This is a genomic window from Variovorax sp. Soil_C_12, assembly GCF_057657375.1.
Map to the genome: position 1 here is coordinate 334,891 of NZ_JBDGIO010000004.1, position 57,056 is coordinate 391,946.

A 57,056-nucleotide genomic window follows, 5' to 3' on the forward strand; every position below is an offset into this window, starting at 1 on the left:
TGCCATTCAAGACTTCGTCCGGCAGATGAACGGCAGCGTCCCGCCCGCATCCTTCTTCGTGGACTGGTCCAAGATCCGGGATTCCGATCCCGTCGAATCGCTCACCCGCGGTGCATTGCACCTGATTGCGGAGCTTCTTGGCCGCTTTCCGGGCCCCTCCTCCACCAACCTGCTTCGATGGCTCGAGGACGTGCGCCTGCTGGGCGATTGCATTTCGAGGCTTGGCCTGTGGGAGTTGATCTTCCTGCGGCATGAGGCCGACCTGTCGCGCCTGGCGTGGGCGCTGCGCTGCAGGGCCGGCTGGGTCGATCGCATGTGCGATCGTGAGTTCCTGGCCTTTCTCTTCGCGTCGCGCGCCATCCCCGACAGCGCGGCCGTGGAAGCACTCCATCGGTTCTACCCGCTCCATCTGGTCCCGGGTCCGGGCACGAATGCGAGTTGGGGCGATCCGCTGGAAGCCTTGGGCCGTCTGCCGCTGCCGGCATTCGCATCGGCGATGGCACCGTCCGACTCGACCCGGCTCGCGTCGATCGAGCACCTGCTCGTGGGATTCGTCGCGGCGCCCTGGGCACTCTTGACGCAACTGGATGCGCGCGCATCACGCGCGACGCTCGACATGGTCGTGTTCGCGTCCGCTTGCGTGGCGGCCCTCGACATCTCGACCGCGACACAGCCCTGTTTTCCCTGGATGGCGCCCCGCGTGTCGCCCCTGCAAATGCAGCTCATCCGGCAAGCGGGCGCGAAGGGCCTCGCCTGGTTGGCGGAGCAATTGCCCGTGCGTGGCTTTGCCGCGCCGCTCGAAGACCGCATCCGCGACGCCCGGGACATTCGCTACTTCGATGGCAAGGCGTCGTGAAGAAAAGGTCCGTCGCGGCGGGCGGCTGGATCACACAGCGAAAGGACCGTCATGGGACTGAAGCAAGCTGTTACCTGGCTGTGGGCGGGCGGCGTCGCCGATCCTTCCAGGCGCGACTATGAAGACCTGAGAAAGGTCAACTCGGCGTTGCTGCCCCTGCTCGCCCTTGGCCTGGTCGCCGCCATCTGGGTCGGCGCCGGGGCGAAATCGACCGGCCCCGTGTTGCTGTGGTGCATGTCTTGCATCGCGGTCGGCGCGACGGTGGGATTCCTGTTCGGCATTCCCCGCGCAGGATCGCTGGCGCCCAGGCCCGTGGAGCCCAAGAAGGCGAACGGCACCTTGCCGGCCGCGCCATTGAAAGTGAAGGATGTGGAAGGCGGCAGACCGAACACCAACCTCGAGGAGGTCTCGGACTGGCTGACCAAGATCATCGTCGGCCTCTCGCTGGTTCACCTCAAGACGATCGAGGAGCGGGTGATCGCGATCAGCCACCATGCGGCGGCCGCCATCAATGAGAAGCCCACCGCCGCCGACGACTCCGCCGCGGCCGCGCTCGTCGTCGGCCTGTCGGCCATCGGATTCTTGTGCGGCTACCTGTACACGCGCCTCTTTCTTCAAGGTGCGTTCATGCGTTCGGACAGCGACACCTTCCGCCGCGTGCTGCACGACGAACAGGAGAGAATGGGGCCGGCCGATGAGCCCGTTGGCGGACAGCCCGTGATGCCATCGCCTTCCGATCGGCAAGCCGCCGAGCGGGTGTTGCAGGCGGCTCCCGCCGATCGCCCCGAAGCTGTTCTCGCGCCCTTGCGGGTTCTGGCGGCGGAGTACGAACAGACCCGAAAGGACTCGCCGCAATTCAGCCGCGAGCGGACCCGGAAGATGTCCGAGATCGTCAGCCGGATGAAGCCGCTCACCCTCGCGGCCAAGCCCTATCTCGCCGTGCTTGCCAACAGCCATTCGCCCGGAGAGCGCCTGGCCGCCGTGCTCGTCTTGCAGATGGACTTCGACCCCGCGTACATCGATTGGCTGGCCGATCGCTTGCACGAGGAATCGGCGTTTGTGGGCTATCAGGCGGCGAGTGCCTTGCTCGCACGTGTACGCGTCGCGGGACCGCCGGAAAGGCTTCGCATCAAGGCAGCGGTCGAAGCGGCGCAGAAGAAGGGGATTCAGCCGGAGAGCGAGAGAGACCAGCTCGTGGCAAAGATCGTCGATGAAGCCTCGAAATAGAGGCATGCGTGCCTATCGGCCTGCACCCTTGGGCCTCGCACTCCTCTGCGCGATCTCCTGCGCCGCCGATTGAAGATTCTTGTTCGCAGGGTACTGCGCCGCATACTGGTTGGACGCGGCGACCAGCCCGCTCGCCGGCGAACCGAGGCGCGCGCTCGACAGCAGCGAGGACGCCTCGGACGTCAACAGATAGGCCGTGATCTTGCGCGGATCGGTGCCGGGCAGGCCGAGCCTGTCGACGATCGCGCGGTCAGGATCGATCCCGTGGATGCGGCTTTCGAGCTGCGCGGTGGCGCGCAGCCAGTTGGCGTAGCGCACCGCATCCGTGAGCCCGAATTCGCCGGTGGCCGACGGGAAGCGCGGTTCGGTCCGGCCCAGCAGCTCGATGATCTCGCCGACCGCGTGGGCGGAGTAGCCGGTCAGCACCTTCGGGTTGTCGTTGATCGCATGCGCCAGGATGTCGGCCGCATAGGCATTGGACGAGGCGCGGACCGTGGACAGCAGCTCGTCCTGCACGCGCGCGGGCGCCAGCGGCGCCATGTGGGCCAGTTCCCCGTAGTAGTCGTCCGGGCCGAGGATCTGCTTGTCGAAGGCCTGCTTCAGCACCGCATCGGAGCCCGGCAGATAGCCCAGGCGCGAGAAGCTCAGCACGGCCGATCGCGCCACCTGCCTGTTGGCGTCGGCCATCAGGCCACGCAGGTCCAGCAGGAGTTCGGCGTTGTAGCCGGTCGGGTCGTCCGGCGCATACAGGCGGGCGAGGATGCGGGCCAGCGCAATCTTTTCATCGTCGCTGAGCCCGCGCTGCAACAAGGCACGCGCGGCCAATGCCGACTGGGTGGTGAGCGGCACTCCCTGGGCGAAGATCCGGTCGAGCTCGTTGCGGCCCTCGATGCCGGGCTTGGGAACGTAGGCGACCAGAGGGTTGTGCGGGTCCGGCCTGTTCCTGGCGATGGTGATCGCTGCGGCGTACCTGCTGGCGGCCGCTGCTGCGGACGCGCCTTGCTCGGCGCCGCGGGATACAGGCGCGGGCGCTTCCTGCCGCGGCGCTGTCGATGGGGGATGCTGCCATCCGAACACCACCCACACGAGCCCGGCCAGGGCAAGGCCTGCGATGGCGAGAGCACCGGCCTTCTTCATGATGCGTGCCTGCTTGCCTGCCTCGCCTTCAGTTCCAGCCCTTCATCTTGTCGAACAGCTTGGAGGGCAGGATCACGTCGCTCTTGAGGTCGCGGTTGCGGTCCAGCCAGAGCTGCGGCACCGGATAGATCGAGCCCCTGCCTTCGTCGTCGGCGGTCTTCTCGTACACATTGATGATGAAGGTGTCGCAGCGGTACAGGCCCCGCTGGGCCACGCGCCCCCAGACCATGGGCTGGGCGCTCGTGTAGTGCTGCCCGTAGGTGTAGTCCGCGCCGATCAGGTAGGCCTGGAAGGCGCGCTTGACCAGCGCCATCCGGGCACCGATGTCCTCGAAGTCGGCGGGCTGCAGGCAGGCCGTCTTGAAGCACTTGTTGAGCAGGTGGTTCGGGTTGTTGGGCGAGGCCGTGCCCCAATAGGTGGAGCGCGCCTTGAAGCTGGCCAGCGATTCGTAGAGGATGGCGTTGCTGCCCTCGTCCAGCACCTCGACCACGCTGCTGCCGTCGAACATGCCGGTGTGCCCCAGCGAGCCCAGGCCGGAGATCGCCAGGTCGCGCCCGACCACATCGCCGGCGAGCTGGGGGTCGCCGATGACCACGTCCGCACCGATGTTCCACAGCGCCCTGCCGCTGCCGTAGATGACCAGGTTGCCGTCGTCCTGCGCCGCGAGGTAGGCGCCCGGGTTGCCGGAGGTCTGCGAGTTCCAGGCCGGCGTGCCTGTGCCGGTGTAGACGACGAGGTTGCCGTCGCCCTGCATGGGCGCGAACGCGCCCGGGTTGCCGTAGGTGTGGCTGTGCCAGCGCGCGGCCCAGTCGGTGGTGCGGTAGTAGACGAGGTTGCCGTCGCCCTGCATGACCAGGAGGTAGCGGCCGTTGTCGGAGCTGATGGATTGGCCTGGGGAGAGGGCTGTGTTGGGGGCGAGGATGCCGGCGGTGGTGGCGCAGGCGAGGGCTAGCAGGAGGGCTGCGGGGGCTTGGGTCCACTTTGTCATCACAACCTCCCTTCGGGCAGAAGCCCGCGATGCGGTGCAATGTGCCGGCGCTGGGTGGCTGACAGGCGCTGGCTCGGCCCGCTTGTGTGCGCAGATGCTGTCGCAATGGCCTGTCTGGCGGCCCCTGCGCCGCCGCATTGGCGGACGGTGTTCTTCGAGCGATGCGTGCAAGTGGGGCGAGCATTGTTCCGCAATGGGCGGGGAGGCACAAGCGGGGGCGCTGATGGCCAACGCCGGCAGCGCTGGGTAAGACTAATTTCCGGCGGCGCCGGGGAAGGCGGCGGTGGCTACTGATCAGCCGGCCCGTTCGTCGTCGGCGCGCGCGTCTTGGCGGCAGCGGGCGGCGAGGGTCATGCAGGCGGCGGCAAGGGGATCAGGCCTCGATCACCACAGGCGCCCCAACCCGATACCGCTCGATCACCGTCATGTCCGGCTCCACCCCGAGCCCAGGCCCAGTCGGCACCGCCACCCTCCCCTCCCGCGCCCGAACCACTTCGTGATACGGACTCGCCTCCAACTCCCCGAAGAACAACTCAAACGCCACCCCCGGCGCAAACGCCGCCGCCAAGTGCAGCGAAGCCAGATACCCCGGCCCGAAGTAGAAGCAATGCGGCACATAGTCGATGCCATGCGCGCGGGCCAGCGTCACCGCCTGCGTCACCGCGTCGATCCCGCCGAACTTGATGACGCTGGGCTGGCAGATGTCCACCGCGCCCGCGCGCAGCATGGCCCCGAACTCGTGGATGCCCGCGACGTTCTCGCCTGCGGCGATGGGCATGGTCGCTGAGGCTCGCACGCGGGCCAGGCCGGGGAAGTCCTCTGGCGGCCACACCGGCTCTTCCAGCCAGGCGAGGCGCACGGCTTCAAGCGCGCGGGCCTGCTGGATGGACTGCGAGACGCTCCAGGGGCAGTTGGTGTCGAGCGCGAGCCACACCGCATCGCCGCACGCGGCCCGCGCCGCACGCACGGTGTCGAGCCGCACCTCGTGCAGCTTGATGTGCCTGAAGCCTAGGCCCACTGCGCGCTCGACCGCCTGCGCCAAAAGCGCTGGCTCGGCGTAGCGCAAGAGGCTCGCATAGGCATCGAGTTCGCGCGGTGCGCCGCCGAGCAGCGCGGCGATGGGCTGCGAAGCGAGCTTGCCGGCGATGTCCCACAGCGCGATCTCGATGGCCGAGAGCGCGTACACCACGGGGCCGCTTCGGCCATGGATGTGGAAGCGATGGGCCATCTCGGCCATCAATGCCGATCGGTCGGCGGGGTCGCGCCCGACGAAGGCGGGGCCGACCACGCTGGCCAGCGCGGCGCTGGTGATCGGGCAGGCCACGTGGCCCCAGCCCTCGCCCCAGCCGTCGACACCCGCATCGGTGCGCACGCGCACGAACAGGGAATCGACGGAAGTCCAGTTCATCCCGGCAAAGGCCGTGGGCGCGGCGCCCATGTCGAAGGGCACGCGGATCAGGTGGATCTCGATGCGCTCGATCTTCATCGCAAACCTCCTCGCGGTTCAGGGGCGATGGATGATGATCCCTTCGCGCGCCGGCATCAATCGGCCGGAAGGCAGTGCGGCTCGCACCACACCACAGGCCGCACAATGCGCCCATCGCCCGTGCGCACACTGCTGCGAGCCGCACTCGCCCTCGACCATGTCCGTCCCCCGCCCCGACCTAGCCAAGACCACTTTCGTCGTACTCACGCTGGTCTTGCTGATCACCTCCTCCCTCTGGATCCTCCGCCCCTTCCTGGGCGCCACGATCTGGGCCGCCATGCTCGTGGTCGCCACCTGGCCCGCCTTCCTCTGGATCCAGGCCCGACTGTGGAAGCGCCGCAGCCTCGCGGTGCTGGTGATGGTCGTGATCCTGCTGCTGCTCTTCGTGCTCCCGCTCACGCTGGCGATCACGACCGTTGCCTCCAATGCGGAGGAGGTCGTCACCTGGGTCCGCAAGCTGATCAGCCAGGGCCTGCCCACGCTGCCCGGCTGGGTCCAGCGCCTGCCTCTGGTGGGGACGCGGCTGACGGAGGCCTGGAGCGAGCTGGTGGCCGCAGGGGTGTCGGGGCTGGAGGCCCAGGTCACGCCCTACATCCGGCAGGTCACGTCGTTTGTGCTCGCACAAGCCGGCGTGCTGGGGGCGCTGACGCTGCAGTTCCTGCTCACGGTGGTGATCGCCGGGATGATGTACGCGGGCGGCGAGTCGGCGGCGGCGGTGGCGCGGCGCTTCGGCCTCAAGCTGGGCGGGCAGCGCGGCGAAGATGCGGTGGTGCTGGCCGGCAAAGCCATCCGCGGGGTGGCGCTGGGGGTGGGGGTGACGGCGATCGTCCAGGCGGTGGTGGGCGGCGTCGGACTGGCGATCGCGGGGGTGCCCTTCGCGGCGCTGCTCACGGCCGTGATGTTCATGCTGTGCATCGTGCAGGTCGGGCCGACGCTGGTGCTGGCGCCGGCGACCATCTGGGTGTTCTGGAGCGGCAACACGGGCTGGGGCATCTTCCTGCTGGTGTGGACCATCATCGTGGGGACGATGGACAACTTCCTGCGCCCGCTACTGATCCGCCGCGGCGCCGACCTGCCGCTGGTGCTGATCTTCGCGGGGGTGATCGGCGGGCTGCTGGGCTTCGGGCTGGTCGGGATCTTCGTGGGGCCGGTGATGCTCGCCGTGTCGTACACGCTGGTCGACGCCTGGCTGCGCGACGAGGAGCCGCCGCCGTCCGAGGCCAATGCCGCGCAGCAGTAGGCGGGCCGAGGCGTAGCGGCCTTCTTCTCTCCTCCAGGCGAGTGAGATTCGGGCTTTCAAGCGCACCGGTCAGCTGACATACTCGGCGCGCGCCTGCGCTCGAACTGGCAACGACTCCTGCCGGGCCGCCACCCTGGAGGGAAGCACCCGTGAATAAGCTGCTTGAGCAAGTCACGGCCCGCCGCCGGGCCCTGGGCATTCGCAGCCTTCCCGCAGACGGCTCGGCCCTCTGGGGCCTGGCGCTGTCGGGCGGCGGCATTCGCAGCGCGACCTTCTGCTTCGGGCTGCTGCGCAGCCTGGCGCGCAACCGGCTGTTGCTGCGCTTCGATCTGCTGTCGACGGTGTCGGGCGGCGGGTACATCGGCAGCATGCTGGGGCGGCTGTTCTCGCGCGGCACGCGGCGCACGGACATGTTCCGGGTGCAGCAGGCGCTGGGCGAGATACAGGCCGGCTGGTTCGTCTGGTGGCTGCGCGCGAACGGGCGCTACCTGATCCCGCACGGCATGCGCGACACGCTGTTCGTAGCGGCCCTGTTCTTCCGCAACCTGGTCGCGATCCACTTCGAGTTCGCGCTGATCGTGCTGGCGGTCACGCTCGTGCTCGACGTGGTGATCCTGCATGCCTGGCAGGGATTGGCGGCGCTGGGCGCGGCCGCCTCCGACCCGGTGTTCGCGCTGCTGCAAGACCTGCCCGGCTGGGCGCCGCTGTGGATTCCGGTGGTGTGGCTGGCGCTGCCGCTGGTCTTCATGGTGGGCGCGTGGCGGGCGGCGGCCTACTGGGCCATCCCGTGGGTGGACGAGACCAAGTGGTACTGGCTGGTCGCGGCGTGGGTGGGAAGCCTGGCCTTGACCTGGGGGCTGTGCTGGTGGTACTTGCAGTTCGAAGGCAGCCATCGTCCGGTGGGGCAGGTGCTCAGGAGCACCTTGCTCGTCATCACCATTGCACTGCTCGCGCTGTGGCTTGCGGCGATGCCGGTGGCAGCCAACTTCCTGTGGCGATCCAAGGACGATGGAGGCCCGCGCGCCGAGGCCGCACGCACCTATGTGACGCGGGCGCTGGCCAAGACCTTCGAGCTGTTCAGCGCCATCGTGCTGGTGGGGCTGATCGACCGCTGCGCTTGGTTCCTGGCCTTCGAGCTGGAGCCGCTCACCGAGACGGGCCAGGGGGTGGCGGGCCTGTGGCTGGGCATCGCCGCGGCCGTGATCCGCGCGGTGCTGCCGCTGGCCTCGAAGCTGCTGCCCTCGAGCCCGGGCACGAGCGTGGTGCTGGCGGTGGGGCGCTTGCTGGGCTATGCGCTGGTCTTCCTGCTGTGCGTGTGGTGGGCTTCGCTGGCGCACAAGATGGTGCTGGGCGCGCTCTTCACGCCTGAAGGGCTTTCCTACGGCAGCGGGTGGATGGCCTGCCTGATGCTCGCCGTGCCGGTGCTCGGCTTCCTGCTGTTGACGGGGCAGAACGTCGAGTTTCTGAACGTCTCGTCGCTGCATGCCTTCTACAAGGCGCGCATCGTGCGCAGCTACCTGGGCGCGGCGAACGGTGCGCGGTTCACCAGCGACGCTCCCGTGCCGCCGCTCACGGCGCTGGGTCGTGTGCCGCAGGTGCTGCGCACCGACCACAAGATCGCTTCGGTCGACGCCGTCCATGCCGACGACGACATCGCGCTGGACGCCTACCGGCCGCAGGCCCAGGGCGGGCCCATCCATATCCTCAACGTGTGCATCAACCAGACGCGCGATCCGCGCGGCGGGCTGTTCAACCAGGACCGCCGCGGGCTGGCGCTGTCGGTCGCATCCGGCGGGCTGCGCAAGGCCTCGCAGGGCGAGTGGGAAGACCTCATCGGCCCCGGGGCGTTGAGCCTGGGCAACTGGGCGGCGATCTCCGGCGCCGCGGTGGCGCCGGGCCTGGGCGGGCGCACGCGCGGCGGGATCTCCGCGCTCGCCACCTTCGCCGGCGTGCGGCTGGGCTATTGGTGGGACCGGTCGGCGCGCACGGGGTGCACCACGACGCCGTACCGCTTGGGGGCCAAGTCGCGCGGCGTGCTCAACGAGACCTTCGGGGTCTTCAAGGGCACGGACAAGGACGACTGGTTCCTCACCGACGGCGGGCATTTCGAGAACACGGCAGCCTATGTGCTGCTCGCCGAGCGCGCGCAGGTCATCGTGATCGCCGACTGCGGCGCGGACCCGCAGTACCGCTTCGAGGACCTCGAGAACCTGGTGCGCAAGGCGCGCATCGACCTGCAGGCGGAGATCCTGTTCCAGAAGCCGAAGGTCAGCAAGACAGCCGCCGCGGCGGCCGCTGCCCCGCGGCGCTTCAGGACCGCGCGGCCGGCGGCTCCGACGGCTCCCCGGCCCGCGGCGCTGGAGCGCTTCGGTTCGCTGGACGATCTGGAATCGGCGACGAGCAGCGCTTGCCTCGCGCTGGCGAAGGTGCAGTACGCGGATGCGGGCGCGAGCACGGGCATCCTGATCGTGATCAAGCCGAATGTGTGCGCGGGGCTGCCGGTCGACCTGATGAACTTCAAGCGGCAGTACGCGGAGTTTCCGCAGCAGGCGACATCGGACCAGTTCTTTTCCGAAGCGCAATGGGAAAGCTACTTCCATCTGGGCAGCTTCCTGGGCCAGCACCTGGACCGCGTGTTCATCGAAGCGCTGCTGGCGAATGCAGACGCATGGTTCGAGGACGACGAGTGCTCGCCTTTTGTTGCAGCAAAGGCGGCCGCGCCCGCCGCCGGCGCCTCGACGCCGGCCGGCAACGGGCGCGTCGGAACGCGCATTGCCACGGCGGCAAGCGGTGTGACGGCCGTGGGTGCGACGCTCAGCCTCAGCGCTGCAGCGACAGTGGGCGTGGCGGCGTGGCAGGCCATCGAGGCGACCAAGAGCAGCTACACCCGGCAGAGCACGGACGAGCGCGGCGCGGTGAAGGAGCTCACGGAGCTGTGGACCAAGGCCGCGGCGGCCAAGGAAGACGAGAAGCCGGCGGCGGCTAACACGCTGGCCGCCGCATTGCTGCGCACGGCGGACAGCCTTTGCCCGGCCGGCGGCGCCGACTGGTTCGCCCGCTCCGACCTGGCGGTGCGCATCGACAGCGCGGGGCGCGAACTCTGCGCGGCGATCCCCGGGGACAAGCCGGCCGCCTGCGGCGCGCTGCTGAACGCGGCGCAGGGCCGGGATGCGAGCAGCCGCGCAACCTGCCTCGCGCCGGGGCCGGAGGTGATCAGCGTCAAGCCGCCGCCGCGCTACTGGATCTACGACTACACGGGGGCGGGCAACGCCACGAATGCCCATCCTTGCGATCCCGTGGTGGCCCAGCGGGAAGACGCTCAACGGCAGGCCTTGAAGATGGGCGTGCTGCCGCGGCCGGAGTGCAGTTTCACAGGGCGCTTCTCGGGCCTGCTGGACAGCTTGCCGCTCGCAGCGGCCGCCACCAGCCCGGGCTCACCGGCGCCCGGCGGGGGGCCGTGCAGCGACATCACCCTCTTCCGGCAGATCTACCGGCCGGAGCAACGCGCAACCGCGGAGGGCTACGCCGCAGATTGGGGGCGCCTCGGCGCGAAGCTCGCGCCGATCGAGGACGTGGTGGCCACGGCGCACTCACGCGGCTTCGCCAGCCCGCCCGTGGTGTCGAAGACCACGGTGCGATTTCATGATCTCGATGCCGTGATGTGCGCGCGCGCCCTGGCGGGCGCAGTCAAGCAAGGTGACTGGCCCGTGGAGCCGCTGCCGGCCCGATATCGCCCGAGGGCAAGGACGGTCGAGGTCTGGTTCGCGCCCCCACCGCCCGCCCCACCGAGCGAGCCGCCTGCTGCGGCGCCGCCATCGGTCAAGGCGGCACCGCCGCCGGTCAGGGAATCACAGACGCCGAAGTGAGCAGGCGCCCGAGCCCCGGCGCGCCGGCTGCGCCGGCGGCGGCCGCCTTCGTTGCGCAGCTGCGGCCTTCGGGGAGATGATGCGGGCCCTTCCTCGCTGCCCTCCATGAGCGAACGCCTGTTCCTTCGCCTCGACGACGACCCGGTGCAAGGGCCGGAAGCAGACGCGCCTGCCGGCACGCTGCGCGCCTTGCCCGTGGGCGCGGCGCTGCGGGCGCATGTGTCGCACGTGCTGCTGTGCCGGGAGGACTTCGTGGCAGGGCATGAGGTGGTCGAGCGTGTGCTGCCCGATGGGGCGGTGCGGCTGATCTTCAACCTGGGCGATACCACCAACCCGTCCGCGGTGGTGGTCGGCGCCACGACGGCGCCGGCGCTGGTGCGCCTGCGCGGCAGGATGGATGGGGTGTCGCTCACGCTGCGTCCCGGTGCGGTGGCCGGCCTGCTGGGGCTGCCGGCCGGGGAGCTGGCAGGGATCGCGCTGCCGCTGGACACGCTGTGGCACGGCGAAGGCGCGCAGCTGCTGGCACGGATGGCCGAGGCGCCGGACGATGCCGCCCGCATGGCGTGGCTGCAGTCCGCCTTGCAGCGCCGGCTGGCCGAGGCCGAGCGCGCATCCAGCACGGCACAACGGGCCGCGACGCATGCGGCGCGACTCATCGTTGCCTCGGGTGGACGGCGCCCGTTGCGCGAGGTGGCTGCGGCCGTCGGCGTCGGGGAGCGGCGGCTGCAACAGCTGTTCCACGCGCAGGTGGGCCTGTCGCCGCGTGCCTGGGGCCGGCTGGCGCGGCTGCATGGCTGCCTGCGCGGGCTGCGCGGGCAGGCGGCGCCCGACTGGGCGGAGGTGGCGGTGGACCACGGCTATTACGACCAGTCGCATCTGGTCAACGAGTTCCGGGCCCTTTGCGGGCTGACGCCGACGGAGTTCCTGGGTCGCGCGGTTTCGGGTTCTTCCAAGACGGCGGCTTGAAGGCGGCCTATCGTTCCCGGACTCGACGAACAAGCGAAGAAAGGAACAGCGGATGCGGCAACAACCAAGGCTTAAGGATTGCGTGGCGGTGGTGACCGGCGCCAGCCGCGGCGCGGGGCGCGGCATCGCCCAGGAGCTGGGCGCGGCGGGCGCGACCGTGTATGTGACCGGGCGCAGCACGCGCGAGCGGCAACCCGACACCTATGGGCAGCTGATGGGCCTGGCCGGGCTCGACGCCCTGCCCGGCAGCATCGACGAGACGGCCGAGGAGGTCACGCGCATGGGTGGGCGCGGCGTCGCGGTGCGCTGCGACCACACGCGCGAGGACGATGTAGCGGCGCTGTTCGAGCGCGTGCAGCGCGAGGCCGGCCGCATCGACGTGCTGGTGAACAACGCCTGGGGCGGGCACGAGACCTTCAACGGGGTGTTCGATGCGCCCTTCTGGGAGCACCCGCTCGCGAACTGGGACTCGATGTTCGACCGCGGCGTGCGCAACCACCTGCTGGCCAGCCGCTTCGCGGCGCCGATGATGGTGGAACGCAAGCGGGGGCTGATCGTGACGACGACCTTCTGGGACCGGGACCGTTATCTGCGCGGCAACCTGTTCTACGACCTGGCCAAGGCGAGCATGACGCGGCTGGCTTTCGGGATGGCGCAGGAGCTGCGGCCGCATGGGGTGGCCTCGCTGGCGGTGTCGCCGGGGTGGATGCGCACGGAGTTCGTGCTGACGGGGCACAAGACGGACGAGGCGCATTGGCAGGAGCGGCCGGCGCTGGCGCGGACGGAATCGCCGCGCTATCTGGGGCGGGCTGTGGTGGCGCTGGCGGGGGATGCGGGGGTGTTGGGGAAGAGCGGTGCGGTACACCGGGTGGCGGACCTTGCTGGGGAGTACGGGTTCACGGATATCGATGGGCGGCGGGTGGAGGCCTTCGAGCTCGAGGGAGGGTGAACCACCCTCACCCCAGCCCTCTCCCGCCAGCGGGAGAGGGAGGAATGCCGCACGCGGGCGGGAGAGGCAGGAGTGCCGCGCGCGAGCGGAAGTGGGAGGAATGCCGCTCAGCTGGCGCTGCGGCGGTAGAAGGCGAGCGAGCCGGCCAGGGCCAGCAGGGCGCCGCCGCAGCAGCGGTCCAGCCACAGCACGGCGCGCCGGCGCAGGAGCTTGACGGCGCGCGCGCCGATCACGGCATAGGCCAGCATCACGGAGAAGTCCAAGCACGCGAACACGACGCTGATGGCCGCGTACTGCGGCCACTGCGACGCGCCGGGGTCGATGAACTGGGGCATTAACGCCGAGCAGAACAGGTAGCCCTTGGGGTTGGTCACGGCCACGAGGAAGGACTTGGCGAAGATGGCGCGCGGGCTGCCGCGGCCGTCGGCCCCGCCCTGCTGCGAGAGATCGAGCCCGCCCTGCGAGCGCAGCAGGCGAAAGCCCAGCCAGGCCAGGTAGGCCGCGCCCACCCACTTGAGCACCGAGAACCAGAACTCCGAGGCGGCCAGCAACGCGCCCAGGCCCAGCGCCACGGCGCCCACCAGCACGAAGTCGGAGGCAACCGCGCCCAGCATGCCGGGCAGCGCGCGGCGCACGCCGAAGCGCGAGCCGTTGGCCAGGGCCAGGAGCACGGTGGGGCCGGGGGTGGCGATGGCGATCAGCGCCACGAGCGCGAAGACGAGCAGGGTCGGGGTGTTCATGCAGGGGTGCTCCTCGGATCGGGCGAGCATGATAGTCCTCGGGCCGCCGGCGCGGCGAGCCGCCCGCTCAGGTTGTCCGCCTTGCGCCGGGCTGGGCAATCCCGTACCCTGGACCGCCAACCGGGCGGCGCTTGCGTTCCCATCGGCCGTCCGCAGCGCCACGCAAGGCGCAAAGGAGATATCCATGCCAAGCCGATCGAACGGCCTCGTGGCCGAAATGGAAGCGGTGCGAACCCTGGCGCTGGTCGGTCCGTCCGCCGCGGGCAAGACCACGCTGGCCGAGGCGCTGTTGCTCAAGTCAGGCGCCATCGGCGCGCCGGGCAGCGTGGAGCGCGGCAGCACGGTGAGCGACTTCGACCCACTCGAGCGGCGAATGCAGCACTCGCTCAATTCCTCGGTGATGCACCTCGCGCATGCAGGCACGCGCATCCACTTGCTCGACACGCCCGGCGGCGCCGACTTCCTCGGCCAGAGCCTGCCGGCGCTGGAGGCGGTGGAAACGGCGGCGGTGGTGATCAACGCGGCCACCGGCATCGAGCAGATGGCGGTGCGCATGATGGAGCATGCGGCGGCGCGCAAGCTGGCGCGCATGGTGATCGTCAACAAGATCGACTCGCAGGGCGTGGACATGGCGGGGCTGCTGGCGCAGATCCAGGCCGCCTTCGGCCGCGAGTGCCTGCCGATCAACCTGCCCGACGACGGCGGCACGAAGGTGCTCGATTGCTTCTACAACCGCGAGGGCGGCTGCAAGATGGGCGACGTGGAGACGGCGCACCGCGCGCTGGTCGAGCAGGTGGTGGAGGTGGACGCGGCCTTCGTCGACCGCTACCTGGAAGAAGGCGACGTGGACCCCAGCGAGCTGCATGCGCCGCTGGAGCAGGCGCTGCGCGAGGGGCACCTGATCCCGGTGTGCTTCGTCTCGGCGCGCAACGGGGCCGGGCTCGGCGAGCTGCTGGACGTGATCGTCAAGCTGCTGCCCGATCCGACCGAGGCCAATCCGCCGGCCTTCCTGGTCGGCGAGGGCGAAGACGCCAAGCCGATGGAGGCGAAGCCCGATCCCTCGGCGCACGTGCTGGCGCATGTGTTCAAGGTCACGGTCGATCCGTACGTGGGCAAGATGGGCATTTTCCGCGTACACCAGGGCACCCTCACGCGCGACAGCCAGCTCTTCATCGGCGACGGGCGCAAGCCCTTCAAGGTGAACCACCTGTTCATGCTGCAGGGCAAGGAATACACGGAGGTGTCGCGCGCGCTGCCGGGCGACATCGTGGCGGTGGCGAAGGTGGAGGACATCCACTTCGACGCCGTGCTGCACGACGCGGCCGAGGACGACCATGTCCACCTGGCAGCGCTGGACTTCCCCATTCCCGTGCACGGCCTGGCGATCCAGCCGCAGCGGCACGGCGACGAGCAGCGGCTGTGGGAGATCCTGGGCAAGCTGGTGGACGAAGACCCGTGCCTGCGCGTGGAGCATGTGGCGGCGACCAACGAGACCATCGTCTACGGCCTGGGCGAGCTGCACCTGCGCGTGCTGCTGGAGCGGCTGCGCGACGTGTACCGCTTCGAGGTCAACACGCGGCCGCCGCGCATCGCCTATCGCGAGACGGTGACGGCGCCGGCCGAGGGCCACCATCGCCACAAGAAGCAGACGGGCGGGGCCGGCCAGTTCGGCGAGGTCTTCCTGCGCGTGGAGCCGCTGACGCGCGGCACGGGCTTCGAGTTCAAGGACGAGGTCAAGGGCGGGGCGATTCCGTACCAGTTCATCCCGGCCGTCGAGAAGGGCGTGCGCGAGGTGCTGGAGCACGGCGCGATCGCGGGCTACCCGGTGGTCGACGTGCGGGTGACGGTCTACGACGGCAAGAGCCACAGCGTGGACAGCAAGGACATCGCCTTCGCCACCGCGGGGCGCAAGGCCTTCATCGCGGCGATCCAGGAGGCGCGGCCGATCGTGCTGGAGCCGGTGGTGAAGATCGACATCGCCGCGCCCGACGGCGCGATCGGCGACATCACCGGCGACCTGTCGTCGCGGCGCGGGCTGGTCACCGGCACGGCCAACGCGGCGGCGGGGACGGTGCTGGTGCGCGGCCAGGTGCCGATGTCGGAGCTCTCGGGTTACCAGTCGCGGCTCAATGCGATGACCAGCGGCCAGGGGCGCTACACCATCGAGCTGTCGCACTACGAGGCGGTGCCGCCCACGACGCAGCAGCAGCTGATGTCGCAGCACAAGGTGCGCGACACGGAGTGAGGCGACGCGCCCCCTGCCCCGTCAAGGGGCCGGATGGCGGCGCGATCTTCGTTGCGTATTCGAAACCCGCCTACACCGGGTTCGGCGCGCCGCGCCTATGAAGGAGCGCTGGAACGAGGAGTCCTCATGGAAATGAAATCGTGGCTCGCAAAGCTCAAGGAAGCGGACGCGCGCCGGCCCGATCTGCCGGGCGAACACCTGATCGTGCTGGCGACCGGCGTGCTGCTGTTGATGGCGACCGGACGCAGCCGCTCGCTGATCGGCCGGGCCTTGGTCGCCGCCGCAGCGGGCGCCTTCATCGGCCGCGCAGCCAGCGGCACGGGCGGCGTGGCGCGGCTGGCGGCCCTGCTGGAGGAGTTTCGCGGCGCCCGGCGGCCGCAACAAGGAGAGCGTCGATGATCCTGAAGCAAGAGTTGCTGCTTCGCCTTCTACGTTTGAACTGCGCGTTGCTGGTGGCGGGCTCCGTCGTGGTGGCGCTGGCCGCCTGCAGCGAGAGCGAGAAGGCAGAAACCCGGAAGAACGTCGATACCGCGGTCGAGAAGACGGAGGATGCAACCGTCGCCGCCGCGCGCAAGGCCGCCGACCTGGCGGAGAAGGCCCGCGACAACACGGTGAACTACTTCAAGTCGCCGGACGTGAAGGAAGACATCGACGCGGCCAAGCAGGCCCTGAAGAACGCCGGCAGCGCGCTGGGCTCGTCAGCCAACGACACGGCGATCACCGCCTCGGTGTCGGCCGCGATCGCGCGCGACCCGGAGCTCGGTCCGCGGCAGATCGAGGTGGCCTCCAAGTCCGGCGCCGTGAAGCTGAGCGGCTCGGCGCCGAGCGCCGAGGCGAAATCGCGCGCCGAGCAGATCGCGCGCACCGTGAACGGCGTCGACTCGGTCGACAACCGGCTCACGGTGACGAACTGAATCAGCGCCTCAGAGCATGAGCGCCACGGCGGCGTCGAGATGCTCCGAGGGCTGGCGCCGGAAGCCCGAGCGCGCGAAGCGCTGCAGGCGCCCCACCACGAAGGCCGTGAGCGCGGAGGCGCGCACCTGCGCATCGACGCTGGGCGTGGCCGAGCCGTCGGCCGCGGCCGCGCCGCGCAAGGCCTGGCGCAGGGTGGCTTCGATCTTGTCGAAGAACTGGTTCATGCGGTTCTGCAGGCGCTCGTTCTCGTAGACCAGAGCGTCGCCGACCATCACGCGGGTCATGCCCGGGTTCTTCTCGGCGAACTGGACGAGCATGGCGATGATGCGCGCGGCCTGCTCCTGGCCCGGCGCGGAGCGCTCGGTGATCTGGTTGATGAGGGTGAAGACGCTCTGCTCGATGAAGTCGATCAGGCCCTCGAACATCTGCGCCTTGCTGGCGAAGTGGCGGTACAGCGCGGCCTCGCTCACCTCGAGCCGGGCGGCCAGGGCCGCGGTCGTGACGCGCTCGGCGCCGGGCTGCTCCAGCATGGCGGCCAAGGCCTGGAGAATCTGCACGCGCCGCTCGCCTGGCTTGGGACGTTTGCGCGTCGGCGCTGCTGCTGGCACCGGCTCGGAACTCACGGAACTCAGCGGAGCGCCTGGGGCGCTGGTCTCGTCATCGTTCTGCATGGGCACGTGCAAAATGTAAAAAATTGATTCTCGCACAGCGACGTGAGCGCGTGCCAACCGGACATGCACTGTACGTCGCGCAGAATCAACGGGATTTTTTAACGATTGGCGAGAAAGAACGATGAGCCCAACGATTCTGGTGACCGGCGGGGCCGGCTTCATCGGCAGCCACACCTGCGTGGCGCTGGCAGCGGCGGGCTATGTGCCGCTGATCCTCGACAACCTCGGCAACAGCGACGTGCGCGTGCTCGACCGGCTGGCCCGGATCATCGGCACCGCGCCGCGCTTCGTCGAGGGCGACGTGCGCGACCGCGCCCTGCTCGACCGGGTGTTCCGCGAGGAGACGATCGGCGGCGTGATCCATTTCGCCGGCCTCAAGGCGGTGGGCGACTCGGTGGCGGACCCAATCACCTACTACCAGAACAATGTGCATGGCAGCTTCGTGCTGACCGAGGCGATGCAGGCGGCGGGCGTGCGCACGCTGATCTTCTCTTCCTCGGCCACGGTGTACGGGGACCCGGACAGGTCGCCGATCCCCGAGAGCGCGGCGCTGCGGCCGGCCAATCCCTATGGCCGGTCGAAGCTGATGGTGGAGGACGCGCTGCGCGACCTGCACCGTGCGCACCCGGCCTGGCGCATCGCGCTCCTGCGCTACTTCAACCCGGTGGGCGCGCACGAGAGCGGGCTGATCGGCGAGCACCCCCAGGGCAAGCCCAACAACCTGATGCCCTTCGTGAGCCAGGTGGCGGTGGGGCTGCGCGACAAGCTCTCGGTGCACGGCGGCGACTACCCGACGCCGGACGGCACCGGCGTGCGCGACTACGTACACGTGATGGACCTGGCCGAGGGGCATGTGGCGGCACTGCGCCATGCCGAGAAGCAGCCGGGCCTGGTCACGCTGAACCTGGGCACGGGCCAGGGCGCCTCGGTGCTCGACGTGGTGAAGGCCTTCGAGCGCGCGAGCGGCAAGACCATCGCCTACGAGATCGGGCCGCGGCGGCCGGGCGACGTGCCGGCCTACTGGGGCGACCCGGCGCTCGCCGAGTCGCTGCTGGGCTGGCGCGCGCGGCGCGGGCTGGACCAGATGTGCGAGGACAGCTGGCGGTGGCAGGAGGGGAATCCGAAGGGCTATACCTGAAAGCCTTTCAGGGCAATGACTCAGAAACCCTCAACGGGCCCGGATCATGGTCCCGTAGGCCTGGTCCGTGAGGATCTCCAGCAGCATCGCATGCGGCACCCGCCCGTCGATGATGTGCACCGCGTTGACTCCGCTCTTGGCCGCATCCAGCGCGCCCTCGATCTTCGGCAGCATGCCGCCGGAGATGGTGCCGTCGGCGAACAGGTCGTCGATCTCGCGGGCGCTGAGGTTGGTGAGCAGCTTGCCGTCCTTGTCGAGCACGCCGGGCGTGTTGGTCAGCAGCATCAGCTTCTCGGCCTTGAGCACGGTGGCCAGCTTGCCGGCCACCACGTCGGCGTTGATGTTGTAGCTCTCGTTCTCCTCGCCGAAGCCGATGGGGCTCACGACGGGGATGAAGGCGTCGTCCTGCAGCGCCTTCACCACGCCCGGATCGATGGCGACGATGTCGCCCACCTGGCCGACGTCGTGCTCCACGTTGGGGTCGTTGCGGTCCGCCATCTTGAGCTTCTGGGCGCGGATCAGGCCGCCGTCGCGGCCGGTCAGGCCGACCGCCTTGCCGCCGGCCTGGTTGATCAGGCCCACGATGTCCTGCTGCACCTCGCCGGCCAGCACCCACTCGACGACTTCCATGGTCTCGGCGTCGGTCACGCGCATGCCCTGGATGAAGTGGCCCTTCTTGCCGAGCCGGTTGAGCGCCGCCTCGATCTGCGGGCCGCCGCCGTGAACCACCACGGGGTTCATGCCGACCAGCTTGAGCAGCACCACGTCTTCCGCGAAGTCGGCCTGCAGGGCCGGGTCGGTCATGGCGTTGCCGCCGTACTTGATGACGATGGTCTTGCCGTGGAACTTGCGGATGTAGGGCAGCGCCTGGGCCAGGATCTCGGCCTTGTCGCGCGGGGGGATGTTGAGGACGGGGTCGGTCATGGTGCTCACGCTGAAAGACGACGGGATTTTGCCGGCAAATTCGGGAAACACCGAGGAACCGGCTTTGCCGGGCCGCTGGTGTTGCCCCCGGTGAGGGGGTGGGCGGCTACACGAAGTGAGCCAACCTGGGGGAGAGCTTAGCTGTTCAAGGGCGCAGCCAGCGTGGCACCTTGAAGCGCACGATCATGAAGTAGGCCAGGACGTAGGTGGCGATGAACAGTGCGCTGAAGGCCATCAGCACCGGCGTGTTGTTCCAGAACAGCACGGCCGGCACCACGGTGAGGGCCGCGAAGATCCACAGGTAGGGCGAGGTGCGGTTGTTGCGCGCCAGTAGCTGGCGGGCCTCGTCGTCGGCGAAGGCGACGCGCACGATGCGGCGGAAGATCAGCTGGTGGAAATGCAGCGCGTCCGGGTCGCCCGGCGACTGGCCGCGCACGAAGCGGCGGTAGACCGAGAACACCGTCTCCCAGACCGGGTAGATCAAGAGCAGCATCGGGAACCACGGCGAGACCACGCGGTGCCGCTGCACCAGGGTGACCGCAGCCAGCGCGATCACCATGCCCCAGACATAGGCCCCGCCGTCGCCGGCGAAGATCTTGCCGCGCGGGTAGTTCCAGATGAGGAAGCCCGACGTCGCGCCGACCAGGCAGATCACCATGGCGGCGAGCTGCCGGTCGCCCACCTGCAGCGCCACGTGCGAGATCGCCAGGCAGACCAGGATGGCCACCGTGCCGGCCAGGCCGTTGTAGCCGTCGATGATGTTGAAGGCGTGCGGCAGGCCGCCGATGGCAACGACCGCGAACAGCATCGCGGCGTAAGGCCAGGCCTGCAGCCAGCCGTCGACGAAGGGAACGCCGGTGCGCGCCACGCCGAGCTTGAGCAGCCAGCACAGGAGCAGCGCCGAGCCGATGGTGATGCCGAGCCGGTAGCGCACCGAGACGCGCTGGGTCAGGTCCTCGACGATGCCGGCAAGCACCGCCGGCGCGATGCACAGCAGCGCGATGCCGGAAGCCTTGATCGGCCAGTTGACGTTGAAGGGGTCGGAAGGCAGCCCCGCCACCAGCCACGCGACGCCGGTGCCCAGCAGCATGCCGGCACCGCCGAGCCGGGGCACATGGCCCTTGTGGAAGCGCTGCGGCATGTCGTGGCCGTAGCGCCGCGCATGGCGGCGCGCGCGCCGCATGAACAGCTGCACGGCGATGGCGGAGAGGAGGAAGCTGATGACGATCAGGGTAAGCATGGGCGTGAGGCGGGGCCCCAGGAGCCTGCTCCTAGAATCCCCGGGCGAAATTAGACCATGCCCTCATCCTCGCCCTTCCCGCCCTCCTCGCCCGCCGTCACGGTCTCGATCGTGAGCCATGGTCAGCTCGAACTCATACGCCCGCTGCTGGACCAGCTCGACCGCTTCAGCCGCGGCGCAACGGCCAAGGTGCTGCTCACGCTGAACATCCCCGAGCCCGATGCGCTGGCGGGCGGGCGCTGGGGCTTTCCGATCGAGCGCATCGAGAACGGCAGCCCGATGGGCTTCGGCGCCAACCACAACCAGGCCTTCGCGCGCTGCGAGACGCCGTGGTTCCTGGTGCTCAACCCCGATATCCGCTTCGACGCCGACGTGCTGGCGCCGCTGGTCGAATTCGCACCAGCAGACGCCGGCCTGCTGGCGCCGCGCATCCTGGAGCCCGGCAAGACCACGCCGGAGCAGCACCGCGCGATCATCACGCCGCGCGAGATCTTCACGCGGCGGCGTCCGGGCTATGCGATACCGGCCGAGCCGGCCTGGATTCCGGGCCTGTTCATGCTGTTCCGCAGCGATGCGTATCGGCAGATCGGCGGCTTCGACGAGCGCTTCTTCATGTACGGCGAGGACTTCGACATCTGCGCGCGCCTGCGGCTGGCGGGCTGGAAGCTGTCGATCGCGGAGCACCTGCAGACCCGGCACGATGCGCAGCGCGCGAGCCACCGCAGCAAGCGGCACCTGTACTGGCACCTGACGAGCCTGCTGAAGGTGTGGAGCTCGGCGGCGTTCTGGCGCTACCGCCGGCTGGATGCGGCGTCGCGCGCCGGCACCCGCTAGTCAGCCGCGCTCCAGCAGATCCTGCGCGATGGCCTGCTTGCCGCGGCCGAAGCGCTCGTAGCGGCCGCTCGCGGCCTCGCGCAGCACCGGCAGCAGCCGCGCCAGGCGCGAGGCGGGCAGCTCGGCCCGGAAGCGCTGGTGCGCCACTTTGCCGCGCTGGGCGCTCACGATGGGTTCGGGGACCAGGCCCCGCAGCGCCAGCAGGCGATCGAGCAGCGCCTGCGCACGGCGCCAGCGCTGCATGTGCTTGCTGCCGCGCGCCTCCATGGCCTTGGCGAGCTTGTCGGCCACGGTGGGCCGCTTGGCGCCGATCTGGTTGCTGCCGTGCTGGCGGTAGTCGATCAGGGCTTCGGGCAGCACGTCCATGCGGCCGGTGGCCGCGGCCAGCGCGGCCAGCCATTCGTCATGCACCCATTCGTCGGAAAAAGGCAGCGCCGACGCGAGCAGGCTGCGGCGAAACAGGGTGGTCGCGCCGGTCACGAGGTTGCGGCGCAGGAACACATCGAAGGCGCGGCCCTGGGCGATGGCCTCGAGCTCTGCGGGCTGCACCTCCAGCGCGTGGAACAGCGTGTCGCCCAGGGGCCGGAGCTCGCCGTCGACGAGCCGGGCATCGGTGTGCAGCAGCAACAGCTCCGGCTGGGCCTCGAAGCGCGCGGCCATGCGTGCGAGGCGGCCCGGATGCCAGACGTCGTCCTGGTCGCTGAGGGCGATCAGCTCGTGCCGGCAGGCGCGTATCGCCTGCTCGAAGTTGCGCGTGACGCCGAGGGCCGGCTTGTTCTCGAAGACGGTGAGCGCGACGCTGGAGGCAACGCCGCAGGCCGCCATGGCCTGGCGCACGACGGCCACGCTGTCGTCGCTGGAGCCGTCGTCGGACAGCACGATTTCGCGCGGCAGCAGGTCCTGCGTGCAGATGCTCTGCACCTGCGCAGGCAGGTAGCGCGCGCCGTTGCGCGTGCACAGCGCGACGGAGACTGCTGCCATCACCCGAGCGCTTCGACGCGCGGCGGCCAGGCGTAGCCGAAGTCGTCGCTGTCGACGGTCAGGTTCGGGCTGTAGGCCGGGTCGTGCCGAATCACGTCGGCCCAGCGCCCCTTCATATAGGCGATTTCCCGCTCGAAGCGCTCGCGCTTGTGCGGAGCGACGTCCTCTCCCCGCGTCGCGGATTCGTGGTGTACGAGCTGCGCATACGGCGTCCACACGTTGCGAAAGCCGGCTTCCCGCAGGCGCAGGCAGAAGTCCACGTCGTTGAAGGCCACTTGCAGATTGACCTCGTCGAGCCCGCCCACCTGCAGGTACGTCGCCTTGCGAATCACCAGGCAGGCCGCCGTCACGGCAGAGAAAGTCTGGATCAACGCGGCGCGCCCGGCATAGCCGTTCAGCCCGGCCGGCAGGCCCTTGTGCGCATGCAAGGCCAGGTTGTCCCGCGCGAGCACGACGCCGCCGTGCTGCAAGGTCATGTCCGGGTACCACAGCCGCGCGCCGACCGCGCCGACGCCGGGCTGAAGTGCCAGGCTCACCATTTCGGACAGCCATTCGGGCGAGATCACTTCGATGTCGTTGTTGACCAGCGCGATGACTTCGCCCCGAGCCACTGCGACCGCCGCGTTGTTGAGCGCCGAATAGTTGAAATCGCGCTCGTCGCGCAGCACCCGGATGTTCGGTTTCTGCGAAAGGGCCCGGAAGTAGTCGAGCGCCGCGGGATCGTCCGATCCGTTGTCGACGAGGATGATTTCGTAGGGCGAATAGGTGGTCTTCGCGACGATCGATTCGATGCACTGGCGCACCAGTTTCAACGCATTGCGGGTCGGAATGATCAGCGACACCAGCGGCGGCGCATTCGGCAAGGCGTAGCGCGCGCGGTATCCGATGCCGATGTACTCGGCCTTCGCTTCGACGCCCAGACGCGCGAAGTGCTCGTTCAGCGCCCGCTCGCCGGCCACGGCAGCGTAGGGTTTGGCCTTCATCGAGCGCGCAGTGCTGGCGCCATGCACGCGCCAGTGGTAGAGCACCCGCGGCACATGCCGAATCTGGTCGGCACGAACGCGCTCGACGCAACGCAGCACCAGGTCCCAATCCTGCGATCCTTCGAGGCCCACGCGAAAACCGCCGACCGCGCGCACCAGGTCGGTGGCCAGAACGCCGAGGTGGCTGAAGGTGTTCTGCGAGCGGAACAGGTCGATGTTCCAGTCCGGCTTGAAGTAGGGGTCGAACCGTCGACCCGACTCGTCGATCTTGTCCTCGTCCGAATAGATGAGCTGCACGTCCGGATGCGCAACGATGCACTGGGCCACGCAGAACAGCGCGTGGGCAGGAAGCAGGTCGTCGTGGTCCATGAGCGCGATCCACGGTCCCGTCGCCAGTTCCAAAGCGCTGTTGGAGGCGGCCGAGATGTGGCCATTCTCGGGGCGCAGGACGACCTTGATTCGCGCATCGCGCTCGCTGTAGTCGCGCAGGAGATCGCGCACCTCGACCGAAGGCGATGCGTCGTCGGCGATGCACAGCTCCCAGTTCGGATAGAGCTGTTCGCGCACCGACTCGATTGCGGCGCGCAACCAGGCGGGGTCGGGGTTGTAGCTGGGCATGAGCACCGAGATCAGCGGCCCCTCCCGCATGGCGCTCACGCGTTCGGCGATTCTTGCCCGGGCTTCGGGCGAAAGGGTGTCATGCATGCGCACCCAGTTGGCGTAGTCGCTGCGCGGCCACGTCCGCCGGCGCATTTCCCACACGACGCCGCGCCATCCGGCCCTGCGGAAGACGCGCCAGGCCTGCGGAACCCGCGTCATCAGTCGCGGGCCGTGCCGCATGGCCAGTTGGGCGAGTCGGAGGAATCGGGTGAGGCGCTTCATGGAATGCTGGACAAAGTCGCTTACTTACGCGCCTCGAGGGCAGGATCGAGGAAGGTGGCCCACTGCCGGACATACGCCGCCCGAAGGTGCGTCGCGTCCTTGTAGATCGGGGCGCCGTCCGGCGTGGTTCGCAGGCACTGGCCCTCCGGCGTGCACAGGGCCGCCACGGGGTCGATGACCTTCGCGCCGCCCCGCTCCGCCACCTGTCGCAGCCGCTCGCGCAGTTGTTGCTGGCTCGGCGACACCGGCGCCCTCGGACTGACCGGCGTCGCATGCATCACGCCGAGCCGGTTGCCCGCGACGCGCATGCGCGGCTCGAAGTCGGGGCCGACGGGTATGGTCAGCTGCAGATAGACCTCCTTGCCGGCCGCGCGCAGCAATCGAATGAACAACTCCAGCGACTCCATGGAGCGCGGAATGCCGTCGCCGCCGCGCAGCGGATGGCGCCCCTTGACGTCCAGGTAGTAGTAGTTGTCGGGCGGAGGCGCGGCCGGGCTGGGCGCGGCGTCGCCGATGTCGAAATAGCAGGTCCAGCAGCCGCCGATCACGACCACGTCGACTTGCGAGCCGAGCGCGAAGCGCTGCGTGCGGTCGAAACGCTCGCCGCACACCGGATCGCGGTCTTCCAGCACGTGCGGGATCGGCGGGCAGGCGCCGCGCGTGGCGAAGAACATCGTACCCACCGAATCGGGCCGCTTTTGTTCCAGTTCGACCGCGCGCGCACCGAACTGCTCGACATGGCTGTCGCCCATCAGCAGCACGTGGGGCCGACCCTCGCCGACACGGTAGATGGTCTCGCCCTCGACCTTGACCGTGCGCATGCCGTCCGGATAGGCCCAATCGGCGCTTGCAGCCATGACGTCCTGCAGGCCGGGATCGTCGTTGCGCGAGGGCAGCACACGCCCAAGGGCCAGCGCGCCCACGACGGCCACGAGGACCATGCTCCCCGCGAGGCTGCGCACGACGGTTGAGCCTTGGTGCCGGCGAAGCCGCAGTTCGACGTAGCGGTAGGTGATCCAGGCCAACCCGATCGCCGCAACGACCGCTGCAATGCGCACGACGCGCGCCGGATCGCTGCCGTTCTCCAGCACGCGCGCATAGGCCAGCAAGGGCCAGTGCCAAAGGTAAAGCGGATAGCTGATCAGCCCGAACCAGACGGCGATGCGCGATCCGAGCAGCCGCCGATTGATCCAGGCGCCGGGGCCGGCCGAAATGCACAGGCAGGTGCCGAGCACGGGCAGAAGCGCCCACCACCCCGGAAAGGACTTGGTGCGCTGGATGAGCAGCACCCCGAGAACGATCAGCAGGAGCCCACCCACGCTGCGCAGCTCGCGCCTGTACCAGTTGCGATGCGGCTCGCGTCGCAGCGCGTTCCATGCCAGCAAGGCGCCGGCTCCCAGTTCCCACATGCGCGGCAGCGGCGAATAGAAGGTGGCCGTGGGATGGCGATGGACCGCGTACACGTTGAGCAGGAAGGACAACCCCGTCGCCACCCACATCCAGGTGCCGAGATGGCGCCCCTGTCCGCCCCTGAAGCGCCAGGCCAGGCCGAGGAACACGGGCCAGAAGATGTAGAACTGCTCTTCCACCGCCAGCGACCACAGGTGCAGCAGCGGCTTGCTTTCGGCGATGGTGTCGAAGTAGCCGGCCTCGTTCCACAGCGCCAGGTTGACCACGAAGCCGGCGCTCGCCAGCAGATGCTTGCCGAGCTGGCGGAACTCGTCGGCGAGCAGTGCATACCAGCCGAAGGCGAGGGTCGCGGCCACCACGACCAGCAGCGCCGGGAAGATGCGCCGGATGCGCCGCGCATAGAACTCGCGGTAGCTGAAGCCCTCTCCGGCCAGGCTGCCGAAGATGATCGTGGAAATCAGGTAACCAGAAATGACAAAAAAGATGTCGACGCCGATGAACCCGCCCTTGACCCAGTGCGGAAAGGCGTGGAAGCCCACGACCGAGAGCACCGCGATCGCGCGCAGGCCATCGATGTCCGGCCGGTACTTGGGGTGGGCGAGGTGGGACTGTTCTTCTTGTGGGGGCATGCGAGCGCGGTCTGGGGCGGGGCGGATCGGCCGGCGACTCGCGTCGCGGGCAAGCGCGTGATTATCTTCGCAACGTGATGCCGCCTTCGTGCACCGCCCGCCGCGTCGGATTGCCGTGCGGCCTGGGCCGGTAAAATCGCCCCCTCTCAAAGAGAAGGACAAAAATGCGATTGCTTTCTGTGGTGCTCTCGGGAGGTTCCGGCTCCAGACTCTGGCCAGTCTCCCGCCAGGCCCTGCCCAAGCCCTTCATGAAGCTGGGCGGCTCCACCCTGCTGCAACAGGCGATCGAGCGCGGGCAGGCCTGCGGCACCGGCGACCTGATGGTCGTCACCAACAAGGACCACCAGTTCCTGACCAAGGACGTGCTGCGCCAGATGAGCGATCCGCCGTCGGCCACCTACCTGCTCGAGCCCAAAGGCCGCAACACGGCGCCCGCCATCGCGCTGGCCGCCCTGCAGTGCGAGCGCCAGTTCAGCGGCGACACGGTGATGCTGGTGCTCTCGGCCGATCACCTGGTGCCCGACGTGGAGGCCTTCGTCGCCAGCGCGAGCGAGGCGTTCCGGCTGGCGCAGGAAGGCTCGCTGGTGCTGTTCGGCATCGCGCCGACCGCGCCGGAGACCGGCTTCGGCTACGTGGAGGTCGAGCGCGTCTCGCGCGAGAGCCAGCTCGCCAAGCGCTTCGTCGAGAAGCCGGACCTGGCCACGGCGCAGGAATACCTGGCGACGGGGCGCTACTACTGGAACAGCGGCATGTTCTGCTTCACCGCCTCCGCCATCGTCTCCGCACTGGAGCGGCACGCGCCCGACGTGATGAACGCCGCGCGCCATGCGCTGGACACGGCACAGACCAAGGGCGACGCGATCAACTTCGACCTGCACGCCTTCGGCCTGCAGCCCGACATCAGCATCGACTACGCGGTGATGGAGCACGCCGACAACGTGCGAGTCGTGCCTGCGAGGTTCGCCTGGAGCGACGTCGGCTCCTGGCCGGCCGTCGCCAAGGCGCAGCCTTCGGATGCCAGCGGCAACACCTTCCCCGACGACCACGTCGTGGCCGTGGACACCACGGGCACCCACATCCAGATCGAGAGCCACGGCCCCAAGATCGTCGCGGCGCTGGGCCTGCGCGACCTGGTGATCGTCGACACGCCCGACGCGCTGCTGGTGGCCCACAAGGACAGCGCGCAGCAGGTCAAGAAGGTGGTCGACATCCTCAAGGCGCGCAAGCACGAGACGGTGACGCTGCCCGCAACGGTCCATCGCCCCTGGGGCACCTACGCCTCGCTCAAGGAAGAGGACGGCTACAAGGTCAAGCGCATCACCGTGAAGCCGGGCGAGGCGCTGTCGCTGCAGTACCACCACCAGCGCGCGGAGCACTGGGTGGTGGTGCAGGGCACGGCCATGGTCCAGATCGGCGACGTGGAGCACCGGACGCTGCCCGGCGAATACCGCTACATCCCGCTCAAGGAGAAGCATCGCTTGACCAACATCGGACAGGATGAACTGGTCCTCATCGAAGTCCAGTGCGGTGGCTACCTCGGCGAAGACGACATCGTTCGCCTGGTGGACACCTACGGACGCGTATGAGCCAAGCCCACTCCAACCTTCATCGCAGCGCGTGGTCCGACTGGTGGGAGGGCACCCGCCGCACCGACATCTGGTGGACGCTGGCCTGGTTCGACATCGTGCTGCGCTACCGCCGCTCGATGCTCGGGCCGCTATGGCTGACCCTCAGCATGGGCGCCATGATCGGCGGCATGGGACCGCTGTACAGCTCGCTGTTCGGCACCGAGCTGTCGAAGTTCTTCCCGCACCTGGCGCTGGGCATCATCTTCTGGACTTTCTTCTCCAGCATGGTGACGGACTCGTGCAATGCCTTCATCGGCTCCAGCAACTATCTGAAACAGGGCTACTTCCCCATCAGCCTGTTCGTCTGGCGGAGCATGGCGCGCAACCTGATCCAGTTCGCGCACCAGATCGTGCTCTACGTGCCGGTGGCGCTGTGGGCGGGCATCTCGCTGTCGTGGCCGGCCTGGCTCTTCGTGCCGGCCTTCCTGTTGCTGATGGTCAACGCCCAGGCCCTCGGCCTGGCGCTCGGGCTGGTGTGCACGCGTTTTCGCGACGTGACCCAGATCGTCACCAGCGTGATGCAGATGCTGATGTTCCTGACGCCCGTCTTCTGGCTGCCCGAGAGCCTGCCGGGACGCGCGCAGTACATCCTCTACAACCCCTTCGCGCAGATGCTCGAGCTGGTGCGCGCACCCCTGATGGGCGGCGTGGCCGATGCCCACAACTGGTGGGGCATCACGGTGTGGACGACGCTGAGCGTGGTCGTCTCGGGCCTGCTGTTCGCGAGATACCGCCGCCGCGTCGTCTACTGGCTGTAAAAAGAACATGGCTTTCATCTCCCTCAAGAACGTCTCGGTCAACTTCCCCATCTACGGCGCCGGCGCCGCCTCTCTGAAGAAGACGCTGGCCGCCTCCGTCACCGGGGGCCGCTTCGGCAAGGAGACCGGCGTCAACGTCGTGCAGGCGCTGAGCAACATCAACCTGGAGCTCAAGAGCGGCGACAGGCTGGGCCTGGTCGGCCACAACGGCGCGGGCAAGTCGACGCTGCTGCGCGCGCTGGCGGGCGTCTACGAGCCCTCTTCGGGCGAGTTCGTGCGCGAGGGCAGCGTGTCCAGCTTGATCGACCCGGCTTTGGGCATCGAGCACGACGCCACCGGCATCGAGAACATCATGCTGCGGGGGCTGGTGATGGGCATGAGCAAGAAGCAGATCGACGCGCTGACGCCCGAGATCTGCGAGTTCAGCGGCCTGGGCGAATACGTCAACATGCCGGTGCGCACCTACTCCACCGGCATGCTGATGCGGCTGGCCTTCTCGATCTCGACCAGCGTGCAGGCCGACATCCTGCTGATGGACGAGTGGCTCTCGGTCGGCGACGCCGAGTTCACCGAAAAAGCCGAGCAGCGGATGAAGGACGTGGTGGCCAAGTCCGGCATCCTGGTGCTGGCCTCGCACTCGCCCGCTTTGATCGCAAAGGAGTGCAACCGGGTGATCCACCTGGAGCACGGGCGGATCGTCGAGCAGGCGGCCAGCGAGCCCGTCAGCCTGCCGAGCGCCGTCGCAGCGACTTGATCTCTTCCAGGCGGGCGGCGATCCGGCGGCCCGCCGCCTCCAGCGACAGGTTGGCCTCGGCGCTGGCCTTGCCGCGCGCCCCCACCTCTTTCGCCCAGGCCTGGTTGTCGTAGACCCGGCGCATGAGCTCGGCGGCGTGCTGCTCCGAGGGCTCGGCCCACTCCAGGTCGGCTTCGTAGGGCGGGATGGGCTTGCCCAGCTTCACGAGCTTGTAGGGGACGAGCAGGCTGTTGCTGTCGTCCATGAAGTCGACGTTGCCGGAGAAGTTGGTGGCGATCACGGGCTTGCCCATGAGCATGGCTTCGGCCATGGTGAGCCCCAGGCCTTCGCTGCGGTGCAGGGAGACGTAGGCGTCGCAGGCGTCCATGAGGGACAGCACCTCGTCGGGGTTGAAGATCTCGTCGATGATGGTGATGTTGGCGCCGGCAGCGGCGTCGCGCAGCTCCTGCATCTGCGCCGGGTGCCGATCGCCGAAGGAGCTCTTGAGGACCAGGCGCACGGGTTCGTCCGGCCGGAAAGCCCGCTTGAACGCGCGGATCAGACCCTTGGGATTCTTTCGCTCCATCACGCTCATCATGTGATACGTGAAGAGGAAGGTGAAGGGGCTCTCCTCCAGCCCGAAGTAGCTCTTGCTGCGTGCTGTGTAGGGCGCCAGCTTGACGCCGGGAAACAGCGTGCGGACGGGGATGGCAAGGCGGTCCCGAAATCCACGGGCAACGAACTCGGTCGCGGCCCACACTTCGTCGACCTTCTCCGCATGCCCGACCCATGAATCAGGGATGGAGTCGAACTCCCAGTACCAGTAGCCGATGCGATAGGTGCGGGGGCTGCGCTCGAACAGGTTGGCGCGCCGGTAGGCCTCGTCGAAGAAGGGTTCGGGCTGGGTGTGGATGATGGTGACGTCGTGCGCCTCCATGCCGTGAAAGTCGACGTGATGAGGGTCGTCCTTGGCGTCGGTCCACACATCGCGCAGCGAAGCCGACACCCCGACGCGGCCCATGGCCTCGACCATGGATTCGGCAGAGACCCGCAGGCCTGAGGCATAGCAGAAGTGGCCGATCATGTTGACGCCGGGCTGCGCGAGCTCACGGGCGACCGACGAAACATCGAGGCGCCTGCACCAGGCGCGAGCCGCGTCGGACACGTCAGCCGCCGGCGACAACAGCCAGGCCAGCAACGCGCGCGCATGCTCTTCGTCGGCCAAGGCGTCGGGGTGTGCCGCGCGCCACGCACTTCGCGCCGAGTAGGCGTTTCGGATCTGAATGGACGGCTTCTCCCAGTCCGGCCAGGTTGACACATCGACCCACGGACCCGAGGCACCGTATTCCGCAGCGAACCAGGCGCAGAAGGCCTCCCGGCCGAAAGCGGTCAGCCCGTCGGGGTGCAGTTCCTGCCACGCCGGTGTGAAGGCATAGGCCAGCATCAGCTCACGCACCGGGTTCTGGGCCGCCTGGAGAAAGAGCCACCAGAGCTCTTCCTGCCGCAGACCGGCTTCGCTCGCGGCGTGATGCATGAGCCATCGGAAAAGGTGCGGCATGCCGGCCGGCGTCAAGCCGTGCGGCAACACGGGGGCCAGCATCGGGTTCGCGAGGAACGCCTGACGCGCGGCATCGGCAAGTCCTGCGTCCAATGCATCGAGCACCAGTTGCAATGCCGCATCGCCCAGACGCAGCTGCGCAGCGCCTTCTTGCTGCAGCCACTGGCCGAATGGGCCACCGCGCCCACGCTCCAACGCCAGCGGGAATCGCGCCCGCACATCGGCGCGTTTGCGCCACAGCTGAATCAGGAGGCGCGCGGCCGACCAACGATCCGTCACCTCGTCAGGCGCGACAGGCGCCCAGAAAACATGGCCCGCCGGCAATTCGGCGGCCTGCAGGACCGCGGCATCGTCAAACAGGTCGAGCGGCGGAAGCGCCGGCACAGCCAATCCCTGCTCACGCAGTGCGAGCCGCTCCCGCTCCACTTCGACCAGGATCGCGAACGCGGTCGCGCGCGCCTGCGCTGCCGCGCGCCGACGCAGGAATTCCAGCCGCTCACCCATGCGCCAAGGCGTGACAAGCCACCAGGCGCCCTTGGCGACGCGCCTCGCATAGCGCCGCAAGGAGGGTTCAGGCATGGCGCTGGAGAAAATCGCGGTAGGCATTCTTGAGACCAGTATCAAGCGGTGTACGGGGCTTCCAGCCGAGCGCGGCAAGCCGGCTGACGTCCATCAGCTTGCGCGGCGTGCCGTCGGGCTTGCTGGCATCGAGCCTGAGTTCGCCCTCATAGCCAACGGTCGCCTTCACGAGTTCGGCCACCTCGCGGATGGTGACGTCCTCGCCCACGCCGATATTGATCAGGGGCGTCACCTCCGGGCGGGTGAGTTCGGCGAAGCGATCCTCGGGAAGTCCCAACAGGAACACGATGGCGTCCCCGAGATCCGAGGAGTACATGAATTCTCTGCGAGGCGTGCCCGAACCCCATACGACCACAGCAGGATCGCGCCTCATCTTGGCTTCGTGGAAGCGGCGGATCAGCGCCGGCAGCACATGCGAGTGCTCGGGGTGGTAGTTGTCGCCCGGCCCGTACATGTTCGTCGGCATGGCGGCGAGATAGCGCGTGCCGTACTGGCGGTTGAAGCCCCAGCACGACTCCACGCCGGAGATCTTGGCCAGCGCGTAGGGCCGGTTGGTGGCTTCCAGGGGCCCGGTCAGCAAATATTCTTCCTTGATGGGCTGGGGGCAGTCGCGCGGGTAGATGCACGAGGAGCCAAGGAAGATCATCCGCTCAACGCCAGCCTCGTGGGCTGCGTCGAAGACATTGAGCTGGATGCGCAGGTTGTTGTGCAGAAAGTCGACCGGGAAGGTCGAGTTCGCGAGGATTCCCCCCACCTTGGCCGCGCTCATGACGACGTAGTCCGGCCGATGCTCGAGAAAGAAGGCCCGCGTCGCGTCGCGGTCCTCGAGATCGAGCTCGGCTCGGCCGCGCGTCAGCACCTCGTAGTCGGGCCTGTTCTTCAGAGCCTGCAGCGTTGCCGTGCCGACAAGGCCACGATGGCCTGCGACAAATACCTTTTTGTTTTCCATGGGGGACCTTGTGAGCTTTTCAGCCAATGCAATGAAGGGTAACGGATGCCATGGTCAGCGGCCCAGCAGCTGCCGGGCAAGCCGAACCATGGGATGCCAGATGACGCGTGTCGATCGAAAGAAAGAGTGGCGCTCGGAGAGTGCACGCAAACGGGCCACCCAAAACGTTGTGGCCGGCGCTGGCGCCGCATCGGACTGCGCAGCCGCCGGCACGCCCGCGAAGGCATGTTGATAGCGGCCGACATAAAGCGTCTCGCTGGGAGCGAGGACAAAGCGCACAAGCTCTTCCTCGGCGCTCTCCCACGCAGCGCGACCCGCGATCGTGCTTTCCCTGGCCCGCGCGCCCAATCGGGCCACGTCGGAAAAATCGAGTGGCTGCGGATCCCGGATGTCGAAGAGCAGGCCGTTGAAGCCCGGCAGGATGTATTCGTTCATGGTGCCCTGATTGGGCGCCACGACACATTGGCCTCGGCCCATGGCTTCCAGGAAGGACTGCCCGATCCCCTCTTCCGCACGCGGCGCGAAGTAGACGTTCGCGCGCTCCATCAGTGCATGAAGATCCGCCTTGTGCTCGAACCACGTGGACGTCGTGATGTGATGCCTGGCGATATCTTCCGCGGAAGGCAGCTGCGGCGCGTCCGTACCGGGGTCGGTCGCGAGATGGATGTGGAAGCTGTCGAAGCGCACGCCCTCGATGAGCTGGCGAATGGTCTTCCAAGGCAATTGCAGTTCGCGACGCAGCCAGAAGAAGCCATGCAGGCCTTCGCGTGTGGAGGCCGGCGGCGCCGTGACGGGCTGGTAGTACCGGGCGAAGTGGCTCGCAATACCGAAGGCCGTTGTCATCGATTGCAACGCATTCGAGAAGTTGAGCACCTTCGAGCCCTGGAACGGCTCCCAGAACGCCGACAGGTTGTAGATCGGCCCCTGCCAGAGGCCGAACTGGTCGAGCATGGGGATGTAGATGACGTTTGGGTGGGACAGCCTGAAATACGGGCTGTCCGGCCGGCAGAACGACTGGAACATGATCACCACGTCGTGCGCGGCGACCTCGCTCCAGGCCACGGGCGGGCCGCCCTGCCAGGCATCGTCCCAAAAATGATCGACCACATGGCCGTGACGCTGCAGGAGTTCCGGAAGGAATTCCGTGGAGCGCGTGGTTCGGTGAAACGAGTGGTCGATATAGGCAATTCGCGCCACGTCGCTCATCCTCTGAGGCGCCGGTATCCGCGCGCGGCGGCGCCATAGAGGCCTGGATGCTTGTAGAGAAGGCTCTTGGCCAGTTCCTTGACCGACCGCTTGAAGGTCGGCGCCGGAGACGGCGCGGCCTCCGCCACCGCGGGCTGGGGCGCGACGGCCACATCGACCGGGTGCTCCAGCGTTGCCATCGAGGCCCACCCCAGCGCGCTCAGAAAATCGGACTTGCTCTCGTGGGCCGCAAAGACCCTCCGCAGGAACAGTGTGTGGTTGCTCGGGCGACCGCCTTGCTCTGCGGCAAACGCACCCGCCAGCACGAAGAAGCTGTGATAGAGACCGCTGACCTCGATCGGGGAAAGAAAGTCGAAGCGGTCACTCACGACACGCATGCACTCGATGCTGTGCTTGCGGACGTCACCCGACGTGCCTCCCATGGAGTAGTTGACGGTGGGCTCTCTCGTGTAGACGAATCTCGCGCCGGATTCAAGGCAGGTCATGATCCACTTGAAATCGGCCGCAATCTTGTAGGTGCAGTCGTAAGGCCCAGACCGCTCATAAGCCGCCCGCGTGGCGTAGATCCCGTTGTGGCAATCGTTGGCGCAGGTGAAATAGCTGCCGGGGTGAACGAAGGCCGGATGCCATTCGTGGATGACGGCACCGTCACGCACCAGCGCGGTGGTCAGCAAAAGCGCCGGGCCATCGCACATTTGGCGCATGCGGTAGACGGCGATTTCTGCTGCATGCGGTTCCAGCCAATCATCTGAATTGAGAACACAGATCAACTGCCCGCGCGCCAGGGAAATGGCCTTGTTGATCGCTTCATAGAGGCCGTCATCGGGCTCGGACACGTAGTAGTCGAGCCGCTCGCCGTACCGCTGAATGAGTTCGAGGGTACCGTCCGTCGAAGCGCCATCCACCACGATATGCTCGACGTTGCCATAGGTCTGTCGCTGAACGCTCTCGATGGTCCGCGCCAGCGTGTTTGTGTTGTTGCGGACCACGGTGACATAGCTGACCAGCGGCGCCTCGGGACTGCCGGATTTCAGGCGGCCCAAAGTTCTCAGCCCGCCTTCGAGACGATCTGCTGCGCCCGGATTAGGCAGGCGGTCCGCCCAAAGCGGCCATGCCGCATCGACCTGGCTCGACAGCGGCGCACCATGCGTGACGAAGGCCGGCCCGAGGCTACCGTTCCGATAGCCAAGAAAACTGGCCTCGGCCAAGCTGTCGACGTTGACGGCCTCCAACCCTTCAGGCGTGGCCGGCAAGATCGCCGACCGGCGCTTTTGATGCGCAGGCCTGGCGGCATGTCGTTCGTGTGCGGCGGCCAGCGTATCCATGACGATTTCAGCGCAGCGGTCCCAGTCAAACAGAGAGGCCCTTCGGAGGCCCCTACGAGAAAACTCTTCCCTGCAAGCATTGGAAGCGGCAATCTTATGAAGACCGTCTGCCACTCCCTGGACATCGTCGGCATCCAGCATCAACCCGGCGTCCCCCACAACCTCAGGAAGGGAGGAATTGTCCGCGCAGATGACCGGAGTACCGCAGGCCATGGCCTCCAACGGGGGTAGGCCGAATCCTTCGTAGCGCGACAGGTAGACAAAGCACAAGGCGTCGCTGTAGAGGGCCGAAAGGTCTTGGTCGTCGACGAAGCCGGTCAGGACAATGCGATCGCGCCACTGGCCAGCCGCCGCAAGCGCCTCGTCGAGCTTTTCGAGCTTCCATCCCGACATACCCGCGAGCACGAGGCGCATGTCGCTAGCGCCATGCTGCTCCAGATAGCGGACGAAGGCCCGTACCACTTGATCCAGGTTTTTGCGGATCTCCAGCGTCGCCAGGCTCAGCGCGTAGGGCACCCCAGTGGGAATGCCGTACTTCGACCGCATGGCGGCGCGCTCGCCGGCATTGCCGCAAGGCTTGAAGCGCGCGCCGGCGGCCAGAGGGATCACGGTCACCTGTGCCGGGCTCAGGTCGGGGCGGTGGGCCAGCAGTTCCTTGCGGGTGTATTCGGAGATCGCGAAGATCACCGTGCGCTCATCGAGGCTGGCGATGATGTTGCGCACCTCCGTCGAGGCCTCCAGGCTGAAGTATTCGGGCCGATGGATCGCGATCAGGTCGTAGATGATGTGGGCCTGGAGAACGTTCTCGTCGTCCAGCCAGCGGCTTGGCGCCACTCCGAAGGGAGAAAGAAGGATGTCGGCATCGCCCGAGGGCGCGTGTCGACTGTCGTGCAGTTTGCCGGGCAATCGCGCCGCTGCAATGTACTCGCCGCCCTTGAGCTCATAGCCCGACCGCACGAACAAGCGCGGGCTGAACCGCGAAGAAACCGCCAGCCTCCCGTAAAGCTCGTCACAGACACGATAGACGCCGGTCTTCACGCCCTGCGCAAGTACATACATATCCAGCGCCAGGCGCGGTTTTATTTCACTCATCATCGAAGGTACAAGTCAACGCACGGGGCGTATATGCCACGACATTCGCCCACGGCACGCAGCTCCCCACCTGCAAATGCACCCCATTGGGACACACGGCGGAGCACGATTCGGGCCTACGTCGCGAACCCAAACGAAAAACATCGGAAGAAATGTATCCACCAGTGTGGTAGTGGACGCTCGCCTCCGCGCTTGCGCGCCGACGCACTGTCTTCTTCTGGGTATTGCCAGATCGGATCGAGCCATGGTTTGTTCCTCGCGATCCAGGACGCTCCTCAGCCTCGCCGTCTACCCTAGATTTTAAGCGGCACATGGGTGGACCCCTATTTTCAAGCCATGGCGGGTGAAAAGTGGTCGAGTGCTTTAAGGCAAAATCCCCCAGTTCAGCGCCATGCCGATGGCGCATCTGTCTCTATCGGAAGGACCCCATGAAGAAACGTGCTGTTGTCACAGGTATCACTGGCCAGGATGGCGCCTATCTTGCCGAGCTCTTGCTGAGCAAGGGCTACGTCGTCTACGGCACATACCGTCGGACCAGCTCCGTCAACTTCTGGCGCATCGAGGAGCTCGGCATTCAGGACAACCCGGACCTGCATCTCGTCGAATACGACCTGACCGATCTCGGCAGCTCGCTGACCCTCATCAAGGAAGCGGCGCCGGACGAGGTCTACAACCTTGCAGCGCAGAGCTTCGTGGGCGTGAGCTTCAACCAGCCCGACGCAACGGCCCAGATCACCGCCATGGGCGCATTGCACCTGCTCGAAGCGATCCGCCTCACCAACCCGAAGATCCGCTTCTACCAGGCGTCCACCTCCGAGATGTTCGGCAAGGTGCAGGCCATTCCCCAGGTGGAAGACACCCCCTTCTACCCCCGCAGCCCCTACGGCGTGGCCAAGCTGTTCGCCCACTGGATGACCATCAACTACCGCGAGAGCTACGACATCTTCGGCTGCAGCGGCATCCTCTTCAACCACGAAAGCCCGCTGCGCGGCCGCGAGTTCGTGACCCGCAAGATCACGGACGGCGTGGCCAAGATCAAGCTGGGCAAGGCCGAAGTACTGGAGCTGGGCAACCTGGGCGCCAAGCGCGACTGGGGCTTCGCCAAGGAGTACGTCGAGGGCATGTGGATGATGCTGCAGGCCAAGGAGCCGGACAGCTTCGTGCTGGCGACCAACCGGACCGAGACGGTCCGGGAATTCGTCGACATGGCGTTCAAGGCGGCCGGCCACGAGCTGCGCTTCGAAGGCAAGGAACAGGACGAGATCGGCATCGACGTGAAGACCGGCAAAACCCTGGTGCGCGTGAACCCGAAGTTCTACCGACCGGCGGAAGTGGATCTGCTGATCGGCAACCCGGCGCGCGCCAAGGAGAAGCTGGGATGGGAGCCGACGACGACGTTGGAACAGCTGTGCAAGATGATGGTCGACGCGGACCTTCGCAGGAACGCCGAAGGGCGTTCTTTCTGACTGGTCCGACGCCACCCTCGAAGAATCTGAGAGCTGTGGCGCCGGGCGAACAAAGATGACGATGTCGAAATCGGAAGCGAGATCAAGGTTTAGGGACTGCACTGCCCGGTTGAGCACCTGGGCAAGCAATGGCCCTACATAGATCGACCGCAAACGCCTTCGAGATGCGCTCGGCTCCGACAACGTCAGCGTGGTACATCGAATCCAGCATCTCGTCTTCTGGAATTAGATAGTCGGTTGGATTGCCCAGCACCGTGAAACCCAGTCGGCGGTATGTTTCGGCATATTGCCCGAAGTAGGCTTCATAGTGCGGCGTCAAATAGACCGATCGAAACGTCGTCGCTGGCCATGCCTGCAGCAGCCGAACCTTGTTGTGCTTCGCCCAGTCCGCGAACTCGACGAGGAAACCGGGAGGACTGCCAGGGTCGGGTGCTTTGACCCCCACCGCGGGCAGCGAACGCACTGTCGCTGCCATGTACGGCAGCTTGTTGGCAGGCGAGTTCGCAGTCTCATCGCCCCAAGCGTCGACCGTCTCGGGCCGATAGAGCGGTGAGCGGTGAGGCACGGAGCGTGCTGCAGCCTGCCGGACCACCTCGACAGGGGGATACCCGAAGACCAGCGAGGGGATGTCGCTAACTGGCGCTCCACGCAGCAGATAGCCTGGGTCGCTCGTCAGCACGAAAGCCGCCAGCACAGAAGACAGCTTGGCGCGATGGGCCAACTGGTGCTCGAGCGCAATGACGGCGGTGTCGCCAGGCTTGAGGGACGCGCGTGCGCGGTGCAAGATGTATTCGGCACCGAGCCCCGCATGCGTGCCCAAGTTGACCACCTTGAGACCTGTTGCCTGCGATACCACGCGCGCGGAGTACGAATAGTGCGTCCCGGAACCACCGATGATGACGACCTTTGGTCCGGTGATACCCGCAGCCGCCGCCTCCTTCTTGGCGTAGATGCCGTCGATCCATCGCGACTCAACAGGTCGCGGGAGCACCTGAAGAGCAAGGAGCCAGAGCCCGATCAGCCCCAGCAAGAAGGCCGCAAAAAGCGCGACTGCTTTCGACTTCATCGTCAAAACTGGAAATAGAGGAACTCGGAGGGAACGGCGCTGAAGACCCCGAAGCCACAGACCCAGCACAGGATCGCCATCACGGCCACGCGAGCAACCATCAGCGCGCCAACACTCAACTTTGGCTTCGAGGCGCTGCTGCCATCGAGGCCGAAAATCTGCGCGGAATTGGGCGCAAGCCAGATGATGGCGTATGCCACAGCAGCGTAGGCCCAGAAACCAGCGAAGTCGGCAAAGCTCATGCCCTGCCCCCAAACTACGCCGGGCAGGCTTTCAGTGTTGAGGTGGTACGCGAACTCTCCAGGCAGCGACACCACAGCGGGGGCGAACATGCCAGTAAGCACGTTCAGCGCTGCCTCGAACGAAGCTGCACGGAAGAACACCCAACTGATAACTACAAGCAAGAAGGTCAGAGCTCCGTAGAGCGGGACAAGTGCGGTGTTTGCCCTCCCCAGCCGGCTTCCAACAAGGTTTCGCCAAAGATGGTTGACGACCAGGAAAGCACCATGAAGAGCACCCCAGAAAACGAAGGTCCATGCGGCGCCGTGCCAAAGACCGCCGAGAAGCATGACGATCATCAGGTTGACGTTCCGGCGCACCGGCCCCACTCGGCCGCCTCCCAGGGAGAAGTACAAATAGTCCTTCAGGAAGCTTGAGAGAGTCATGTGCCAGCAGCGCCAGAACTCGATGATGGAAGTTGCCTTGTATGGCGAGAAGAAGTTGAGCGGCAGCGTAATCCCGAACATGAGGCCCAGGCCGATCGCCATGTCAGAGTAGCCGGAGAAGTCGAAATAGAGCTGCGCCGTGTAACCGAGTGCTGCCGCCCAAGCTTCGAACAATTCAAGCGGGCCGGTTTGAGCCTTGACGAACAGTGGCGACACAAACTGAGCGATGGGGTCCGCGAGCCCAATCTTTTTCGCGAGGCCCATGGCAAAGATAGGCAGTCCAGCGCCTACCGTGGCCCACGTCACCCGGAACCTCTGCTCGAACTGACTGATAATGTCGCGATAGTGAAGGAGCGGGCCAGCGATCAGGTGCGGGAAGAACACTACCGAGATCATGTAATCCCTGAAAGGGATCCGCTGCATATTCCCCTTATAGGTATCAACCAAAAAGGCAATCTGCTGGAATGTGTAGAACGAGATCGCCAGCGGCAAAACCACATTCAACGCATGCAGGTTCGCACCAGTCAAAGCAACGACGTTCGCAATGAAGAAGTTTGCGTATTTGTAATAAGCCAGCGCCGCGAGATTGACGGCCACGCCGACGGCGACTTTCTTACGCCTCTTGGCATCATCTGCACTGGTCGCTATCGATTGAGCGAGCGTGTAGTTGAACGCGATGGAGGTGCCAATGACCAGGAGTGCCCGTACCTCCCACCACCCATAGAAGAAGAGCGACGCCGCCGTTAGAGTGGCGATCCCAGCCGAGCGACCGCGCAAAAAGAGCGCCACGCCCGTAAGGAGCAGCGTCAGTGGCAGGAACGCAAAGAGAAACTCAGGCGAATTGAAAAGCATAAGTCCCCGGGGTGCTTCGCCACGCTCTCAAGTGGGTTGGTGACGGCGCCGCAGTCCAGCGCAGCTAGCGACCGCGTTCATCTCCGCACAAACACCCACACGGATCTTCCCTGCTCATCCGTGTACATTGGCCGTCCTGCGAATGCCGCATCGGCGCGCAGCGTGTTCAGGAGTTTCTGCTGGAACTGGACACTCGGGAAACTGAAGCCAAGCGCTTGTCCTCGCATGCCTGGCTCGCTCAAGACAATGATGTCGGCTGCGGCCACGCCCTCGACGAACAATTCCCACCGGTCCCACGTATAGGCCGCCGAGAAACGGCGAACTACCCCTTGCTGCCGGGCAAGGAAGTCCAGACTGCCGGCATAGACAGGACCAGGCACCGTCACCAGTGCGGCCTTTGTCTCGCCGACTTGCAGGGCGGCTAGCACTGCCGGGAAGACCGCCCTGGTCGCGTCGTCGGTACTGGTCATCGCGGGATCGGCGCGCCGGATCATTCCGGCATGCGGCGTCCATTGAACCAGGAAAATTCCCGCGCCCAGGACGAAGACGACGACGTGGCGAATGGGAAAGTACCGGACGATCGCACCGAGCGACCAGACCACTGCGCCGATGATTGCGCCATAAAGCAGGCTGCCAATCATCAACGACTTCACTTCGCTCACGGAAACGATGATATAAGCGGCCAGCAGCGCGCTCACGAGCGCGCCAAGCGCCGCCAAGGCGCGCCTTTCCCTCATGCGTACAAGGATCGCCGCGCAGCAAAGCAGGATCGGTATTGCCAGATACCAAAGCCAGCCGAGCATTAAAGTTCCCGTACCCTTGTTCAGGTAGTAGGCGAGATGTCCTTGGAACGACGCCTGCGTCCGCCACACCGTGTTGCCGGAGTCCATGACGTTGCGGATATAAGCCAGAATTTCTGCGCCGTTCACAAGAAAGTAGGGCACCACCACGAGGCCCGCGCCCAGCGCGACTCCCCCCGTGCGACGGATCGCGGACCGCACGGGCCATCCGGGTTGCAGCAGCAAGGTCAGCCCCAGGTGCGTGACAAAACCGACGGCAAGGACCACCAGCGAGGCCGGCGCAGCCGTGGGCTTGGCGATCACGGACACGCCGAACAGAAGGCCCAGGGCAAGAAGACGGGACCGACGTGATTGCGCAATGTCGATCGTCGCCATGATGGCGAGCGACATCCCTAACAACAGCCCCCACACGGGATCAGGCCGGAATTCCGCAATCACGCTTCCGAACATGGGGGTCGCCAGAGTGGCGAGGACGATGCCAAGCCGGCTCCAATTGCCAAGGCCGCGCAGCGCCACGAGCGCGAGGCCGCTGATGATGAACACCCATGCCCCGTTGAGCAGATAGGGTCCCCAGACCTCACCCGCGCTCAACAGAAAGCCGAACGCAGCCGCAACGGCGATAAACGGCGCATGTGCCGGCCGCACCACAAAATCCGACATGAACCCGGCAATGCCGGAGCGATCCAGTGCAGCGAGTCGTTGCAGCCCGTCGGTGAGGTACACCACGTCGTCGTAGATCGGCACGATGGATAGGCGCCCCTCTCGAAGAAGGTAGCTCATCACGGCAATCAGGTGAAAGCCACAGACGAATGCGATCGCGCACCACGTTATTCTTTGCCTGGACATCTTTGATATTGTTCGTGGCGCTGGCCTGATTGCATGAACAGGGTTCTCTTGTGCAGGCGGTCGCGCAGGGCCGGCTGCGCCCCGGGAATCAACCGCCTTGAAGCACTCGGCCCAGGTATCGCAGCAGATCTTCCGGGCTGCTTTCTGCGATCTGCGTGCGCGAGAGCGGGCGAAATTCACCAATGGCCGCCCTGGTGTCCGGTGAACTGGCGAAGACGAACCCGTCGTACGACGTCGTCTCCTCATCGAAATCGGCCGCTACTTCCACCCGGTAGCCGAAGCTCCTGAAAACCCGCATCACGTCATCATGCAACTGCTGGGAATGGGTCGAGACGAAGGCATATCTGATCTTCCGTTGCTTCAGCAGATCCGTGCAAGCCTCGAGCATTTCCATCTCGTAGCCTTGGATATCCGAGTGCAGCACGTCGAGGTGATCGACGCCTCTTTCCCGCAGAAAGCGATCAACCTGGAAGTGGCCTCTCCCGACGAAGTCCTGAATGAATTCCCCAGCCATCCTGTTGCGCAGGAAGTTGGCCTTGCCGGCCTCCACGTTCTCGGCTTCGGGTTCGACCAGATACACCGTGGCATCAGGCCTGGCTTGCTTCAGCCACATCGAATAGTGCCCCCAGTATGCGCCCAGCTCCAGCATGATCGGCGCCGGGGGCAAAACGCTCGTCACCTGCTGGAAGACGTATTCCTCGAGGGGCTCGTGCACACCTCTGTTGATGCTCAACACTTGGCTGAAATCGCCATAGTACGAGCCCGGGCCGCTAAACGGGACCTTCAATCCATTGTGGAGACAGACCAGCCCACCTTCCACGACGCCGGCATTCGGCACGCGGCGGATCAGCAGATTGAGTGGGTCGGAAATGATTTCCCTGAATCGACCGACAAAATCGTCTGCAGCGGCTTTTTCCAACATGTTGCTCATGCCCCCAAGGTGAGCCGGAGATGATAACCGCGCACGCGCGGACATCATTGAAATGGCTGGTAACCGATCGACCTGCACCGCGTGCTGACTTCGGCGTTCGAACTCACCTGCCGGAGGAAGCGAACCACGGCTCTGCTAAGCTTCACACAAATTTGAGACGGACACCCGCTCGAAGCCAGGATCTAGGAAGAGGTGCTCACCGGGTTACCGTCGCCGGCCCCTCCCTTGACCAATATGCTCGCGGAAGAAGCCGCAGGTTGCAGCTCCCATGTACACGCTCCAGAGCCCGCTCAAGAAGCGCGGTGCACGTGTTGGATAGGATGAATGTGAATAGCCCGACACCACAACTGCCACTGACTCGCCCCCTCGTCGGCAGGTTGCGTCTCGCCCTGGCGCAATGCCGGGCGCTGCTGCTTAGGCCTGATGCACCGGCTCAGCCAGTTCCATCCGCACCCCAGCATTCCGCCCCACAGACAACGGGCCCGGAGCTCGAGGCACTGGTCGCGCGGACCTACCAGCTCGCACTCGATCGGGCGCCCAATGCTGACGAGTTGCAACTGTGGACCAACGAGCTCCGGTCGAATCGCCTGAGCGCAGCCGGGCTCGTCGAGACCATCGCGAGCTCACCAGAGGCGGAAGTGGTACGCGAACGCACCCGCATGCGGAAGGCCCAAAACGAACAGGGAACGGACCCGGAGCTCGAAGCACTTATCGTGCGGATCTACCAATTCGTACTCGAACGGACGCCCAATGCCGACGAGCGACAACTGTGGACCAACGAGCTCCGGTCGAATCGCTTGAGCGCAGGCGGGCTCATCGAAACCATCGCGAGCTCACCGGAGGCGGAAGCTATAAGTGAACGCAGCCGGATCGTGGCGGAGGTCCCGAACGGCAAATTCATCCAGTTCACCTACGACTACCTCTTAGCGCGCGGCGCCATGGCGGACGAGATCGCGCATTGGGACTACCGGCTCATCCATCAGAATCTCGGTCGAGATCGGCTGGTCCTCTCGCTCTTCTCGCAACGCGCTGCCGCCGCACTGACCGACCAAGGCAACGCACCTGTCCACGACCCCACCCTCGCGCACGTGATGGGGACCGACAAGTTCATCGGGGTCAAGGAATGGCAGCAACGCGCCCTTGCCACCGCGCCTGAAGTGCTGCCGGCCCCTCCGAAGATCTATCCGAGTCTCGCCTTCGATCGCGGCTCGGAGATCCTCGTATCCGCGATCGCCAGTCTCTACCGGGGCGGGGAATACATCGAGCAGTTCATGGAGAACATCACTTCGCAGACGATCTTCGCGTCCTGCGAGCTCATCATCATCGATGCCGACTCGCCGGAGAACGAATACGAGGTGATCGCTTCCTACATGAAGCGCTTCCCCAACATCGTCTACCACCGGGCCGCGACCCGGATCGGAATCTACGAGGCGTGGAACCTCGGCGTCGAGATGGCGCGGGGGCGCTTCATCACCAACACCAACCTGGACGACCTGCGCAGAAGCGACTCCTTCGAACGCCAAGTCGAGATCCTGAAGAAGTTTCCGTTCGTGGACGTGGTCTACCAGGACTTCTGGTACTCCTTCGACGGGATGGCGAGCGTCGAGCGGACAGCCGCCATCGGAATTCGCAGCGAAGTCCCGATCATCACGCCCTACAACCTGATCCGCTCCAACTCGCCTCACAACGCCCCGATGTGGCGGCACGAGTTGCACCAGGACGTCGGGATGTTCGACGCCTCATACCGGTCCGCGGGCGACTACGACTTCTGGCTCCGCTGTGTCCAGGCCGACAAGGTGTTCTACAAGGTCAACGATCCGCACGTCGTGTACTTCGTGAACCCCGAAGGCCTATCGACCCAACCCAATACGCGCGGCATCGACGAAGCGAACCGCATCACGCGGAAATACGGCAGCGCCATCAACTCGCCTTGGCTTCTTTCCTCGGACGAAGCATTCCTGGAGAAGGCGTCCCAGACCCTTGGCGCGCCTGTGGACCTGACCGAGTCCGAACGGGCGCTGATCGATTGGCGCTATGGCGCGTGCCAGAAGGCACTGCGGGCGTGCTCGATCGCTTCCCGCGCTGCGCGATCTTCCAAGGAGTAACCGTTGTCTCTCGTGATTGATGGAGTTTTCTTCCAGCTGGCGCAATCGGGCATCGCGCGCATCTGGCGGGCCATTCTTCCCATGCTGGCATCGAAGGTGCAGATGCCCATCGTGTTCCTCGATCGAGGCGGATTCGACGAGAAGATCCCCGGTGTGGAAGTCGTACCCTTTCCTACCTACAAGTCGAAGTACACCCCGCAGGATTCGGCTCTGCTGGAGCGCGTCTGCCGCCACTACGACGCGAAGGTCTTCATTTCCACCTACTACACCAGTCCGCTGCAGACACCATCGCTGCTGCTGATCTACGACATGATCCCCGAGCGGCTGGGCTTCGATCTCACGGCCAGGGACTGGCGCGAGAAGGAGGTGGCAATCGCGCATGCACGCCGCCATATCTGCATCTCCCGCAATACCCGCAAGGATCTTCTCGAGTACTACCCCGAGCTGGATCCGAACACCACCACGGTCGCGCATTGCGGTGTCGATCCCGAGGTCTTCAAGCCGAGCAACGCAGGCGCCGTCGACGCGTTCCGGCGCGAGATGGGATTGACGCGTCCCTACTACATCTTCGTGGGCTCGCGAGTGCAGAACAAGAACTACAAGAATGCGAGCCTGTTCTTCGACGCGCTCATGACCATGGGCGAGGTGGACTTCGATGTGCTGTGCGTCGGCGGCGAAAAGAGCGTCCCCACGGCGAGTACCGACAGCAAGGGCCACACCATCATTCAGGTCGACCTCCATGATGAAAAACTCGCCCCGGCCTACAGCGGCGCAGCAGCCCTGGTCTATCCCTCGCTCTATGAAGGTTTCGGCTTGCCTGTGGCCGAGGCCATGAACTGCCACTGCCCCGTGATCTCTACCTCGCACGGCTCGCTGCCCGAGGTGACCGGCAACGCCGCCCTAAAGATAAGCGGCCGCTCCGTCCCCGAGATGGTGGAAGCGCTGCGCACCGTGCGCGACCCAGCGGTTCGCGCGCGGCTGATCGCACAAGGCGCCGAGCAGGGCAGGCAGTTTCGATGGGAGCCGTTCGCAGCCGAGGTCGCGAATGCAGTCCACGCCGTTGCAGCCAGCGGCAGCGCAGGCGCCTACTCGGCCTTCTATCGCAAGTGGGCGGAGCTGCGCGCGCTTCAGGGCGAGGTCGACGTTCTCATCTAAGCAGGCGCTTGCTGTGCCTGAGCTGCGTGGGGTGGTTGCGCGCTCAGAGGCGGCCGGTACCGCCCGCCGACCTGACCGCGGCAAGCTCGGCGTTGAGACGATCGATGGCTTCCTGCTTGGCTCGGCGATCAGCCTCCACAGCCGAGAGTTCGGCCAGAATCCGGTCGATCACCTCCTGCTTCGCCTGGCGATCGGCATCGATCGCCGAGACCTCGCCAATGAGCCGATCCACCACGGCCTGCTTGGCGTGACGATCGGAGTCGATCCGCTTGAGCATCTCGGACACATCGATCCACTCCTCACCCGCCACCTCGAGCCTTGCCTTGGTGAAGTCGTCAAAAACATTTGGAGGCAGGCGGAAATGCTCCTTCAGGTGCAGGCTCTCGCGCCTCAGGTAGAAGTTGTTGAGGCCGTCGAACCAGACCCTTTCATAGCCCTGCCCGGTAAGGACCCATTCCCAATTTGCCCACGTTTCCTCGCGCCCATTCACGACGACCGCCTCAATGACCAGCAGGATCGGACGGAAACGCTGCCAGTCCGCGCTCTGCAACACTTCCAGCTCGCCACCTTCGACATCGATCTTCATGAAGTCGATCACCCGGTCGCCGGCGTAGCGTTCGCAGACATTCTTGAGGCTGATCACATCGACCTGGTGGGTTCGGACCGTCCGCCCCTGCTCCTTGAGGAGCGCCATGACCTGTTCATCGCTGGTCGAGTTCTCGAGCAGCTCCGCGATCTCGAAGAAGGTGCGCTGGCCGTCGGACTGACCGATCACCGCCTGGAGATTGATATCCCGAGGGCGGGCCGCCTTCAGCTTTTCATGGAAGGTGGGCAGGGGCTCCACATTCACGCCTTGCCAGCCCGCATCGTAGAAATGCTTGGTCACCGACAGGTGCACCGGATCTGCGGCCCCCACGTCGATGTAGAACCCGCGATGGTCGCGCGGGAAGAGCCGGGCGACCATGACATCTTCGAAGTTCTGGGCGTAGGAAATCATGCGCTAGCTCCTGGATGCGTCATGGCGTGTGCGCATCACCGTGGGAAATCTTGAACACGTAGTACTTGCTCAGCGCGAAGGAGAGCACGAAATAGACGACGCCGGCAAGGACTTGCGACAGGCCTTCATGGACATGCAGCTGCCGAGTCAGGATGATCAGCACGCCCAGGTTGGCCAAGTATGCCAAGACGAAGATGACCAGGAACCGGAGGGCTTCCGGTAAGGCGGCCGAGGTGCTGCGGAAGGTGAAGGTCCTGTTGAGGGCGAACGAAACCAGTAGGCCGACCGCATATCCGATCACATTGCTGGTCACGGCGCCCCGGCCGAGCACATACATGCACAGGAAGATCACCGCGTAGCCCAGCAGGGTGTTGAGCACCCCGACGGTGGCGAAGCGCAGCAGATAGCCGGTCAAGGCGCCGATCCTCGGACCCAGTACTGGCCGCCGAGGGGCAGCCAGCCCAGGTACCTCTCCAGCGGCGCCAGCCATGACAGACGCGGCGGCACGAACAGACAGTACGACAGGCGCTGCAGATCGATACCGGCGCCCCTGATCAGGGAGCGCAGCTCTTCGGGCTTCAGCAGGATGGCATCGGCGTCGAAGGGGCAGGTGTTGACGATCCGGCGTGTCACTGGGTTGTAGGGGTTGTGTTCAAACACATCGATCGAGCCTTGCGGCGCCAGGCGTTGGGCCAGCATCCGCATCACGCCCGGCCGCTCCGCGGGCGGGATGTGATGGAAGACGCTGGCCACGAAGATCAGGTCGAATTTGCCGATGTCCAGGCCGTCGCGCTCGACCGCGAAGCTGGCCGCCGGATTGCTCGCAGCCGCGACTTCCAGGCTTGCCGCGGACACGTCCGTACCCATAACCTCCGCATTCGGAAAGGCTGTCCGGAGGTGTTCGATATTGCGCCCAGTGCCGCATCCATACTCGAGCACGCGGGCGACCGGCCGCGTCGACGCCTGCCGAATCAGGTCGACCTTGTACTTGGCGAAGTATTCCGAGTCCGCCGCATAGAACTTCGTGCTCTCGTGCAGCAGCTCGTCGTAGTTCGCCGAGTACTCGTCGAAGTAGACCTTGCTGCCGGCCCGGCTCTCTTCGGTTGGAGTGGAATTACCAGACATACCAGGGCGCCTTGCCAGAGTTCCAGAGGGCCTCGAGCTCGCGCTTGTCTCGCAAGGTATCGCAGGGCTGCCAGAAGCCGCTGTGCTGGAAGCCTGCCAGTTGCCCGTCGCGGGCCAGGCTCATCAGTGGCGCCTTTTCCCAGGAGGTCGCGTCGTCCTCGACATAGTCGATCACTGCCGGCTCGAGCACGAAGAAGCCCCCATTGATCCAGCCGATCTCGTCTTTTGGCTTCTCGACGAAGCTGGAGACGTTCTGCGACCCATCGAGATTCAGCACACCGAATCGGCCCGGCGGCTGGACCGCCAGGACGGTTGCCAGCTTGCCGTGCCGGCGATGGAAAGCCAGCTCCGCACCGACGTCCACATCCGACAGGCCATCGCCATAAGTCAGGCAGAACGTCTCCTTGTCCAGGTACGATGCGGCCCGCTTCAGCCGCCCGCCTGTCATGGTCTCGGCACCGGTGTCCACCAACGTGATGCGCCAATCCTCGGACTGTGAATTGAGGATCTGGTGATCGCCGGTGCGCAGGTCGATGCGCATGTCGGACATGTGCCGGTAATAGTTGAAGAAGAACTCCTTGATCACGTAGCCCTTGTAGCCCAGGCAGATCACGAAGTCGTTGATGCCGTGGTGGGCGTAGATCTTCATGATGTGCCACAACAGTGGCTTGCCCCCGACTTCTACCATCGGCTTGGGCTTGGTGTCGGACTCCTCGGCGATCCGCGTGCCGAGTCCGCCCGCAAGAATGACTGCTTTCATTGGGCTCCTTGCTAGAGTTTCAGTTCGCTTGGCCCTATGTTCAGGCTGCACTCCACGATCGCGATCGGATCAGACCGGAGGACGCGATAGATTCTAAGAAGGTACTCCCCGATGATCCCGAGCAACAGGGCGTTGAGTCCAATGCCGAAGAGGACAAGCAGCTGTATGCTGATGAATCCGGGGGGAAGGTCCGGTCGAACCAAGCGCAGCACCACATAGTACAAGGCGCCGACCAGGCTTGCGAGCAGGATTGCCAGGCCCAGGAACGAGGCCATGCGCAAGGGCACGGTGGAGTGATTGAAGACCGCGGTGAGCCCGAGCCGCACCAACCGGGTCACGTTGAACTTGCTTTCCCCGGAAGTCCGGGCATCGCGGTCATAGACCACGCCGGTCTGGTTGAAGCCAAGTCCGGCGATCATTCCGCGCAGGTACGGATTGGCGGTCCGGAACTTCGCGATGGCCTCAATGACAGCGCGGTCTACCAGCCTGAAATCACCAACGTCGCGTGGGATCGGGTGCTCGCTGACCGTGTCGATTACCCAGTAGCCGAACTTGCGGATCATCTGCAGCAGCCGGCCCTCCGGCCGTTTGCGCCGGATCCCATAGACGACGTGATAGCCCTGCTGCCAGAGCGTGAAGAACTGCTCCAGCATCTCCGGGGGATCCTGCAGGTCCGCATCGATCTGCATGACCGCGTCGCCGCGCGCATGCAGGTAGTTCGCGAGGATAGAGCTCTGAAAGCCGAAGTTGCGCGAGAAGCGCATGGCGCGCACCCGTGGGTCCGCCGAGGCCAGCTTCTCGAGCATCGGCCAAGTCTGGTCGTCCGAGTGATTGTCGGTAAAGACGAACTCGAGATCGCAGCGGTCCGCCATGCGATCCGCGAGGGCGGCGAGGCGTGCGTAGAGCGCGTCGAGGTTGCCCGCCTCGTTCAGGACGGGAATGGAGATCGACACCAGCGGTCGTCGCACCGGCGGAAGACTACCGTCGTTCATGCTTGTTGTTGTGGCTCTGGAAGGAGGGCTTTCAAATAGGCCGTGACACCGGGGAGCGCCGGACGGAAACGGATATTCTCGAACACGCGCGGCTTGGCAAGCACGGCTGCATAGTTGTCGTCGGGTGGCTCGGGCCGCGCGCCCACGCGCAGCAACTCGACACGATCCAGCGCGGCGAACACATGGGATGCCAGGTCGCGTAGGGTACAGGGCTCGCCATGGCTGATCGCCACCACGCCGCTTGCGCCGGACTCGAGCGCTGCATGAACGGCAGCCACGTCGTCGTCCACGTGATGGTATTCGCGCAATTGGCGACCCGGGGACATCTCGAAAGGACGCCCTTCTCGCAACGCCCGCAGGAGTTGCCCCAGGAACATGAAAGGAGCTGGCTCGCCGCCGCCGTACAGCGTATGAACCTGCATATGCAGGACGGCATCGCCCGCTGCGGCGCGCTCCGCCACGACACGCCCGAGCTCGGCTTTGGTGGCGACATAGGGATTGGGGTGCTCGACCAGCCGCTCCATCACCGTGCCGAAGGTGACCACGCGCTGGCCCGACTTTGACGCAGCTTCCATCACGCGCACGGGAAGCTCGACATTGACGCGCTGGTGATCGGCACGCGGCAACGCGGGATCGAGCAGCCCCGCAGCGACCAGGATGGCCGACCCTGCCGGTGCGACCTCGAAGAAGCGGGCGATCCGCGGCGCGGCATCGCTTTGCCACCAGTCTTCATAGATCGCCCTTTCCAGCACGACGACCTCGTCCGATGGAAGTGACGACTGGATCGCGCGCCCGAGCCGACCACGCCCCCCGATCACATAGATCATTCGGCGATGGCCTCGCGCCAGGCATCGATCTGAGCCAAGGTCAAAGCCTTCGCGGTTTGCGGCGCTTCATAGTACGTGCGATACCACGACGCCGTTTCCCGAATCACGCGCTGAGTGTCCCAGGCGGGCGCCCAACCCAGCAGGTTGCGCGCCAACGAACTGTCGAGCGCCAGCGCGCCCGCTTCCGGCAGCGGATTGTTCATGAACTCCAAAGGCGGGCGCTGCCACTCGCTGCTCATGAGTTCCAGGACCTCGCGCACCGAGTATTGCCTCGGGTCCTGTGGACCGAGGTTCCATGCACGCGCAAACTCCTGCGCCTTGGGGCCCACGAGCCTCGCCATCAGGAGCAGATAGCCGTGGACCAGCGCGAGCACGTGCTGCCAGGGCCGCGTCGCGTCGGGATAGCGCAAGGTCAGCGGCGTGCTTGCAACCACGCTGCGCACGAAATCGGGAATGAGCCGATCCTCGGACCAGTCGCCTCCCCCAACGATGTTGCCGCCGCGCGCAATGGCAACGGCCGGCCCCTCACCCTTGGAAAAAGGATAGGACGCGGCATAGCTCTGGATCACCATTTCAGCCGCGGCCTTGGACGCGCTGTAGGGATCCTTGCCGCCCAGGGGATCGTTCTCCCGGTAGGGCCACGGCCATTCGTTGTTCCGGTACACCTTGTCGGTGGTCACGCAGACCACGCCGCGCACGCTGCCTATGCTGCGCGCCGCTTCGAGCACATGGGCCGTGCCCTGCGCGTTGACCAGGAAGGTCCTCAGCGGTTCGCGATACGAGCGCCGGACGAGCGGCTGTGCAGCCAGGTGCAGCACCAGTTCAGGCTCGAAGCTTCGCATGGCCTCAAGCAAGGGCTCGTAGTCGCTGATGTCGCCGAAGGTACCGGGAACCTCCGACGCGATATCTGCGGCCGCGAAAAGCGATGGCGTGGTGTCGGGCGGCAGCGAATACCCCGCAACGGTAGCGCCGAGCGAGCGCAACCACAGGCAAGCCCAGCCACCGGTGAATCCGGTATGGCCCGTGACGAAGACCTTGCGGCCGCGCAAAACCTCTTCGAAATTCCCGGTGTCCGTCATCTGTTTTCTTTGCTTCTCAACAATCGTCCTCGATCGAGCTCATGGCGGTGCTCGCGCCCGGCGGACTCGCCACGCTCAATCGAACAACTGGGCCTTCTCGAGCGACGAGCCGGCTTGATCCTTCGCCGACAGCGTCGGCTGCACGCCCAGGTCCGGCCACCGGATGCCCAGCCCCGGGTCATCCCAGCGAATGCACCGCTCATGCACCGGCGCATAGTAGTCCGTCGTCTTGTATAAAAAGTCCGCCGACTCGCTCACCACCAGGAACCCGTGCGCAAATCCCTCAGGCACCCACATCTGCTTGTGGTTCTCTTCCGTGAGCTCCATACCCACCCACTGCCCGAAGGTCGGCGATGACTTGCGGATGTCCACGGCGACATCGAAAACCGCGCCACGCACCACGCGCACCAGCTTCCCTTGCGGCTGCTGGATCTGGTAGTGAAGACCTCGCAGAACACCCTTGACGGATCGCGAATGGTTGTCCTGCACGAACTCGACGTGGCGGCCGACGGCCTCATCGAAGGCCTTGCCATTGAAGCTCTCGTAGAAGAACCCGCGCGCATCGCCGAAGACCTTCGGCTCGATCACGAGCACATCCGGAATCGCAGTAGGAGTAACCTTCACGAGCGCACCTCGTCCTTCATCAGGCGATTCAGATACTTGCCGTAGCCGCTCTTCTCCAGCGGCTTGGCCAGCGTCGCGAGTTGCTCCGTCGTGATGAAGCCGTTGCGCCACGCGATTTCCTCGGGGCAAGCAATCTTGAGCCCCTGCCGATGCTCCAGCGTCGCGATGAACTGCCCGGCCTCGAGCAGGCTCTCGTGGGTGCCGGTGTCCAGCCAGGCATAGCCGCGCTGCATGATCTGCACGTTGAGCTGGCCGCGCTCCAGGTAGGCCTGGTTGACGGCCGTGATCTCCAACTCGCCGCGCGCGCTGGGCTTCACCGCCTTGGCGATGTCGACCACCTGGTTGTCGTAGAAGTAGAGCCCGGTCACCGCATAGCTGCTCTTGGGCTTGGCCGGCTTCTCTTCGATGCTGCTGGCCTTGCCGTTCGCATCGAAGGCGACCACGCCATAGCGCTCGGGGTCTTGCACGTGGTAGGCAAAGACAGTGGCGCCCTTGTCCTTGGCATCGGCGTCGGCGAGGAGGGGCACGAGGTCGTGGCCGTAGAAGATGTTGTCGCCCAGCACCAGGGCGCTCGGCGCATTGCCCACGAACTTGTCACCGATGATGAAAGCCTGCGCCAGCCCGTCCGGGCTCGGCTGCACCGCATACTGGATGTTGATGCCCCACTGGCTCCCATCGCCCAGCAATTGCTGGAAGCGAGGCGTGTCCTGCGGCGTGCTGATGATCAGGATGTCGCGCATGCCGCCCAGCATCAGCGTGCTCAGCGGGTAGTAGATCATCGGCTTGTCGTACACGGGCAGCAGCTGCTTGCTGATCGCCAGCGTGGCCGGATGCAGGCGCGTGCCGGAGCCGCCGGCGAGGATGATGCCTTTGCGTTGCGTCATGAATTTTTCTCGGGTCGTGAATCAGAGCGTCTCGTGCAGCATGCGCGCGACGCCGGTCTGCCAGGGCGGCAGGCTGAGGCCGAAGGCCGATTGGAGCTTGATCGTACTCAAGCGCGAATTGTGAGGACGCATCGCCGGCGTCGGGAATGCGCTCGTCGGGACAGCGTCGACCGCTGCAGGGCCGGCTTTCAACGCAATGCCGGCCGCCTCCGCCTGCTCGAGCACGAAGCGCGCATAGCCGTTCCAGGTGGTCTCGCCCGCAGCCGCGAGGTGATAAAGGCCTGCCTTGCCCGGCTCGCGCAGCGTGTCGCGGATCGCATGGGCCGTCACGTCGGCCACCAGCTCGGCGCCGGTCGGTGCGCCGAACTGGTCGTCGATCACGGTGAGCCGCTCGCGCTCTTTGGCCAGCCGCAGCATGGTCTTGGCGAAGTTGCCGCCGCGCGCGGCATAGACCCAGCTGGTGCGAAAGATCAGGTGCTTCGGGCAGTGCGCGGCGATCAGTTGCTCGCCCTCGAGCTTGGTGCGCCCGTAGACGCTGAGGGGCCCGGTGGCATCGTCTTCCTGCCAGGGGCGCTCGCCGCTGCCGTCGAACACGTAGTCGGTGGAGTAGTGCACCATCAGCGCGCCGACCTCCTGGGCCGCCTGCGCGATGGCGCCGGGCGCGGTCGCGTTCAGGGTGCGCGCGAGCTCGGGCTCGCTCTCGGCCTTGTCGACCGCGGTGTGGGCCGCGGCATTGACGATCACCTCGGGACGAAGCGTCAGCACCGTCTGCGCCACCTGCTCCGGATGCCGCAGGTCGCCCGCGAAATCGGTGCTCGCGGAGCCCAGCGCCACCAGTTCGCCGAGCGGCGCCAGGCTGCGCTGCAGCTCCCAGCCCACCTGCCCCGTCTTGCCGAGCAGCAACAGCTTCATGCGGCCTCGTACTGCTTCTTCACCCAGTCGCGGTAGGCGCCGCTTTGCACGTTGTGCACCCAGGCCGTGTTGTCCAGGTACCACTCGACGGTCTTGCGGATGCCGCTGTCGAAGGTCTCGGCCGGCTTCCAGCCCAGTTCGCGCTCGAGCTTGCGCGCGTCGATGGCGTAGCGGCGGTCGTGGCCGGGGCGGTCGGTCACGAAGCTGATCTGCTCCTTGTAGCTGCGGCCGTCGGCGCGCGGGCGCAGTTCGTCGAGCAGCGCGCACACGGTGTGGACGATCTCGATATTGGGCTTCTCGTTCCAGCCGCCCACGTTGTAGGTCTCGCCGAGCCGGCCGGCCTCGAGCACGCGGCGGATGGCGCCGCAGTGGTCCTTCACGTAGAGCCAGTCGCGCACCTGCATGCCATCGCCGTACACGGGCAGCGGCTTGCCGGCGAGCGCATTGACGATCATCAGCGGGATCAGCTTCTCGGGGAAGTGGAAGGGGCCGTAGTTGTTCGAGCAGTTGGTGGTGAGCACCGGCAGGCCGTAGGTGTGGTGCCAGGCGCGCACCAGGTGGTCGCTCGCGGCCTTGCTGGCCGAGTAGGGGCTGTTGGGCTCGTACTTGTTCTCTTCGGTGAAGGCCGGGTCGCTGGCCGAGAGCGAGCCGTAGACCTCGTCGGTCGAGACATGGAGCAAGCGGAAGGCCGCCTTCTGCTCTGCCGGCAAACCACCCCAGTAGCCCCGCACCGATTCGAGCAGGCGGAAGGTGCCGAGCACATTGGTCTGGACGAAGTCCTCGGGCCCGTGGATCGAGCGGTCCACATGCGACTCGGCCGCGAAGTTGAGCACGGCGCGCGGCTGGTGTTCGGCCAGCAGCCGGTCGACCAGGGCGCTGTCGCCAATGTCGCCCTGCACGAAGATGTGCTTCGGGTTGTTGTCGAGCGAAGCCAGCGTCTCGAGATTGCCGGCGTACGTCAGCTTGTCGAGGTTGACGACGGTCTCGTCGCTTTGAGCCAACCAGTCGAGAACGAAGTTGGCGCCGATGAAGCCGGCGCCGCCGGTAACCAGGATCATGCAGTCTCCCGTTGTGGAATGTGAAAAGCCCGCCTGCGCCGGCAACCGGGGATTATCCCATCGCGAGATAGGGCAACTGCGGCGTCCACAGGAGCACCCCGGAGGGCTGGGCTGCCGCATTCCGACCCCGCGCATTGCGTCGTGGGTGAAGCCCGGGTAAAGCCCGGAACTCCCTCGACCGGGGCCGGGTCCGTGTTGGGTTGTCGAGGTAACAAAAAAAAATGACAGGCGCTGCACGCTTCCGCGAAATTATCTTCATGGACGACTTCTTTCGCTCGTCCGACAACACGCTGCAGTCGCATCCCGCGAACCGCCGATTCCTCTGCGGGGCCTTCGGCCTGCCGGCCAGGCGCCTCGGCATGCCCTTGCGGGAGATGTTCCCACGGTCCGAAGGCGGCGAACTCGACGTCGCGGCGATGATGGGCGTGCTGTCCCTGCCCCGTCGCCCGGAAGGCTGGGCGCAGGCGAGCATCGCCGATCTGGGCCCGCTGGCGGAAGCGGGGCTGATGCCGCGGTTCGACCCCGGCATGCTGGTGATCGGCTGGGGCCTGCCGCCATCGCTCATGCATGGCATCGACCGGGGCGGCGCATCGTTCATCGATCTCGAGATCGCACCGGTCCGCTTCGCTTCGCATCTGGCCTTCTGCGCCCGCACCAACGATCGACTGATCGAAGCGGCGCTCGCCACCTGGCGCATCGACGAGGAAGGCTACTGGAACGAAGCGGGCGTGCTGCAGGGCTATTTCTCGCGGCGAAGCGCTCCCTTCCTCTTCAGCCGGGACCTCCGCGTCGGGCTGTTCTGCGGACAGACCGCCATCGACCTGGCACTGGTCAGGGACGGCAAGATCGCCCGCCCGCTCGATGCGCTGGAAGAAGTGCGGGAGCTTGCCGGGCGCGTGGACCTCCTCGTGATCAAGCCACACCCCTACGAGCCCGACCTGCGGCACCTCGTGGAACTCGCAGCCCAGATCCCCAATGCAGCCTGGACGGACGAGAACACCTATGCGCTGCTGTGCGCGGACAACCTGGAATTCGTTTGCGGGCTTTCGTCCGGCGCGCTGCTCGAGGCGAACTATTTCATCAAGCCGTCGCGGCACCTGATCGCGCCGGACCGCCACAATCGCAGCCGGCTGCCAGCCGCCTGTTCGGACTGGGCTTTCGTCGGTCCGGGCATCGCGTCGCTGGAAGGGCTGGCCAGGATCTGCGCAGGTCCGGGCACGGTCCCCCCGCGGCCGTCCCGCTTTCCGGACGATGCGCTGGATCGGGTGTTCGGGACCCGCTGGGGCCTGGACGCACACAGCGCCGGACTGCGCGCGCTACCCACCCTGGCGCTCGACCGCATCCATGAGTTCCACAGCGGCCAGGCCGCGACGGGATGGCTCAGTTTTGGCTGGCACATGCCGGAGGGCACAGGCGTCTGGACCGCGGGCGAGCGTGCTTGCATCGTCATCCCGTTCGATGCCGCCCACCCGAACGACGCGCCCGAACAGTTGCTCATCTGCATCGAGGGCCTGCTTTTTGTAGGAACCTCTGCACGCAACCCCATCGTTCGGGCGTGGATCAACGGCCAGCGGGCCGACCTTCAAGTGGCGGAAGGCACCCCCGAAAAGGCCGACGCGCGCTTCAACCTGTACGCTCGATTTCATGAGGCCAGGAAGACGCCCGCGCTCGTGCTCGAGTTCGAGATCACCGATCCGCAGCGGCCGTGCGACATGGGGCTGGGCGCCGATGACCGGCGGCTGGGATTCCACCTGCAGCGAATTGCCATGCGGCCGGA

General features: G+C 66.2%; 47 protein-coding genes (2 of these 47 only partly in view). 18 read left to right on the forward strand and 29 right to left on the reverse strand.

The genetic code is table 11. The annotated features are described in order from the left end of the window. Window positions 1–856, forward strand: the 3' portion of a protein-coding gene (locus tag AC3A6X_RS13880; RefSeq protein WP_487842718.1) for a hypothetical protein. The gene continues 224 nt to the left of window position 1, outside the view; the window shows 856 of its 1,080 coding nt (coding positions 225–1,080); its start codon lies beyond the left edge, outside the window; the stop codon is at window positions 854–856. Window positions 857–907: 51 nt separating this feature from the next. Further along, complete coding sequence (locus AC3A6X_RS13885) at window positions 908–2,083, forward strand: hypothetical protein (protein WP_487842719.1); 1,176 nt, start codon at window positions 908–910, stop codon at window positions 2,081–2,083. Between the two features lie 12 nt (window positions 2,084–2,095). Here AC3A6X_RS13885 and AC3A6X_RS13890 read toward each other — a convergent pair whose 3' ends face one another. The 3 genes from AC3A6X_RS13890 to AC3A6X_RS13900 form a co-directional block, all read right to left on the reverse strand. Continuing rightward, a complete protein-coding gene (locus AC3A6X_RS13890; protein WP_487842720.1) occupies window positions 2,096–3,220 on the reverse strand; it encodes a hypothetical protein in 1,125 nt (374 codons plus the stop codon). Window positions 3,221–3,248: 28 nt separating this feature from the next. Beyond that, window positions 3,249–4,208: a hypothetical protein gene (locus AC3A6X_RS13895; protein ID WP_487842721.1), complete on the reverse strand. Its 960-nt coding sequence runs from the start codon at window positions 4,206–4,208 to the stop codon at window positions 3,249–3,251. A gap of 373 nt (window positions 4,209–4,581) precedes the next feature. Further along, window positions 4,582–5,694 (reverse strand): mandelate racemase/muconate lactonizing enzyme family protein, encoded by a 1,113-nt coding sequence (locus AC3A6X_RS13900; protein WP_487842722.1) that lies wholly within the window; start codon window positions 5,692–5,694, stop codon window positions 4,582–4,584. Between the two features lie 157 nt (window positions 5,695–5,851). On the opposite strand from AC3A6X_RS13900, the gene ydiK reads away from it, so the two are divergent. The 4 genes from ydiK to AC3A6X_RS13920 all read left to right on the forward strand — a co-directional run bounded on the left by ydiK (window position 5,852) and on the right by AC3A6X_RS13920 (window position 12,715). Next, window positions 5,852–6,934 (forward strand): AI-2E family transporter YdiK, encoded by a 1,083-nt coding sequence (gene ydiK / locus AC3A6X_RS13905; protein ID WP_487842723.1) that lies wholly within the window; start codon window positions 5,852–5,854, stop codon window positions 6,932–6,934. Between the two features lie 149 nt (window positions 6,935–7,083). After that, the gene (locus tag AC3A6X_RS13910) at window positions 7,084–10,800 is read left to right on the forward strand and encodes a patatin-like phospholipase family protein (protein WP_487842724.1); all 3,717 of its coding nucleotides are present in this window, start codon (window positions 7,084–7,086) and stop codon (window positions 10,798–10,800) included. 105 nt (window positions 10,801–10,905) lie between these two features. Next, window positions 10,906–11,766 (forward strand): helix-turn-helix domain-containing protein, encoded by an 861-nt coding sequence (locus tag AC3A6X_RS13915; protein WP_487842725.1) that lies wholly within the window; start codon window positions 10,906–10,908, stop codon window positions 11,764–11,766. Between the two features lie 52 nt (window positions 11,767–11,818). Beyond that, complete coding sequence (locus AC3A6X_RS13920) at window positions 11,819–12,715, forward strand: SDR family oxidoreductase (RefSeq protein WP_487842726.1); 897 nt, start codon at window positions 11,819–11,821, stop codon at window positions 12,713–12,715. Between the two features lie 107 nt (window positions 12,716–12,822). Here the strand turns inward: AC3A6X_RS13920 and AC3A6X_RS13925 are convergent, their stop codons facing one another. Then, window positions 12,823–13,455: a LysE family translocator gene (locus AC3A6X_RS13925; RefSeq protein WP_487842727.1), complete on the reverse strand. Its 633-nt coding sequence runs from the start codon at window positions 13,453–13,455 to the stop codon at window positions 12,823–12,825. A gap of 184 nt (window positions 13,456–13,639) precedes the next feature. On the opposite strand from AC3A6X_RS13925, the gene fusA reads away from it, so the two are divergent. The 3 genes from fusA to AC3A6X_RS13940 all read left to right on the forward strand — a co-directional run bounded on the left by fusA (window position 13,640) and on the right by AC3A6X_RS13940 (window position 16,614). Continuing rightward, entirely contained in the window at window positions 13,640–15,700 is a 2,061-nt protein-coding gene (gene fusA, locus AC3A6X_RS13930; protein WP_487842728.1) for an elongation factor G, read from the forward strand. Between the two features lie 126 nt (window positions 15,701–15,826). Next, on the forward strand, window positions 15,827–16,099 hold the full coding sequence (locus AC3A6X_RS13935) for a hypothetical protein (protein WP_487842729.1): 273 nt from the start codon (window positions 15,827–15,829) through the stop codon (window positions 16,097–16,099). After that, window positions 16,096–16,614 (forward strand): BON domain-containing protein, encoded by a 519-nt coding sequence (locus tag AC3A6X_RS13940; protein WP_487842730.1) that lies wholly within the window; start codon window positions 16,096–16,098, stop codon window positions 16,612–16,614. The genes AC3A6X_RS13935 and AC3A6X_RS13940 overlap by 4 nt, the downstream gene beginning before the upstream one ends. 9 nt (window positions 16,615–16,623) lie before the next feature. Here AC3A6X_RS13940 and slmA read toward each other — a convergent pair whose 3' ends face one another. Beyond that, a complete protein-coding gene (gene slmA / locus AC3A6X_RS13945; protein ID WP_487842731.1) occupies window positions 16,624–17,286 on the reverse strand; it encodes a nucleoid occlusion factor SlmA in 663 nt (220 codons plus the stop codon). Between the two features lie 121 nt (window positions 17,287–17,407). Here slmA and galE point away from each other — a divergent pair, with 121 nt between their 5' ends. Then, a complete protein-coding gene (gene galE / locus AC3A6X_RS13950) occupies window positions 17,408–18,424 on the forward strand; it encodes a UDP-glucose 4-epimerase GalE (protein WP_487842732.1) in 1,017 nt (338 codons plus the stop codon). A 30-nt stretch (window positions 18,425–18,454) separates the two neighbouring features. On the opposite strand, the gene argB is transcribed toward galE, so the two are convergent. Both argB and AC3A6X_RS13960 read right to left on the reverse strand, forming a co-directional pair. After that, window positions 18,455–19,348, reverse strand: a complete 894-nt coding sequence (gene argB, locus AC3A6X_RS13955) for an acetylglutamate kinase (protein WP_487842733.1) — start codon at window positions 19,346–19,348, stop codon at window positions 18,455–18,457. A 145-nt stretch (window positions 19,349–19,493) separates the two neighbouring features. Beyond that, window positions 19,494–20,588, reverse strand: coding sequence for a glycosyltransferase family 4 protein (locus tag AC3A6X_RS13960; RefSeq protein WP_487842734.1), 1,095 nt, complete (start codon window positions 20,586–20,588; stop codon window positions 19,494–19,496). 57 nt (window positions 20,589–20,645) lie between these two features. Here AC3A6X_RS13960 and AC3A6X_RS13965 point away from each other — a divergent pair, with 57 nt between their 5' ends. Further along, window positions 20,646–21,422: a glycosyltransferase family 2 protein gene (locus AC3A6X_RS13965; RefSeq protein WP_487842735.1), complete on the forward strand. Its 777-nt coding sequence runs from the start codon at window positions 20,646–20,648 to the stop codon at window positions 21,420–21,422. Here the strand turns inward: AC3A6X_RS13965 and AC3A6X_RS13970 are convergent, their stop codons facing one another. Genes AC3A6X_RS13970 through AC3A6X_RS13980 form a run of 3 tightly spaced genes read right to left on the reverse strand, consistent with a single transcriptional unit; the run spans window position 21,423 to window position 26,307 of the window. After that, window positions 21,423–22,403: a glycosyltransferase gene (locus tag AC3A6X_RS13970; protein WP_487842736.1), complete on the reverse strand. Its 981-nt coding sequence runs from the start codon at window positions 22,401–22,403 to the stop codon at window positions 21,423–21,425. It abuts the gene before it with no gap. After that, window positions 22,403–24,268: a glycosyltransferase family 2 protein gene (locus AC3A6X_RS13975; protein WP_487842737.1), complete on the reverse strand. Its 1,866-nt coding sequence runs from the start codon at window positions 24,266–24,268 to the stop codon at window positions 22,403–22,405. Before AC3A6X_RS13975 ends, AC3A6X_RS13970 begins: the two co-directional genes overlap by 1 nt. A 20-nt stretch (window positions 24,269–24,288) precedes the next feature. Next, window positions 24,289–26,307 carry an acyltransferase family protein gene (locus tag AC3A6X_RS13980; protein ID WP_487842738.1) on the reverse strand — a complete coding sequence of 673 codons (2,019 nt, stop codon included), beginning with the start codon at window positions 26,305–26,307 and terminating at the stop codon, window positions 24,289–24,291. A 164-nt stretch (window positions 26,308–26,471) separates the two neighbouring features. Between AC3A6X_RS13980 and AC3A6X_RS13985 the strand changes: the two genes are divergently transcribed. The 3 genes from AC3A6X_RS13985 to AC3A6X_RS13995 are packed head-to-tail and all read left to right on the forward strand — an operon-like array spanning window position 26,472 to window position 29,447. Continuing rightward, window positions 26,472–27,893, forward strand: coding sequence for a mannose-1-phosphate guanylyltransferase/mannose-6-phosphate isomerase (locus tag AC3A6X_RS13985; RefSeq protein ID WP_487842739.1), 1,422 nt, complete (start codon window positions 26,472–26,474; stop codon window positions 27,891–27,893). Further along, window positions 27,890–28,693 (forward strand): ABC transporter permease, encoded by an 804-nt coding sequence (locus tag AC3A6X_RS13990; protein ID WP_487842740.1) that lies wholly within the window; start codon window positions 27,890–27,892, stop codon window positions 28,691–28,693. Before AC3A6X_RS13985 ends, AC3A6X_RS13990 begins: the two co-directional genes overlap by 4 nt. A gap of 7 nt (window positions 28,694–28,700) precedes the next feature. Continuing rightward, a complete protein-coding gene (locus AC3A6X_RS13995) occupies window positions 28,701–29,447 on the forward strand; it encodes an ABC transporter ATP-binding protein (RefSeq protein WP_487842741.1) in 747 nt (248 codons plus the stop codon). On the opposite strand, the gene AC3A6X_RS14000 is transcribed toward AC3A6X_RS13995, so the two are convergent. Genes AC3A6X_RS14000 through AC3A6X_RS14015 form a run of 4 tightly spaced genes read right to left on the reverse strand, consistent with a single transcriptional unit; the run spans window position 29,416 to window position 36,138 of the window. Then, window positions 29,416–31,563 (reverse strand): glycosyltransferase family 4 protein, encoded by a 2,148-nt coding sequence (locus AC3A6X_RS14000; RefSeq protein ID WP_487842742.1) that lies wholly within the window; start codon window positions 31,561–31,563, stop codon window positions 29,416–29,418. The two genes, AC3A6X_RS13995 and AC3A6X_RS14000, sit on opposite strands and share 32 nt — an antisense overlap. After that, window positions 31,556–32,512: a GDP-L-fucose synthase family protein gene (locus AC3A6X_RS14005; RefSeq protein WP_487842743.1), complete on the reverse strand. Its 957-nt coding sequence runs from the start codon at window positions 32,510–32,512 to the stop codon at window positions 31,556–31,558. Before AC3A6X_RS14005 ends, AC3A6X_RS14000 begins: the two co-directional genes overlap by 8 nt. A gap of 54 nt (window positions 32,513–32,566) precedes the next feature. Next, entirely contained in the window at window positions 32,567–33,718 is a 1,152-nt protein-coding gene (locus tag AC3A6X_RS14010; RefSeq protein WP_487842744.1) for a glycosyltransferase, read from the reverse strand. Continuing rightward, window positions 33,715–36,138, reverse strand: a complete 2,424-nt coding sequence (locus AC3A6X_RS14015; protein WP_487842745.1) for a glycosyltransferase — start codon at window positions 36,136–36,138, stop codon at window positions 33,715–33,717. Before AC3A6X_RS14015 ends, AC3A6X_RS14010 begins: the two co-directional genes overlap by 4 nt. A gap of 425 nt (window positions 36,139–36,563) precedes the next feature. On the opposite strand from AC3A6X_RS14015, the gene gmd reads away from it, so the two are divergent. Further along, window positions 36,564–37,601, forward strand: coding sequence for a GDP-mannose 4,6-dehydratase (gene gmd / locus AC3A6X_RS14020; protein WP_487842746.1), 1,038 nt, complete (start codon window positions 36,564–36,566; stop codon window positions 37,599–37,601). Window positions 37,602–37,683: 82 nt separating this feature from the next. Here the strand turns inward: gmd and AC3A6X_RS14025 are convergent, their stop codons facing one another. The 4 genes from AC3A6X_RS14025 to AC3A6X_RS14040 form a co-directional block, all read right to left on the reverse strand. Next, entirely contained in the window at window positions 37,684–38,667 is a 984-nt protein-coding gene (locus tag AC3A6X_RS14025) for a hypothetical protein (protein ID WP_487842747.1), read from the reverse strand. A 2-nt stretch (window positions 38,668–38,669) separates the two neighbouring features. Beyond that, window positions 38,670–40,184, reverse strand: a complete 1,515-nt coding sequence (locus AC3A6X_RS14030; RefSeq protein WP_487842748.1) for an MBOAT family O-acyltransferase — start codon at window positions 40,182–40,184, stop codon at window positions 38,670–38,672. A 77-nt stretch (window positions 40,185–40,261) separates the two neighbouring features. Further along, a complete protein-coding gene (locus AC3A6X_RS14035) occupies window positions 40,262–41,764 on the reverse strand; it encodes a hypothetical protein (RefSeq protein WP_487842749.1) in 1,503 nt (500 codons plus the stop codon). 154 nt (window positions 41,765–41,918) lie between these two features. Continuing rightward, window positions 41,919–42,761, reverse strand: a complete 843-nt coding sequence (locus tag AC3A6X_RS14040) for an FkbM family methyltransferase (RefSeq protein WP_487842750.1) — start codon at window positions 42,759–42,761, stop codon at window positions 41,919–41,921. A 326-nt stretch (window positions 42,762–43,087) separates the two neighbouring features. Here AC3A6X_RS14040 and AC3A6X_RS14045 point away from each other — a divergent pair, with 326 nt between their 5' ends. Next, complete coding sequence (locus AC3A6X_RS14045) at window positions 43,088–44,866, forward strand: glycosyltransferase (protein ID WP_487842751.1); 1,779 nt, start codon at window positions 43,088–43,090, stop codon at window positions 44,864–44,866. A gap of 12 nt (window positions 44,867–44,878) precedes the next feature. After that, window positions 44,879–46,021, forward strand: coding sequence for a glycosyltransferase family 4 protein (locus tag AC3A6X_RS14050; RefSeq protein WP_487842752.1), 1,143 nt, complete (start codon window positions 44,879–44,881; stop codon window positions 46,019–46,021). A 43-nt stretch (window positions 46,022–46,064) separates the two neighbouring features. On the opposite strand, the gene AC3A6X_RS14055 is transcribed toward AC3A6X_RS14050, so the two are convergent. The 11 genes from AC3A6X_RS14055 to rfbB all read right to left on the reverse strand — a co-directional run bounded on the left by AC3A6X_RS14055 (window position 46,065) and on the right by rfbB (window position 55,279). Beyond that, entirely contained in the window at window positions 46,065–47,018 is a 954-nt protein-coding gene (locus tag AC3A6X_RS14055; RefSeq protein WP_487842753.1) for an FkbM family methyltransferase, read from the reverse strand. A gap of 19 nt (window positions 47,019–47,037) precedes the next feature. After that, on the reverse strand, window positions 47,038–47,433 hold the full coding sequence (locus AC3A6X_RS14060) for a GtrA family protein (RefSeq protein WP_487842754.1): 396 nt from the start codon (window positions 47,431–47,433) through the stop codon (window positions 47,038–47,040). Then, complete coding sequence (locus tag AC3A6X_RS14065; RefSeq protein ID WP_487842755.1) at window positions 47,430–48,143, reverse strand: class I SAM-dependent methyltransferase; 714 nt, start codon at window positions 48,141–48,143, stop codon at window positions 47,430–47,432. Before AC3A6X_RS14065 ends, AC3A6X_RS14060 begins: the two co-directional genes overlap by 4 nt. Further along, window positions 48,133–48,903 (reverse strand): glucose-1-phosphate cytidylyltransferase, encoded by a 771-nt coding sequence (rfbF, locus tag AC3A6X_RS14070; protein WP_487842756.1) that lies wholly within the window; start codon window positions 48,901–48,903, stop codon window positions 48,133–48,135. Before rfbF ends, AC3A6X_RS14065 begins: the two co-directional genes overlap by 11 nt. Window positions 48,904–48,914: 11 nt before the next feature. Then, complete coding sequence (locus AC3A6X_RS14075; protein WP_487842757.1) at window positions 48,915–49,895, reverse strand: glycosyltransferase family 2 protein; 981 nt, start codon at window positions 49,893–49,895, stop codon at window positions 48,915–48,917. Beyond that, the gene (locus tag AC3A6X_RS14080) at window positions 49,892–50,722 is read right to left on the reverse strand and encodes an NAD-dependent epimerase/dehydratase family protein (RefSeq protein ID WP_487842758.1); all 831 of its coding nucleotides are present in this window, start codon (window positions 50,720–50,722) and stop codon (window positions 49,892–49,894) included. Before AC3A6X_RS14080 ends, AC3A6X_RS14075 begins: the two co-directional genes overlap by 4 nt. After that, window positions 50,719–51,801, reverse strand: a complete 1,083-nt coding sequence (gene rfbG, locus AC3A6X_RS14085; RefSeq protein WP_487842759.1) for a CDP-glucose 4,6-dehydratase — start codon at window positions 51,799–51,801, stop codon at window positions 50,719–50,721. The genes AC3A6X_RS14080 and rfbG overlap by 4 nt, the downstream gene beginning before the upstream one ends. Before the next feature lie 75 nt (window positions 51,802–51,876). Continuing rightward, entirely contained in the window at window positions 51,877–52,425 is a 549-nt protein-coding gene (rfbC, locus tag AC3A6X_RS14090; RefSeq protein ID WP_487842760.1) for a dTDP-4-dehydrorhamnose 3,5-epimerase, read from the reverse strand. Next, on the reverse strand, window positions 52,422–53,309 hold the full coding sequence (gene rfbA / locus AC3A6X_RS14095; RefSeq protein WP_487842761.1) for a glucose-1-phosphate thymidylyltransferase RfbA: 888 nt from the start codon (window positions 53,307–53,309) through the stop codon (window positions 52,422–52,424). Before rfbA ends, rfbC begins: the two co-directional genes overlap by 4 nt. A gap of 21 nt (window positions 53,310–53,330) precedes the next feature. Then, entirely contained in the window at window positions 53,331–54,221 is an 891-nt protein-coding gene (gene rfbD, locus AC3A6X_RS14100) for a dTDP-4-dehydrorhamnose reductase (protein WP_487842762.1), read from the reverse strand. Further along, a complete protein-coding gene (gene rfbB, locus AC3A6X_RS14105; protein ID WP_487842763.1) occupies window positions 54,218–55,279 on the reverse strand; it encodes a dTDP-glucose 4,6-dehydratase in 1,062 nt (353 codons plus the stop codon). Before rfbB ends, rfbD begins: the two co-directional genes overlap by 4 nt. A 257-nt stretch (window positions 55,280–55,536) precedes the next feature. On the opposite strand from rfbB, the gene AC3A6X_RS14110 reads away from it, so the two are divergent. Further along, window positions 55,537–57,056, forward strand: the 5' portion of a protein-coding gene (locus AC3A6X_RS14110) for a hypothetical protein (protein ID WP_487842764.1). It continues 262 nt past the right edge of the window; only the first 1,520 of its 1,782 coding nucleotides appear in the window; its start codon is at window positions 55,537–55,539; its stop codon lies off the right edge, out of view.

Excerpts from the sequence above, each read along its gene's own strand:
- AC3A6X_RS13885 (WP_487842719.1), top strand. The coding sequence starts at position 908 with ATGGGACTGAAGCAAGCTGTTACCTGGCTGTGGGCGGGCGGCGTCGCC.
- AC3A6X_RS13890 (WP_487842720.1), bottom strand. The coding sequence starts at position 3,220 with ATGAAGAAGGCCGGTGCTCTCGCCATCGCAGGCCTTGCCCTGGCCGGG.
- AC3A6X_RS13895 (WP_487842721.1), bottom strand. The coding sequence starts at position 4,208 with ATGACAAAGTGGACCCAAGCCCCCGCAGCCCTCCTGCTAGCCCTCGCC.
- AC3A6X_RS13900 (WP_487842722.1), bottom strand. The coding sequence starts at position 5,694 with ATGAAGATCGAGCGCATCGAGATCCACCTGATCCGCGTGCCCTTCGAC.
- ydiK (WP_487842723.1), top strand. The coding sequence starts at position 5,852 with ATGTCCGTCCCCCGCCCCGACCTAGCCAAGACCACTTTCGTCGTACTC.
- AC3A6X_RS13915 (WP_487842725.1), top strand. The coding sequence starts at position 10,906 with ATGAGCGAACGCCTGTTCCTTCGCCTCGACGACGACCCGGTGCAAGGG.
- AC3A6X_RS13920 (WP_487842726.1), top strand. The coding sequence starts at position 11,819 with ATGCGGCAACAACCAAGGCTTAAGGATTGCGTGGCGGTGGTGACCGGC.
- AC3A6X_RS13925 (WP_487842727.1), bottom strand. The coding sequence starts at position 13,455 with ATGAACACCCCGACCCTGCTCGTCTTCGCGCTCGTGGCGCTGATCGCC.
- fusA (WP_487842728.1), top strand. The coding sequence starts at position 13,640 with ATGCCAAGCCGATCGAACGGCCTCGTGGCCGAAATGGAAGCGGTGCGA.
- AC3A6X_RS13935 (WP_487842729.1), top strand. The coding sequence starts at position 15,827 with ATGGAAATGAAATCGTGGCTCGCAAAGCTCAAGGAAGCGGACGCGCGC.
- AC3A6X_RS13940 (WP_487842730.1), top strand. The coding sequence starts at position 16,096 with ATGATCCTGAAGCAAGAGTTGCTGCTTCGCCTTCTACGTTTGAACTGC.
- slmA (WP_487842731.1), bottom strand. The coding sequence starts at position 17,286 with ATGCAGAACGATGACGAGACCAGCGCCCCAGGCGCTCCGCTGAGTTCC.
- galE (WP_487842732.1), top strand. The coding sequence starts at position 17,408 with ATGAGCCCAACGATTCTGGTGACCGGCGGGGCCGGCTTCATCGGCAGC.
- argB (WP_487842733.1), bottom strand. The coding sequence starts at position 19,348 with ATGACCGACCCCGTCCTCAACATCCCCCCGCGCGACAAGGCCGAGATC.
- AC3A6X_RS13960 (WP_487842734.1), bottom strand. The coding sequence starts at position 20,588 with ATGCTTACCCTGATCGTCATCAGCTTCCTCCTCTCCGCCATCGCCGTG.
- AC3A6X_RS13965 (WP_487842735.1), top strand. The coding sequence starts at position 20,646 with ATGCCCTCATCCTCGCCCTTCCCGCCCTCCTCGCCCGCCGTCACGGTC.
- AC3A6X_RS13970 (WP_487842736.1), bottom strand. The coding sequence starts at position 22,403 with ATGGCAGCAGTCTCCGTCGCGCTGTGCACGCGCAACGGCGCGCGCTAC.
- AC3A6X_RS13975 (WP_487842737.1), bottom strand. The coding sequence starts at position 24,268 with ATGAAGCGCCTCACCCGATTCCTCCGACTCGCCCAACTGGCCATGCGG.
- AC3A6X_RS13980 (WP_487842738.1), bottom strand. The coding sequence starts at position 26,307 with ATGCCCCCACAAGAAGAACAGTCCCACCTCGCCCACCCCAAGTACCGG.
- AC3A6X_RS13985 (WP_487842739.1), top strand. The coding sequence starts at position 26,472 with ATGCGATTGCTTTCTGTGGTGCTCTCGGGAGGTTCCGGCTCCAGACTC.
- AC3A6X_RS13990 (WP_487842740.1), top strand. The coding sequence starts at position 27,890 with ATGAGCCAAGCCCACTCCAACCTTCATCGCAGCGCGTGGTCCGACTGG.
- AC3A6X_RS13995 (WP_487842741.1), top strand. The coding sequence starts at position 28,701 with ATGGCTTTCATCTCCCTCAAGAACGTCTCGGTCAACTTCCCCATCTAC.
- AC3A6X_RS14000 (WP_487842742.1), bottom strand. The coding sequence starts at position 31,563 with ATGCCTGAACCCTCCTTGCGGCGCTATGCGAGGCGCGTCGCCAAGGGC.
- AC3A6X_RS14005 (WP_487842743.1), bottom strand. The coding sequence starts at position 32,512 with ATGGAAAACAAAAAGGTATTTGTCGCAGGCCATCGTGGCCTTGTCGGC.
- AC3A6X_RS14010 (WP_487842744.1), bottom strand. The coding sequence starts at position 33,718 with ATGAGCGACGTGGCGCGAATTGCCTATATCGACCACTCGTTTCACCGA.
- AC3A6X_RS14015 (WP_487842745.1), bottom strand. The coding sequence starts at position 36,138 with ATGATGAGTGAAATAAAACCGCGCCTGGCGCTGGATATGTATGTACTT.
- gmd (WP_487842746.1), top strand. The coding sequence starts at position 36,564 with ATGAAGAAACGTGCTGTTGTCACAGGTATCACTGGCCAGGATGGCGCC.
- AC3A6X_RS14025 (WP_487842747.1), bottom strand. The coding sequence starts at position 38,667 with ATGAAGTCGAAAGCAGTCGCGCTTTTTGCGGCCTTCTTGCTGGGGCTG.
- AC3A6X_RS14030 (WP_487842748.1), bottom strand. The coding sequence starts at position 40,184 with ATGCTTTTCAATTCGCCTGAGTTTCTCTTTGCGTTCCTGCCACTGACG.
- AC3A6X_RS14035 (WP_487842749.1), bottom strand. The coding sequence starts at position 41,764 with ATGAGCTACCTTCTTCGAGAGGGGCGCCTATCCATCGTGCCGATCTAC.
- AC3A6X_RS14040 (WP_487842750.1), bottom strand. The coding sequence starts at position 42,761 with ATGAGCAACATGTTGGAAAAAGCCGCTGCAGACGATTTTGTCGGTCGA.
- AC3A6X_RS14055 (WP_487842753.1), bottom strand. The coding sequence starts at position 47,018 with ATGATTTCCTACGCCCAGAACTTCGAAGATGTCATGGTCGCCCGGCTC.
- AC3A6X_RS14065 (WP_487842755.1), bottom strand. The coding sequence starts at position 48,143 with ATGTCTGGTAATTCCACTCCAACCGAAGAGAGCCGGGCCGGCAGCAAG.
- rfbF (WP_487842756.1), bottom strand. The coding sequence starts at position 48,903 with ATGAAAGCAGTCATTCTTGCGGGCGGACTCGGCACGCGGATCGCCGAG.
- AC3A6X_RS14075 (WP_487842757.1), bottom strand. The coding sequence starts at position 49,895 with ATGAACGACGGTAGTCTTCCGCCGGTGCGACGACCGCTGGTGTCGATC.
- AC3A6X_RS14080 (WP_487842758.1), bottom strand. The coding sequence starts at position 50,722 with ATGATCTATGTGATCGGGGGGCGTGGTCGGCTCGGGCGCGCGATCCAG.
- rfbG (WP_487842759.1), bottom strand. The coding sequence starts at position 51,801 with ATGACGGACACCGGGAATTTCGAAGAGGTTTTGCGCGGCCGCAAGGTC.
- rfbA (WP_487842761.1), bottom strand. The coding sequence starts at position 53,309 with ATGACGCAACGCAAAGGCATCATCCTCGCCGGCGGCTCCGGCACGCGC.
- rfbD (WP_487842762.1), bottom strand. The coding sequence starts at position 54,221 with ATGAAGCTGTTGCTGCTCGGCAAGACGGGGCAGGTGGGCTGGGAGCTG.
- rfbB (WP_487842763.1), bottom strand. The coding sequence starts at position 55,279 with ATGATCCTGGTTACCGGCGGCGCCGGCTTCATCGGCGCCAACTTCGTT.